Source organism: Aeromonas sp. Marseille-Q7275 (assembly GCF_965119515.1).
The window spans coordinates 1-42,627 of sequence record NZ_CBCPLW010000029.1 but is presented as its reverse complement, the minus strand read 5'-3'; the positions used below and the strand labels follow the sequence as shown (position 1 = coordinate 42,627).

Genomic DNA, 42,627 nt, shown 5'->3' with positions numbered 1-42,627 from the left:
ATGCCGACACAGCACGCATTTCCCCCTCGCATCGGCACCATTTTCACCCGATCATCGCCGCTGACCGTGGTTGCCGCTATAATGGCCGCCCTCAAGCAAGGTGGTGGTATGAAAGCAGAATATCTACAGCGATTCGGGGGCATTGCCCGTCTTTATGGTCAGCGCGCCCTTGGTTCCTTCAGCCAGGCCAAGGTCTGCGTGGTGGGGATAGGCGGGGTTGGCTCTTGGGCGGCGGAGGCGCTGGCCCGTGCCGGCATCAACCAGATCACCCTGATCGACATGGATGACATCTGCATCACCAACACCAACCGTCAGATCCACGCCATGCAGGGCACGGTCGGCCGCCTCAAGACAGAAGTGATGGCCGAGCGCATCCACGCCATCAACCCCGACTGCGAGGTGATTGAGGTGGATGACTTTGTCACCGCCGACAACCTGGCCGAGCATATCAGGCGGGAGTTTGACTATGTGGTGGATGCCATCGATTCGGTCAAGGCCAAGGTGGCGCTTATTGCCTTCTGCAAGCGCAACAAGATCCCGGTGATCGTAGCGGGCGGTGCCGGCGGGCAGATGGATCCGACCCAAATCACAGTGGCGGATCTGGCCAAGACCATTCAGGATCCGCTGGCGGCCAAGGTGCGCTCCGACCTGCGCCGGTTGCACAACTTCAGCAAGAATCCGGCGCGCAAGTTTGGGGTGGAGTGTGTCTTTTCGACCGAGCAGCTGAGCTATCCCGATGGCAATGGCGGCACTTGTCAGGCCAAGGCGGCCAGCGATGGCAACATGAAGATGGATTGCGCCTCCGGCTTTGGCGCCGTGACGCCGGTGACGGCGACCTTCGGTCTGGTGGCCGCTTCCCGGGTATTGAAGAAGATTGCCGAGCGGGGCGCCCGCGCCGAGAAAGAGGCCGGGAATGGAGAGGTAGGGTCGATTAGCGAAGCCTGATCGACCACTGAACAAGGGGGGTTAGGCTGCCAGCTCCCGGATCGCCAGTACTATTGCCCTGAGCCCGTTACCCCGTGACGGGCTCAAATGTTTCTCTAGCCCCAGCTCTGTGAAATAGGCTTCCATATCAAAGGCCTGAATCACCTCTGCGGATTGGTGGTTGAGCGCCGCCAGCACGATGACGATCAGCCCGCGTACGATGCGGGCATCGGAATCACAGGCAAAGTGCCAGCAGCCATCCTCGCTTTGTTCTCCCTTCAACCAGGCCTGGCTTTCACATCCCTTGAGACGGAATGCCTCCTGCTGCCATTCGCCGGGTAGCGTGGGTAACAGCTTGCCGAGCTGGATGATGAGGCGGTACTGGTTCTCCCAGCCAGGTGCGGCGGCAAACTGCTGGCGGATGCTGTCAGCGTCGGGCTCAAGGCCGATCCGGGTATAGGTTGCGAGGTCACTCATTCGATTGTCTGCCTTAGAAGAAATCACTTAACTTGTGCAGGGCCGCCAGCAGGGCTTCCACATCGTCCCGGTTGTTGTAACAGGCCAGGGAGACCCGCAGGGTGCCGCCTATACCGAGGCTGTCCATCAGCGGCATGGCGCAGTGATGGCCGACTCGCAGTGCTATGCCCTGCATGTCGAGCAGGGTGGCGGCATCCTGGGGGTGGATGTCGTCCAGCAGGAAGGAGACGGCGCCTGCCCGTTGTGCTGGTTCCCCGATGAGGCGCAGGCCCGGCACCTGGCGCAGGCCAGCGACCAGATGGTCGGTGAGTGCCTGTTCGTGGCGCACCAGCGCAGCCCTGTCTTGGGTCCTGATAAAGTCGATGGCGGCAGCCAGGCCAATGGCCCCGGCGATATGGGGGGTCCCCGCCTCGAACTTGAAGGGCAGGGCGTTGAAGGTGGTGCCGCTGAAACTGACTCTGTCGATCATCTCGCCCCCCGCCTGCCAGGGCGGCATCCGCTCCAGCAATCCGGTTCTGCCCCAGAGCACGCCGATACCGGTCGGGCCGTAGAGCTTGTGACCGGAGAAGGCGTAGAAGTCGCAGCCTATGGCTTGCACATCTACCTCGAGGTGGGCCACCGCCTGGGCGCCGTCGATCAGCGTCAGGGCGCCAACCGCCTTGGCGGCAGCCACCATCCGGGTGATCGGATTGACGGTGCCGAGGGCATTGGAGACGTGGGCCACGCTCACCAGCCGGGTGCGCGGCCCCAGCATGGCCAGGTAAGCCTCCATATCCAGATCCCCGCGCTTATCCAGCGGAATGACCCGAATGATGGCGCCGGTGCGTTCGGCAATCAACTGCCAGGGGACTATGTTGGCGTGGTGCTCCAGGGTGCTGAGGACGATCTCGTCCCCTGCCTTGAGTTCGCTCATGCCCCAGCTCTGGGCCACCAGATTGATCGCCTCGGTGGTGCCGCGGGTCCAGATCACCTCGTGGCTGCGGGGCGCATTGATAAAGCGGGCGACCGTCTCGCGGGCCGCCTCGAAGGCGCGGGTGGCGCGGCCGCTCAGGGCATGGGCGGCGCGGTGCACGTTGGCGTTGTCGGCCCGATAGTAGTGAGCGATGGCGTCCAGCACCGCCTGCGGCTTCTGGGTGGTGGCGGCGTTGTCCAGATAGATCAGAGGGTGGCCGTTCACCTCCTGTGCCAGGGCCGGAAACTGGCTACGCAATTGGGCGTGCTGTTGCTGATTCATGCTCCCCTCACCTCCTCTGGAAAAGTCGGCCATGATCCGGAAAATGACGGGCAAACACAAGGCGAAGTGGCGGGATCCTGTGTCCGGTTTCGGCTGCCCGCGGGATCTCTGTTACAATGCCGCCCCTCATCATAAGCCAAGAGATCCGGCCCATGAAGCTCAACCCCAATCAGAACGAAGCGGTCAAGTTTGTCTCCGGCCCTTGCCTGGTGCTGGCGGGTGCCGGATCGGGCAAGACCCGCGTCATCACCAACAAGATCGCCTATCTGGTGCAGCAGTGCGGCTACAACGCCCGCAACATCGCCGCTGTGACCTTTACCAACAAGGCGGCGAGGGAGATGAAGGAGCGGGTCGGCCAGACCCTGGGCCGCAAGGAGGCGCGGGGGCTCATGGTCTCCACCTTCCATACCCTGGGGCTCGAGATCATACGTCGCGAGCACAAGAGCCTGAATCTCAAGGCAAACTTCTCCCTGTTCGACGATACCGACCAGCTGGCGCTGCTGAAAGAATTGACCGAGGCGGAGCTGGACAACGACAAGGACAAGCTCTCGGCCCTCATCACCCAGATCTCCAACTGGAAGAACGACCTCATCCTGCCGGCGCGGGCCATGCGCATCGCCCGGGGGCCGGAAGAGGTGCTGATGGCCCAGCTCTACGAGCGCTATCACCGCCAGATGGTGGCCTACAACGCGCTGGATTTTGATGACCTCATCGTGATGCCGACCCTGCTGCTGAAGAACAATGAGGAGGTGCGGACCCGCTGGCAGAACAAGATCCGCTACCTGCTGGTCGATGAGTATCAGGATACCAACACCAGCCAGTACGAGCTGGTGAAACAGATCGTCGGCGAGCGGGCCCGCTTCACCGTGGTGGGGGATGACGATCAGTCCATCTACTCCTGGCGCGGTGCCAAGCCGCAGAACCTGGTGTTGCTGAACGAGGATTTCCCCAGCCTCAAGCTCATCAAGCTGGAGCAGAACTACCGCTCCAAGGGGCGCATCCTCAAGTGCGCCAACATATTGATCGCCAACAACCCCCATGTGTTCGACAAGGCGCTCTTCTCCGAGCTCGACTACGGGGTGCCGGTCAAGGTGCTGTTCGCCAAGAATGAGGAGCACGAGGCGGAGCGGATCGCCGCCGAGATGATGGGCCACAAGTTCATGAACCGCACCCGGTTCAAGGATTACGCCATCCTCTATCGGGGCAATCATCAGTCGCGCATCTTCGAGAAGGCGCTGATGACCAACCGCATTCCCTATCGCATCTCCGGCGGTACCTCGTTTTTCTCCCGCACCGAGATCAAGGACATCATGGCTTACCTCAAGCTGCTGGTGAATCCGGACGAAGACACCGCCTTCCTGCGGGTGGTCAACCTGCCGCGCCGGGAAATCGGTCCCACCACCCTTGAGAAGCTGGGGCAGTACGCCAACCAGCGCGGCAAGAGCCTGTTTGCCGCCAGCTTCGAGCTGGGGCTGGAGCAGCACCTCTCCGGCCGTGGCCTCGTGGCCCTGCAGGCCTTCACCAACTGGCTGGTGCGGCTCGGCGATCAGGCGCTGCGAGGCAACCCGGTGGAGGCTGTACGGGACATGATCAAGGAGATCCACTACGAGGAGTGGCTCTACGAGACCTCCCCCAGCCCGAAGGCGGCCGAGATGCGGATGCAGAACGTCTCTACCCTCTATCGCTGGATCACCGAGATGCTGGAGGGGGACGAGCTGGAGGAGGCCATGACGCTCGCCCAGGTGGTCACTCGCCTCACCCTGCGGGACATGATGGAGCGCAACGAGGGGGAGGACGATGCGGATCAGGTGCAGCTGATGACACTGCACGCCTCCAAGGGGCTGGAGTTCCCCTATGTCTACATGGTGGGAATGGAAGAGGGCTTGCTGCCCCACCAGACCAGCATCGACGAGGACAACGTGGAGGAGGAGCGCCGTCTCGCCTACGTGGGTATCACCCGGGCCCAGACCGAACTGACCTTCACCCTCTGCAAGGAGCGGCGTCAGTATGGCGAGTCGGTGCGCCCCGAGCCGAGCCGCTTCCTGCTGGAGCTGCCCCAGGACGATCTGGAGTGGGAGAACCAGAAGAAGGTGACGGCCGAGGAGCGCCAGCAGAAGGGGCAGGTCGGCGTTGCCAACCTGAGGGCCCTGTTCAAGAAGGATTGAGAGAAGGCTAGGCCGGGGGCTCTGCGAGCAGCGGTATGATGTCGGATCCTGGCAGAGGCGGGGAGATGTGGCGCCCCTGCCCCAGGGCGCAGCCCAGCTCGATCAGCTTCTGCAGTTGCTGCTGGTTCTCTATGCCCTCGACCACCAGAGTGAAGTCAAGATCCTGACAGATGTCCCGCATGGCGCGGATCAGCGCCAGATCCTTGGGGGAGTTCAGCATGCGATGGGTGAAGCTGTCATCCACCTTGATGTAGTCCACCGGGAAGTGGAACAGGGCATTGAGGGAGGAGAAGCCGGTCCCGAAGTCGTCGAGGCTGATCTGGATTCCCTTGGCCCTGAGCTCATGGAGCGAGGTGAGGGAGTCGGCACTCTGCCTGGAGAGCTCCCGCTCGTTGAATTCGAAGATGAAGTAGCCGGGTATCACCCCCTCCTCCTCCATGATGTGGACCAGTGCCATGATCTGCTCGCGGCTGGCCAGGTGCTTGCCGGACAGGTTGAGCGATATCTTGAAGCGGCCGCCCCCCGAGAGCTGCAACCAGCTCTTCAACTGCTGGCAGGTGCGTCTGAGGATCTGGCGATCCAGATCCTGAATGAGGCCGCACTGCTCGGCCAGTGGAATGAAGTCGAATGCATCCTTGAGCTCCCCCTCCTCCGTTATCCAGCGCGCCATCACCTCCAGACCGACCAGGCGGCTGTCACACAGCCTGATCACGGGCTGGAAGTAGGGGACAATCCGCCCTTCCCGCAAGGCCCTGAACAGCAGCTCCTCCGGCGAGCCCGAGTGCTCCATGCAGGCATCTGAGTACATGACGATGCGACTGCGGCCATTGCGCTTGGCCTGATACATGGCGAGATCGGCCTGGTGCAGCAGCTCGCTGATGTCCGTGGTCTGCTCCGACACGCTGGCCACCCCCAGGCTGACGGTCACGGTCAGCTCATTGCCCTGAAGCCGGAACGGGTGGGCGATGCGGCCTACAATGCGGTTGAGTACGGGGCTGACGTCCTCCTCCTGCTGGCTGTTGTCCAGATAGATGACGAACTCGTCGCCCCCCAGCCTGGCCACCATGTCATTTTGCCGGATACAGCTCTGCAGGCGCTTGGCCAGCTCCTGCAGCAGCTGGTCGCCGGCACTGTGGCCCAGGGCGTCATTGACCTGCTTGAAATGATCCACGTCGGCGAAGATCAGGGTGAAGCCGGCCGTCTGGTAACGGCGGTAACGGGTCATGGCGTGATGGAGGTGGTTCATCAGCAGGGCCCGGTTCGGCAGCTGGGTCAACGGGTCGTGCAGCGCATTGAACTGGAGTCGCCGCTCCAGCTCCTGATGATGCCTGAGTCGTTTCTGCAACCGCAGGTTGGTCTGGCGCAACTGCTGGAGTCGCTGGTTGATGGACTCTTCCGAGTTGAGTTCATCCAGCTGCTGCCTGACTCTCGTGAGCTCAAGCAGCAGGGTCAACTGGTGGCGCAGGAAGTCGAGGAACAGCCTGTCATCGGCTTCCAGGGGCTGGGCAGTATTGATGATGAGGTGGGCGAAATACTGCTGCTGCTGGCGCAGTGGCAGGCTGTACCAGAACAATCCGGCCTCGCTGCGCTCTATGCTGTTGGTGCTGTGGCACAGGGCCCTGATGACGTCGTCAGCATAGGCAAGCCGCATCGGATAGAGTTTCTCCAGCCGCTGGTTATCGAGGCGGACCAGCAGCATGTCATTGACGGCCAGCATCTGGCGCAGCACGGCCTCCAACTGGGAAAACAGGGCATGCTGCGGCAGGTTGTGGGCCAACCGCATGATACGGCTGATTTTTTCAATCTTCTGCTGCCATTGGGGATCCCGCTGCATGAGGGGGGACGCCTGCCCAGCCAGCTGGGTGCCGGTCTGGGTTTCGTGCAGGCGCTTGGCGAGACACTCCAGCAGCAGTCTCAGGGTCGGGGTCTGTTCGGGAGCGCCGCGGGCCAGCAGCCATTGCACCTCATAGTGCTCCACCGCCTGCACGCACCATCCCTGATGTTCATCGAGCTGGGTGAGCTGTTCGGTGAGACGGGGCCCTTCACGCCCCAGTTGCTGCTTGAACGCCTCGGGCAGCCGATGTTCATACAACCAGTGCAGGCCGCCATCGGCCAGCCCCAGCATGGCAAAGTGCTGCAGGGGACAGAGTCTGCCCAGCTGCTCTACCAGTCTGGCGTAGTCCTCAGGAGAGGCGATGCCGGGCGCGGGGAAATCCATGATGGAAGAAACGACCGCCAGCAAGGGGGGGGGATCTGGCGGTGTGAGGGGCTGGACTGACATGCAACACTCCCGAATTAACTCATCTACAAGCGTAGTCGGAAGTGATTGGATTGAAAGGGCTGCTATAGAAGCCCTTTCAACCACTTAGAGCTTGTCGATCATGTAGTGAATGGCGTTTTCGATCTCTTCGTCACTACAGGCCGCGCAAGTACCCCGTGCCGGCATCATGCCGGCCTTGCCGGTGAAGCCTTCGATGGCATGCTTGCGCAGGGTGTCGAACCCCTGGGCGATGCGTGGTTCCCAGGCGGCCTTGTCCCCGCGCTTGGGCGCACCGGCCGCGCCGGTATCATGGCAGGCAAAGCAGGCGCCCTTGAACACTGTCTCGCCATCCCGAGGACCGGACGAGGCTGCAGCAGGGGCGGCCGCTGCGGTCGCGATGCCTTCCAGATCCTTGGCGGTGTAGACCTGACCGACCGGGGCTATGCGCTCGGCGATGGCTTCCGTCGACATCTCATCGGCGGCAAGGACGGCGCCGGACAGGGTGGCGGCTGCCATCCCGGCAGCCAGCAAATAGCTCAGTTTTTTCAACACGCTCATGTACTCCCAGCAGGCTCTTATTATCCCTAGAAAACGACGGGATTATAACCGAATAGTTACAGGCATTTAAACGCTTGTGTGTGAAGTGTTAAGCAATCTGCGAACAAAGTTTCTGCGGCGGCAGGGGCAGCAGGCAAGGCAAGAGCAAAAAGAAACCCGGCTTTCGCCGGGTTTTTGCATTCAGCCGTGAAAAAGGCTGACTTGTCTCTACTCAGGATCCCGGTGGACCTGGCCTTCGCACCTGACATCCACAAGCCGTTGTCCAGGCTACTCAATCCCAGTTCAGGATCACCTTGCCGGACTTGCCTGACCCCATGGCTTCGAAGCCCTGCTGGAAGTCATCGATGTGGAAGTGATGGGTGATGATGGGGCTGAGATCCAGGCCTGACTGGATGAGGCTGGCCATCTTGTACCAGGTTTCGAACATCTCGCGACCATAGATCCCTTTGATAAACAGTCCCTTGAAGATCACCTTGTTCCAGTCGATGGCCATGGTGGAGGGGGGAATGCCGAGCATGGCGATTTTGCCGCCGTGGTTCATCTTGTCGATCATGTCCTGGAAGGCGCTGGGTACGCCGGACATCTCCAGCCCCACGTCGAAGCCTTCGGTCATGCCGAGCTCGGCCATCACGTCGGAGAGCTTCTCCTTGGCCACGTTGACGGCGCGGGTGGCGCCCATCTTGCGGGCCAGCTCCAGCCGGTATTCGTTGACGTCGGTGATCACCACGTGACGGGCACCCACATGGCGGCAGACGGCGGCAGCCATGATGCCGATGGGACCGGCGCCGGTGATGAGCACGTCTTCACCCACCAGATCGAAGGAGAGGGCGGTGTGCACGGCGTTGCCGAACGGGTCGAAGATGGCGGCCAGCTCGTCGGGAATGTTGTCCGGTAGCTTGAAGGCGTTGAAGGCCGGGATCACCAGGTATTCGGCGAAGGAGCCCGGGCGGTTGACGCCGACCCCTATGGTGTTGCGGCACAGGTGGGTGCGACCGGCGCGGCAGTTGCGGCAGTGGCCGCAGGTGATGTGGCCTTCGCCGGAGACGCGATCGCCGATGGCGAAGCCGCGCACTTCCTGGCCGACGGCGACCACCTCTCCCACGTACTCATGACCGACCACCATGGGCACGGGTATGGTCTTCTGGGCCCACTCATCCCAGTTGTAGATGTGCATGTCGGTGCCGCAGATGGCGGTCTTGCGGATCTTGATCAGCAGATCGTTGTGGCCGAGCTCGGGAGCCGGGACGTCCGTCATCCAGATGCCGGCTTCGGATTTGAGTTTGGAGAGTGCTTTCATGACAGATTCCTCACGGCGCAGTGCCGGGTACAGAGGGTAATAAAATGGGGCCCAACCTTGGCCCCCGTTTTAATCAGCTAGCCATGTGATCAAATCACACCGAGCTCGCGGCCGATGCGGATGAAGGCATCGATGGCCTTGTCCAGCTGCTCGCGGGTATGGGCGGCAGACATCTGGGTACGGATGCGGGCCTGGCCCTTGGGCACCACGGGGAAGGAGAAGCCCACCACGTAGATGCCGGCGGCCAGCATGCGGCTCGCCATCTCGGCGGCCAGCTTGGCATCCCCCAGCATGACCGGAATGATGGCGTGATCGGCACCGGCCAGGGTGAAGCCGGCGGCGCTCATCCGGGTGCGGAAATACTCGCTGTTCTCTTTCAGGCGAGCGCGCAGCGCGTGGCCCTCGGCCAGCATGTCGATCACCTTGATGGTGGCCGAGACGATGGAGGGGGCCAGGGAGTTGGAGAAGAGGTAGGGACGGGAGCGCTGACGCAGCCAGTCGATGACCTCTTTCTTGCCGGAGGTGTAGCCGCCGGAGGCGCCGCCGAGCGCCTTGCCCAGGGTGCCTGTGATGATGTCGACCCTGTCCAGCACGTTGCAGTATTCGTGGGTGCCACGGCCGTTCTCGCCGATGAAGCCCACCGCGTGGGAGTCATCCACCATCACCAGGGCGTCGTATTTGTCGGCCAGATCGCAGATGGATTTGAGGTCGGCGATGACACCGTCCATGGAGAAGACGCCGTCGGTGGCGATCAGCTTGAAGCGGGCGCCGTCGGCATTGGCCTGCTTGAGCTGGGCTTCCAGCTCGGCCATGTCGTTGTTGGCGTAGCGATAGCGCTTGGCCTTGCACAGCCGCACGCCGTCGATGATGGAGGCGTGGTTGAGCGCATCTGAGATGATGGCGTCTTCGGCGCCGAACAGTGTCTCGAACAGACCGCCGTTGGCATCGAAGCAGGAGGAGTAGAGGATGCTGTCCTCGGTGCCGAGGAAGGCGGACAGTTTCTGCTCCAGCGCCTTGTGCTGATCCTGGGTGCCGCAGATGAAGCGCACCGAGGCCATGCCGAAGCCGTGGCTGTCGAGCCCCTGATGGGCGGCGGCGATAAGATCCGGGTGGTTGGCCAGCCCCAGGTAGTTGTTGGCACAGAAGTTCAGAACCTGCTCGCCGCCCACCGCAATCTGGGCCTGCTGAGCCGAGGTGATGATGCGTTCCTGCTTGTATAGCCCTTCCGCCTTGACCTGTTCGAGCTGTTCGGCCAGGTGACGATAGAATCCGTTAGACATCCTCGGTCCTCATTGACTGTGTCGACTGTGTTATCAGGATCTTGGGCCGTGCGAGGTGCACGGACTGACGTCGTCGCGGTCGTGACGAAACGTCGACAGACCCTGGAATGGGCAACATTTTACTGCAATCGTTGCGCACCAATTCAAATTATTATGCTGATATTCAACAATTGTGAAACAGATCTCACCCTGCTGGTTGGGCCAGTTGGTGGTAGTGCTGCTCCAGTTGGCGGATCTGGGCGATCACCTTGGGCTGGACATAGGGGCGCAGCAGGAAGAGCACCCGCAAGACCCCCTGATAAAGCAAGGGCTTGGTGATGCGGGTATGGGGCGCCTGGGCAATCTGGAAGGGGATCCAGCAGGTGACCACCATCTTGATGGTCTGGCCGAGATCCGGCAGGTCTTCGTCGCTGACGTCTATGATGCCACCCTCGCGCAGGCTTCTGAGCAGCGCCTCCACTGCGGCGCGCAGCTGCTCCTGGGCCTTGAGGTACTTGTGCTGCAAGGGTTCGTCGCGACTCAGGATGTCCGGAAGATTCGCGTAGAAGAAGCGGAACTGCCACATCAGATAGAAGATGGCATCCAGATAACCCATCAGATCTTCCAGCTTGATCTCGTGGCTGCGGGCCGGAGTGAAGCTCTCGCTCAGGTGGCGGGCGTACTGATCGAAGATGGAGTGGATGATGTCTTCTTTATTGCGGAAGTGGTAGTAAAGGTTGCCCGGGCTGATGCCGAGATGGGCGGCAATGTGGTTGGTGGTGATGTTGCGTTCACCCTGATCGTTGAACAGCTCGGTGGCGCTATGGATGATCCTGTCTCTGGTCTTCATCACTGATCCCTCTGCCGGGCCCTGTGCGCCGAGGTCGAATCCCCTGGCGGCCCGTGATAAACTTTTCGGCAATTTCAAATTGGCCCACTATACACAGCTTTAACAGGCAGTCACACGGGGCCATCAACGTACGCGAGGCAAACTCCATGATCGTAGTAACTGGCGGTGCTGGCTTTATCGGCAGCAATCTGGTCAAGCAGCTGAACGCTCAAGGACGGACCGATATCGTGGTCATCGACGACCTGACCGACGGCACCAAGTTCGTCAACCTGGTCGATCTCACCATCGCCGACTACATGGACAAGGACGAGTTCCAGGCGCGGATCGTCTCCGGTGACGAGTTTGAAGAGTGGGATGGCGGCATCGAGGTGATCTTCCACGAAGGTGCCTGCTCTGCGACTACCGAGTGGAACGGCAAGTTCATCATGGAGGTCAACTACGAGTACTCCAAGGATCTGTTCCACTACTGCATCGAGCGGGAAATCCCCTTCATCTATGCCTCCTCCGCCGCGACCTATGGCGGCCGCAACGACAACTTCATCGAAGATCCCAAGTTCGAGCAGCCGCTGAACGTCTATGGCTACTCCAAGCAGCTGTTCGACCAATACGTGCGCCGCTGGCTGCCGGAGATCGACTCCCAGGTGGTGGGCCTGAAGTACTTCAACGTCTACGGTCCGCGCGAACAGCACAAGGGCTCCATGGCCTCCGTCGCCTTCCACCTCAACAACCAGGTGAAGCAGGGGGACAATCCCAAGCTGTTCGAGGGCTGCGACGGCTTCCCGGATGGCGGCCAGATGCGCGACTTCATCTATGTGGACGACGTCTGCAAGGTGAACCTCTGGTTCTGGCAGAACCCGCAGCACTCCGGCATCTTCAACTGCGGCACCGGCCGTGCCGAGCCGTTCCAGAACGTGGCCGAGGCCGTGATCAAGCATCACCAGCAAGGCGCCATCGAGTACATCCCCTTCCCGGATCACCTCAAGGGTCGCTATCAGAGCTTCACCCAGGCCGATCTCACCCGCTTGCGCGGCGTCGGTTATGACGGCGAGTTCAAGACTGTCGCCGAAGGCGTGGCCGATTACATGGCCTGGTTGAACCGGGCTTGATCCCCCTCTGACGGGCGGCCCTGGCCGCCCGTCGATCGGATGCGCTTGCATGAACATATTGATGGCACTCTCCCAGCTCGAAGTCACGGGAGCTGAGGTCTATGCCACCACGGTCGGCAACGAGCTGACCCGGCGTGGTCACAACGTCTTTTACGTGTCAGATACCCTGACCAAGCCCACGCAAGGGCCCGTATTCAAGCTGAGGTTCAACAAACGCAGCATACTGCGCCGCTTCTGGCATGTGTTTTACCTCATCTATCTCATCAGGAAGCACCACATCCAGCTGGTCCATGCCCACTCCCGCGCCTCCGGCTGGAGCAGCTACGTGGCCTGCAAGCTGACCGGCACCCCCATGATCACCACAGTTCATGGTCGTCAGCCGGTACATGCCTCCCGCAAGGCCTTCCATGCCCTCGGCTATCGGGCGGTTGCCGTTTGTGAAGATATCGCCCGCCAGATCATCGACAACCTGGGGGTGGATCCCGCCATGGTGCAGGTGCTGCGCAACGGCATAGAAACCGACAAATTCCAGCCTGTGCCTGCGCCGGATAATCCCAAGCCGGTGATCGCCATCATAGGTCGACTGAGCGGCCCCAAGGGGGAGCTCTGCTATCGCCTGCTGGACGAGGTGCTGGATCTGGACGCCTGCCAAGTCCGTGTCGTCAGCGGCACCCGAGTGCCGGAGCGCTTTGCCCGCTTCCAGGACAAGGTCGATTTCGTCGGCTATGTGGATGATGTACCCGCCCTGCTGGCACAGTGCGATCTGGTGATCGGCGCCGGCCGGGTGGCGATGGAAGCCCTGCTGTGCGGCCGTCCGGCGTTTGCCATCGGCGAGGCCAAGGCCATCGGGCTGGTGACCGAACAGAATCTGGACGAGGCGCTGGCCAGCAACTTCGGCGACATAGGGCCCAGAGATCTGTCCATCGATTTTGCCGCGCTGAAGGGGCAGATAGCCACTGCGCTGGCGAGCAAGAGCGTGCCGGACAGCCTGCGCCAGCGCATCCGGCAGGAGTATGACTTGCAGGAGGTGGTGAGCGGGCTCGAGTCCATCTATCAGGATGCCGTGGTCGAGACCCTGCGCCGGGAGATGCCGGTCATCATGTATCACCGCTTCATCGAGCAGGAGAGCGAGAAGGGGGTGCACGGCACCTGGCTGCCCATCGCCATGTTCGAGAAACACCTCAAGCTGATGAAGTGGCTGGGTTACGAGACCCTGACATTCGCGGATCTGGCGGACAAGGGCTTCATCCACCGGCTGCAATACGGCAAGAAGTACCTGATGATCACCGTCGACGACGGTTATCGGGACAATCTCACCCGCATGCTGCCCCTGCTGGAAAAATATGGTTACAAGGCGGTGGTGTACATAGTGACCGGCGAGGATCACAATCGCTGGGATGTGGAGCATCCGACCCACCCCGATACGCCTGTGGCCCTGATGAATGGCGACGAGATCAAGGCGCTGGTGGCCTCCGGTCACGTGGAGATCGGTGGTCATACCCTGACGCACCCGCGCCTGAGCACGCTGGCTCCCGAACAGCAGGCACAGGAGATCCGGGCCAACAAGGAGAGGCTGGAACGGCTGCTTGGCCAGCCGCTGCTGTCGTTTGCCTACCCTTACGGGGATCTGAACGAGAGCGCGAAAGCCGAGGCCTGTGCCGCCGGCTACCGCTATGCTGTGGCCACCAACAGCGGCCCCAGGGCCATGCATCGGGATCCGCTCCAGATCCGCCGGATCGCCATCTTCCCCCGCACCGACATGTTCGGGCTGTGGCGCAAGATCCGTGGCAACTATGTCTTCAGAAAATCTTGATGGGAAAATACACATTGCTCGGGATGAAAGATCAGGCCTTGTCGACGAATCACGATTTTCTCGGCTTTTTTCACGGCAAGGCGTTCGGCAACTTAATCTTCCTGAATATTCTGGGTTACACCCTGTTCAAGGATTCGATACAGCTGATCGCCGATGTCTGCCAGACCATCATCGTCTTCGCGACCCTGCTGGCATTCTATGTGGACAGGGCTTTTTTCATAAAAAACAGAGTATTTCAACTGCTCTGTCTGGCCGTGGTGGTGCAGTGTCTGAGCTGGATGTCATCGCGATATTATGTCCATGACTATGCCCTCAAGTACCCTTCGGTGAAGTCGATGGCCTACCTCTTCTTCTTCATCGGCCTCGCCTACTGGCTGAAGGGGGACACTCGCCGCATCGTCATCACCTTGCTGACCTTCTGCGTCGGGGTGGTCTTCACTTTTGCCTACCACTCGGCCTTTTTCTCCATCTTCGAGACGGGGCTCGACGGTGCCAGGGTGGATTTCAATTACCGCAATGCCCAGCATGGCTCCCTGATCGCGGGGGCCTGTTTCCTGTTTTTTGTCCTGTTGCTGCTCACCTCAAAATTCAAGAAGCTGTCATTGGCCAATGCCGGGATCCTGCTCGGCATAGTGCTGTTCGGCGTCTTCTCCATCATTCTACAATCCCGCCAGTCCTGGCTGGCCATCTCGGTCTCCCTGGCCATTCTGCCCTTGCTGGGGGGTGGGGACCATTGGCCAACACGCAAGGTGGTCATGACCTACGCCATCTTGCTGGCGACCATGCTGGCCCTCTATCAGGTCTCATTCATCAGGGAGAGGCTGCTGTCTGGCTTTGTGCATCAAGGGGATCTGCATGCCATATTGACAGGCAACTGGGCAGAGGTGCAGGACGTCAGCATAGGGGTGAGATTGAAGACCTGGCTGGAGGCCATCCAGTGGTTCCTGGCACACCCGCTCTTCGGCACCGGCTATGGCAGTCAATCACTGGTCATTACCCTATCCAAGACTCTGCCGGACTACATCACCCAGGAGTTCCGTCATCTGCACAACTCCAACATGGAGACCCTGGTGTGCTGGGGTATCGCCGGATTCCTGGTGCTCTATGGCACACTCTTCACCGTGGCCCGTCAGGTGTTGTCCTGTTCGAGTTCTTCACGTTTCATCAAGATGCTGACCATCTCTTTCATCATCTATTGGCTCATCATCAACAACTTCGAATCCTTTTTCTACATGCGCTCCGGGCAGTGGGTATTCAGCGTCTTCATGGGCGCCATCTACTCGGTTGCACTGCATGGAGAACTGAAGCAGTTTGCAAGGGAAGGTCATGAAAATTTACGTCATTAGTCTGGAACGGGCCGTCGAGCGGCGCAGTCGCGTCGAGTCCGTCCTGGAGGCCAGAGGCATCGATTTCGAGTTTTTCAATGCGGTGAATGGCTTTGAAGGTCTCCCTGAGCGGTTGCAGGCCTTGCCGGATGACCAGCACAGGATCCGTTTCAGGAGCCGACCGTTGACCCCGGGGGAGAAGGGCTGTTATGCCAGCCACTTCCTGTTGTGGGAAAGGTGCGTCGAACTCAATGAGCCCATCCTCATTCTGGAAGATGACTTCCTGCCTACCCAGTATTTTGAAGAGGTACTGGGGACCCTGCCCAAGGTCCACGAGCAGTATGAGTATGTGAAGGTGGAACCCCAGGTCGGGTCGGCCACCGCACTGACCACCATAGACAACATGCAGCTGATGTTCTGGCACAACAACTCCTGCTGGACCACGGGTTACAGCATCTCGCCCCAGGGGGCCCGCCGTCTGCTGGCACACAGCAAGCGATGGCTCTGCTCGGTCGACAACTTCATTGGCGAGTCCTATCGTACCGGCCTCATCTGCACCGGCCTTATCCCCTATGCCATCTATAGCCCGCGGGACATGGGCAGCGACATCCAGAATCAGGTTGAACTGAAGAAGGTGCCGCTAGGGTTCAAATTGACCCGTGAGCTGTACCGCTTCTACCGGTTCATCAAAATGACCCTGTGGAACATGAAGCAGTGCGGGGGCAAGTCATGAGCGCGACCAATAAAACCATTCACGCCATCTGGCTCGGCAGCCGGCTGCCTCCTCTGGCGCATGTGTGCATCGACGACTGGCGAAAGCAGGGTTATGACTACAAGCTGTGGCTGGATACGGACCCGCAGATAAAGCGCTGGATCCAGGAGTGCACCTTTGCACGGGAGTGCTACCGACGGGGCTTGCTGGCCTTCGTGACCGATTACCTGCGCCTCAAGATCCTCGCCCAGGAAGGGGGTCTCTATCTGGATACCGATGTCACCATCAACCAGGATCCTTTCCCGCTCTTCGAGTCAGTGGCGTTTGGCGCAGGTTACGAGTCCGATCGGCTGGTCGGCACCGCTGTCATCTATGCCAGGAAAGAGTCGGTGATGTTGTCCGAGCTGGTCCGCTTCTATGAAGAGGAGATCATGTCTTCCCCCATGTACATGGGGCCCGAGATCATGACCAGACTGGTGGCAGACAAGCTGGCACAGTCCGGCGATGCCACCCTGATCGCCCCGGTTCATTACTTTTACAACTATCAGGGGGAAGCGATTCACTTTGAGCCCGCCGCGGAGCGTTACATGACGCACTGGTTCCAGCACAGCTGGAAACGCTCATCCGGCCTCATCTTCCTGCGGGCCAAGTCCAAGGGGTGGTCCGGATACCTCTATGAGTGGCAGAAGGAGTTCTTCCGTCTGAGAAAGTGACGCTCCGACGCTGTCGACTACCCGACTGGCATAAGGTCGGGGGTCGGCTCTTCCGGTTTGCCATGGGGCTGCGTCACTTCGTCCCAGAGCATGCTCAGCTGGTGTTGAACGGCCTGGACTTCCTGCTGCGGATCCTGATGGTTGGTATCGATGAATCGATAGCGGGGATGAGAGACGGGATTGGCAATGGCGGAGTGCCCCAGGGGAGAGACGATGGTCAGCAGCGGTATGTCCAGCGCCTGCGCGATATGCCGCGGACCTGTGTCGTTGCCGACGAACAGCTGGCAGTGGGCGATAAGCCCTGCCAATTCCCGCACCGAGCGGGTCTGTATGCGGTCAAACACGCTGGTCTGCAGCGTCTCTGGCAGCAAGGGCTTCAGGCTGCGGTTGTACTCTTCCTCCCCAGGGCCGCAGTAGATCAGGATCTGGGCGTGGTGCTGCTCGATGAGCCAGCGCGCGACCTCGGCGAAACAGTCGATGGGCCAGCGCTTGTAGTGCCCAAGGGAGTTGACCCCCATGGCGATCAGCGGCCTGCCCGTATCTATGCCGGCGGCCTGCAGTGTCTCCCGTCCCCGTTGCTTCTCCTCTTCACTCAGCCAGAGATAGTAGTTGCGATCCTCCTTGGCGAGCCCCAGGGGCTTTAGCAGCGAGAACCTGTCATCCACCAGGGTGCTGTTGCCCTGATGTTCGGTGTCGTGGCGAAAGCGCACTACGCGGTTGTGGCCGAGTCGCCAGGGGAAGGAGTCGAAGCCGATCCGCAGTGTTGCCCCCGAGATGAGGCAGGTGAGCAGGCCTATCATCTGGCCCTGGCTGTTGATCACCACGTCGTAGCGCTCGCGGCGAATGTCCAGCAGCAGCTCTTTCATGTAGCGCCACTCGTTGCGGCGCGCCTTCTCGATGACGATCAAGCGATCTATGTTGGGATTCCCCTCCGCCATCCCCGCGCAGTAATCCATGACCAGATAGTGAACCTCCCCGGCGGGGTCGTGCTGCTTGAGGTTGTTGCACAGTGCGGTGGAGATCAGCACATCTCCTATCTGTTTGGTTTGTACTACCAGGTATTTCATGGAAGAGGCCTCGGGTGAGGTCGGGTGGAACGTCAGCGCATCAGCATATCGCACTCCCCTGTCAGATGCTGCCGCTGTGGGCTGAAAATCCGATCCAACGCACTGTGTTTGCACATATTTTCGGCGTCGATGGGGTGAGGCTGCCGCAAACAACAGGCGCGGCCCATAGACCGCGCCTGCTGACTGCCTGGATGAAGCGGCATCAGCGCACTATCAGGCCCAGCAGTATGCCCACCACGCCGAAGTCGGCATCGCTGAAGGTGGTGTTGGCAAAGCCGAGATCCCCCAGCACCGGCAGCAGGAACACCGGCAGGAAGGTGATCAGCAGGCCGTTGGCGAAGGCGCCAAGCAGGGCGCCGCGACGGCCGCCAGTGGCGTTGCCGAACACACCGGCCGCCGCGCCGACGAAGAAGTGCGGCACCACCCCAGGAATGATGACGGTGAGCCCCAGCAGATAGAGCAGCACCATGCCCACCAGGCCGGCGGCGAAGCTCGACAGGAAGCCGATCAGCACCGCATTGGGGGCGTAGGGGAAGACGATGGGGCAGTCGAGCGCCGGCTTGGCGTTCGGCACCAGCTTGTCGGAGATCCCCTTGAAGGCGGGCACGATTTCGGCGATGACCATGCGCACCCCCTGCAGGATGACGTAGACCCCGGCGGCGAAGGTGATGGACTGCATCAGGGAGAACATGAACCAGTGCTTGCCCTTGGCGACGCTGGAAACGAACTCGGGCCCGGCGAAGGCGGAGGTGATGAGGAAGATGATGCCCATGGTGAAGGAGATGGCCACCGGGGTATCGCGCAGGAACAGCAGGCTCTTGGGCACCTGTACCTCTTCGCTGCTGTGGGCCTTGTTGCCGAACTTGGCGCCGATCCAGCCGGCCAGCACGTAGGAGCAGGTGGAGAAGTGGCCGAGTGCCACGTCGTCCGAGCCGGTGATCTGCTTCATGTAGGGGTGGGCAAGAGCCGGGAACAGCACCATGGTCACGCCGACCACCAGGCTGCCCACCGCGATGAGCAGAATGCCGCTCATGCCGCCGGCGGAGAGGATGGCCGCCACCATCATCGACATGAAGAGGGTGTGGTGACCGGTCAGGAAGATGAATTTCCAGGGGGTGAGGCGGGCGATCAGGATGTTCACCAGCATGGCGAAGAACATGATCATCGCCATCTCCTTGCCGAACGACTGCTGGGCGATGGAGACGATGGCCTCGTTGTTGGGGACCACCCCCTTGATGCCGAAGGCGTGCTGGAAGATGGCGGCGAAGTCGCCCAGCGAGTTCACCACCAGGGTGGCACCGGCCCCCAGGATGACGAAGCCCATGATGGTCTTGACCGTGCCCTTGATGCACTCGGTCACGGGTTTCTTCTGGGCAATCAGGCCGATAAGGGCGATCAGGCCGACCAGCACGGCCGGCTCCGACAGCACGTCAAACATCAGAAAATTGAAAAATTCCATGGTCAGCTCCAATCAGAGGAAAGGGGCGGCCCGCAGGCCGCCCAGAGAGTTGCAAAAGGATTAGAGTGCGCCCAGCTCGCGCAGGGCGGTGGCGAGCCTTTCTTTCATGGCGGCCTTGTCGACCATGTTGTCCAGGGAGACCAACCGGCCGTTGACCCCCATGGATTGCAACTGCTCGGCGATGTCCCGAGTGGCGATAAAGATGTCGGCGGTCTCGCTGCCGGCGGAGGCGAGATCCCGGTGATCCACCTCGGCGGTGACGCTCAGCTCTTTGAGGATGCTCTTGATGCTCATCTCCATCATCAGGCTGGTGCCCAGGCCGTGTCCGCATACAACCAGAATGTTCATTGTCATTTTCCTCAGTCGGGCGCAGGGCGCCGCTCAGTAACGCGCCAGTATGCGCAGGATGTCGTCTTTGCTGGTGGCCGCCATGATGGCCGCCACGTCTTCTTCATTCATGAACAGCTCGGCCAGCCGGGCTATGGTCTCCACGTGGGAGTCGCTGTCGCTGGCGGCAAGGGTGACCAGCAGCCGGACCGGGTCGTTGCCCTCGGAGCCGAAGTTGACCCCCTCCTTCAGCACGGTCAGCGCTAGCCCCAGCCGGTTGACGCCGTCTTCCGGGCGGGCGTGGGGCATGGCCAGGCCCGGGCCCAGCACGTAGTAGGGGCCGAGCTCCTCGTGGGAGCGAAACAGCGCCGTCACATAGGAGGGCGCTATGGTGCCGTTGGCCAGCAGGGGGGCGGTGGCGAGCTCGATGGCATGGCGCCAGTCGCGGGCCCCCGCTTCGATGGAAATGACCTCCTCGGTCAGCAATTGAGTCAGCATGGCAGTGTCCGGCTGGATGAGATTGCGCCAATCTAGCGATCTCGCCAGTGGATAACCGTGAGCTGGATCTCGAAAGTTAGCGCTACCAGATAGCGCTAACATCGATCTGTGATAGCGCTATCATTTATGCCATGAAAGGGATTCATCTTGCCCCGTCACTCGACCAAAGGAGGTAAAATCCGGCTTGAGCAAATAGTCAGTGCCGCACTTTTGCCTTAAAGTGAGTACCCGCATGCCGAGGAAGGGAAAGGATGTCAGAAGCGAAGAAACGCCGTAGCACGGGTCGGGTGACCCTCAACGAAGTGGCCCAGCTGGCCGGGGTGGGGGCCATGACGGTGTCGCGCGCCCTGCGCACCCCGGAGCTGGTGTCCGACAAGATGCGCGAGCGCATCGAGGCGGCGGTGGATGAACTCGGCTATATCCCCAACCGGGCGGCGGGGGCGCTGGCTTCCGCCACCTCCCAGACCATAGTGGTCATAGTCCCCAGCCTGGCGGAGCGCGCCTGCGGCGACATGATAGCCGGTCTGCAGCAGACCCTGCTCGCCGAGGGCTACCAGATCATGCTGGGGGACGCCCAGCACCTGAAGCGGCAGGAAGAGAGCCTGCTCAGCAACTTCCTACAGCACAACCCGGCCGCCGTGGTGCTGTTTGGCGGCGATCCCGGCGAAACCATACGCACCCGGTTGAAGGCCGCCCGCCTGCCGGTGGTGGAGGTGGGCGCCATGGCGCGCCAACCCATCGACATGAACGTGGGGGTCTCCAACTTCGACGCCGGCTATCAGCTGACCCGTCACCTCATCGAGCGCGGCTACCGCAACATCGGCTTTCTCTGCGCCCGCCAGGAGCAGTGGATGCTGCAACAGCGCATGCAGGGCTGGCAGAAGGCGCTGCTGGACAACTACCTCTCCCCCGACGCCATCATCAACACCTCGGAACTGCCGAGCTTCAGCACGGGGGCGGCCATGCTGGGGGAGTTTCTGCTGCGCTGGCCCGAGCTGGATGCGCTGGTGTGCGTCAACGACGAGCTGGCGGCGGGCGTGCTGTTCGAGTGCCAGCGCCGCCACCTGAGCGTGCCCGGCAAGCTCGCCATCGCCGGTTTCGACGACCTGGACGTGGCACGGGCCTGCTATCCGGCGCTCACCTCGGTCAGGATCCCCTATCACCAGATGGGCCGGGAAGCGGCCGATCTCATCCTGCGTCAGCTGGCAGGCGAAACGGTGGCCGGCCTGGCCCTGACCCTGGATTTTCAACTGCAAAGGCGTCAAAGCACCTGATGGGTGACGCCACAACATCGAGAGGCAAGCATGTTCAAGGCTCTGTTACTGGACAACCAAGATGGCAAGACCAAGGCAACTCTGACCCAACTGGCCGAGAGCCAGCTGCCGGCGGGGGAGGTGCGGGTGGCGGTGAGCTACAGCTCCCTCAACTACAAGGACGGGCTGGCCATCACCGGCAAGGGCAAGATAGTGCGCCAGTGGCCGCTGGTGCCGGGCATCGACTTCGTCGGCACTGTGCTGGAGTCGGCCGACAGCCGCTACCAGAGCGGCGACAAGGTGGTACTGACCGGTTGGGGCGTGGGGGAAGGACACTGGGGCGGCATGGCCGAACAGGCGCGGGTCAAGGCCGACTGGCTGGTGCCGCTGCCGGCCGGGCTGGATGAGCGCCAAGCCATGTGCATCGGCACCGCCGGCCTCACCGCCATGCTCTGCGTGCTGGCGCTGGAAGAGGCGGGCATAACCCCCGACAGTGGTGAGGTGCTGGTGACAGGTGCCGCCGGTGGAGTGGGCACCACAGCCGTCGCCCTGCTGTCTGCGCTGGGCTATCGCGTTGCGGCCCTGACCGGCCGTCCCGAGGAGCAGGGCGCCATGCTGACGGCGTTGGGTGCCAGCCGCATAGTGCCGCGCAGCGAACTGCTGGAGCCTGCCAAGCCGCTGGAGAAACAGCTGTGGGCCGGTGCCGTCGACACCGTCGGCAGTCAGGTGCTGGCCAAGCTGCTGGCCCAGATGAACTATGGCGGCGCCGTGGCCGCCTGCGGCCTGGCGGGCGGCTTCGATCTGCCCACCTGCGTCATGCCCTTCATCCTGCGTAACGTGCGCTTGCAGGGGGTGGATTCGGTGATGTGCCCGCTGGCGCGCCGTCAACTGGCCTGGCAGCGACTGGCGCGGGATCTGCCCGCCAGCTTCTTCGCCCAGGCGGTCACCGAGATCGGGCTGGCGCAGGTGGTGGAGGCCGCCGAGGCCATCACCCAGGGTCGGGTAGCGGGGCGCACCCTGATCAGGCTCTGACCGGCACCACTGGCGAGCCCCATTTTTCTGGATAGACTTTGAAGGCCGGTGCACTATCCAAGGAGAATGAGCATGGGTACGCAGACGCCGGATTTCGAGCTCGACGATGAGTGGGAGCCGGAATCCTGGGAAGACGAGCTGGAGGAGCTGGACGACGAGGGCTGGCAGGACTATGACCCCCTCGACGATCAATGACTCCCTGTAACGCGTGCGGGCGGGCCTGGTGGCCCGCCCGATTTTTTGTGCGTTAGGCAGCATGCCCCTTGGTGGCCGGGCGAGGCTCTGGTTAGAATGAACTGCTCAAATGGCGCTGTGGGAAGAGGGATGCCCGTCAGGCCAGAGACGCCATAAACCACTCAAACAACGCCCAAGGATGATTATGCGCTCACTCGTCATCATGCTCTGTGCCACCCTGCTCGGGGGCTGTGTCTCCAACTCGGACGATCCCTGCGAAAAGGTGTGGAGCGACGTCGGGGAAGCCGATGGCAAGCTGGGGTTTGCCGATGACAGGGTGGCATTCCACCAGACCCAGTGCGGCGACAAGGTGGACGTTGCCATGTGGCAGCAGGGCCGCCAGAAGGGATTGGCCTGGTATTGCCGCCCGGAGCACCTCTATCTGGCCGGGCGCTCGGGGGAGGAGTACCGCGGTGTCTGCCCCAATGATGTCCAGGCCCGCAGACTGTTTGCGCAGGGTCGTCAGGGCTGGACCGATCAATAGGGCGCCCCCCTTCTTCAGACGCTTGAGCGGCGAGCTGCGGGGGACTTACTCCCCTTTCTCCTTCAGCCGTAGCGGCTGGCACAGGTACTCTTTGTCATTGGCGCTGCGGGCGCACTTGCCGCACACGAACTTGGGTTTGCGCAATATCTTGCGCAGTGTCTTGAGATCGGCGGGGATCTCGTGACGGCGCCATTCACACAGCGTCTTGTGGCCCATGACGATGACTTCCTCGACAGTGAATGGGAGCGGTAGGGAGAGCAGACTGCCGGTCGGCACCCTGCTCGCTGTTCATTACTGATAAAGATACTTGGTGAAGATGAGCTCGCGTACCGCCTTCTTGCCGGTCTCTCTGACCAGCAGTTCGTTGACCTTGGCCTCGCACTCCTTGCGCAGCTCTTCCCGGCTCACCAGGGACTTGATCTGGGCACCCGTCTTGCTGCCAATCAGGCGGATGATGGCGTCGCGGATCAGGGGGTCGTGCTGCTCCAGCAACTTGAGATCGGCGGCGTTTTCGGCCATCAGCTCCACCGTCACCCGCACATAGCCCAGGGTTTTGCCATCGCCGAGGTAGTTGGTGATGATGTCCGGATCCAGCGCGTGATAGGCGAATCCCGGCTGGACGGCGGCGGAGGCAGGATCGGCGGCCGCCTCCTCGTTGGCGAAGGCGTGGGTATTCAACAGGGTACAACCCAGGGATAACACCAGCAGAATTCTGAAGATCTTCATCTAGATGGCTCGGCAGCGACGGATGCCCCATTTTTGATGCTGCCATCGGGGCCGTCAAGCACGGATGTTCTTACAATTCGCCATTGATTTACGGATAATAAACGGGATTTTAACCTGACAACGGAAATCTCCGGATGGTGAAGCTGTGAAGTCCGAGTTGACTGTTCCCCTCATCCAGCTCGTCCCCTGGCGGGCACCCGCAGAGTGTGACCCCCCCGAGGCACTGCGCCCCTGGTTGCTGGAGGCCGACTCCATGACCCGGCGCCTGCGGCGTTACAATAGTCACCTCTCGGTGCAACTGCTCGGCAATCGCAGCGTGTCGCTGGGGGCGGACGAGCAGACGCTGGTGGCCGTTGCGGATCCCATGGGGATCTGCCGCGAGGTGATCCTGCACGGTGACGCCGGGCCGGCCATTCTGGGCTGGACCCTGTTTGCCGAGGCGGCGCTGCAAGGGAGCGGCCTGCAGGATCTGGGGGAGCAGCCATTGGGGGAGCGTATCTTCGGTGATGCACCGGCACGGCGCGATCACCTGCAACTGGCCTGCTTCGAGATCGCGAGCAATCCCTGGTGCCAGGCCGCCACCGTCTGGGGGCGCCGCTCCCGTCTCTATCTGGGGCAGTGGCCCTTGCTGGTCCACGAACTCTTCCTGCCCTCGCTATCGTCTCATTCGCTGCCATCGCATAAGGAGCTGGAGTGAAGCTGTTAACCAAGGAACGGGGACTGGCCTATGTGCAGTTGGCCCGCATCGACAAGCCCATCGGCACCCTCTTGCTGCTGTGGCCGACCCTGTGGGCGCTCTGTCTCGCGGCGGGCGGCCTGCCGGATCCCTGGATCCTGACCGTGTTCGTGGTGGGGGTCTTCCTGATGCGCTCGGCCGGCTGCGTCATCAATGACTATGCGGATCGCAACTTCGACGGCCACGTGAAACGCACCGCCGGGCGACCGCTGCCCATGGGCCGGGTCGACGAACGGGAGGTGCTGATCCTGTTCGCCGTGCTGGCGCTCATCTCGTTCGCCCTGGTGCTGACCCTGAACCCGCTCACCATAGGCCTGTCGTTCGCCGGCCTGCTGCTGGCGGTCTGCTACCCCTTCATGAAGCGCTTCATTCCCATCCCGCAGCTGGTGCTCGGGATGGCGTTCTCCTGGTCCATTCCCATGGCCTATGCGGCCCAGGCCAATGCCCTGCCGCCCGTCGCCTGGCTGCTGTTTCTCGCCAACCTGCTGTGGACCATCGCCTACGACACCCAGTACGCCATGGTGGACAGGGACGATGACCTCAAGCTCGGGCTCAAGTCGAGCGCCATCCTGTTTGGCCGTCACGACAAGCGGATCATCGGCGTGCTGCAGCTGGCAACCCTGCTCATCCTGCTGCTGGTGGGTCAGCTGATGGCGCTGGGGTCCGGCTATTACTGGGGTCTGCTGGGGGCGGCGGCGCTGTTCGTCTATCAGCAGCGGCTGATCCGGGAGCGTCAGCGGGAGGCCTGCTTCCAGGCCTTCCTCAACAACAACTATGTGGGAGCCCTGGTGCTGCTCGGGGTGATCGCCCACTACCTGTGAGCAGCCCCTGTCGATAAAAAAGGCCGCATGATGCGGCCTTTTTGTTGCTCGTGGCTGGCTCTTCTTGAGGTCAGAGCCGGTTGCCCGCCTGTATGGTGCGGCGGATCTTGTTGCTCAGCAGCGGCACTATGTTGTCGGCCAGGGCCTGGAAGCGGCCGAGATCCGGCTTGCAGCCCGGATCCAGATAGCCTTCGCTGCGCAGGGTGTGGATCAGGGTGCTGAACAGCTTCTGGTCGAAGAACTCGGGGGCGTTGATGCCGTGCAGGGTGCCGAGGCGCTCCGCCATCATCAGGCCGTCCGCCTCCAGCTGCTCCGCCTCTATGTGGGGCTGGGCCAGCACCCGGGTCAGCACTATGGCGTAGCGTTGCAGCGTCTCCTGAATGCTTTCGGCCAGCAGCAGCAGGCGCATCTGGTTGCCCGGATTGACCCAGTAGCCGCCGTCGCGCGCCTCGATCAGCTGCTGGCGTTGCAGCTCGGCCAGCAGGGCATCGACCAGCTCCGGCAGCTCGTCCTCTTCGTAGCGCAGGAACAGCTCTGTCTTGAGCAGCGGGTAGATGTCGATGCAGCGGGCGACGATCTCGCCGCGGGAGATCCCCTCGCAGCGCTCGATCAGGGCCGCCACCAGGGAGGGCAGGGCGAACAGGTGGAGTATGTTGTTGCGGTAGTAGGTCAGCAGGATCGCCTGATAGCGATCGAGGCTGATGATCTGCCCCAGCTTGTCCTCGCTCACCTCGAACTTGTTGAGCTCCATGGCCTGATCCAGCAGTGTCCTGGCATCCTCGTCCGGCATGGTGCTCTGGGGGCTGTAGGGCACCTGCTTGAGCAGGTCCAGATAGGTGTTGATCTGGGCCTGCAGCTCGTCCCGGGTCAGGGCATGGCGTTCGGCGGCCAGCAGCGCCAGGGCACTCAGGGTCAGGCCGTTGACGGCGGCGGCATCGTTGATCCGGGTCATCAGCAGCTCGGCCAGCTGGTTGACGGTGGGGGCCATCCATTCGGGGCGCTCCTCCCGGCCTATGCTCTCCTTCCAGTGCGGCACGTGCTCGCCGAGGTAGCTGTTGAGGGTCAGCGGTTCGCCGAAGTTCACGAAGCCCCGTCCATAGTTGCGCAGCTTGCGGAGTATGCCGAGCACCTGCAGGAAGCTCTCCTTCTCCTTGCGGCTCCCCTTGAGCTCGTTGTGGTAGGTGTTCACCTCCATCACGTGCTCGTAGCCCAGATAGACGGGCACCAGGGTGACCGGCCTGTCCAGCCCGCGCATCATGGCCTGCAGGGTCATGGCCAGCATGCCGGTCTTGGGGGGCAGCAGGCGGCCGGTGCGCGAGCGACCCCCTTCGGTGAAGAACTCCACCGAGTAGCCCTTGGCAAACAGCAGGTTCAGGTATTCACGAAAGACCGTGCTGTAGAGCGGGTTGCCCTTGAAGGTGCGGCGGATGAAGAAGGCGCCGCCGTGGCGGAAGATGGGGCCCGCCGGCCAGAAGTTGAGGTTGATGCCCGCCGCGATATGGGGCGGCACCATGCCCTGGTGATAGATGACGTAGGAGAGCAGCAGGTAGTCCATGTGGCTGCGATGGCAGGGGACGTAGACTATCTCGTGCCCTTCCTGCGCCAGCTGGCGCACCTGCTCGGCACCGTTGACCGAGAGGCCGCGGTAGAGCTTGTTCCACAGCCAGCCGAGGAAGCTCTCCCCGAGCCGGATCAGCCGGTAGGAGAAGTTGGAGGCGATCTCGTCCATGTAGCCATGGGCGCGCTTCTGGGCTTTTTCGAGGCTGATCCCCTCCCGTCTGGCCTCTTCCTCGATGGCCTGCTGGATCACGCTCGACTCCAGCAACTGCTTGAACAGCAGGTTGCGGTTCGGCAGCTTGGGGCCGGTGGCCGCCAGCTGCTGGCGACTGAAGTGGGTGCGGGCCACCCGCGCCAGCTTGTGGGCTATGGCCTCGTCGGTGCCGTGCTTGTCCGCCATGTAGCGCAATGAGAGCGGCGGTGAGAAGCGCACCAGGTTTTCGCGCCCTTTCAGGATCACGATCAGCGCCTTCTTGAGCCGGTTCGGGGCCAGGCTGCTGATGATGTTCCAGCCGGAGGCCTCCTCGCCTTCCCGGCCGGGGGCGCGCCCCCAGAACAGGGTGACGGGCACCACCTGGATATCCAGCTCGGGATCCTGCTTGTGCAAGTCCAGCAGCTGGTGGAACTCCTGCAGGAAGGGCAGCGGCTTGTTGCGCGTGCCAAACAGGGGAGGCGGACGATCCAGACAGACGTAGCGCGGCAGCAGCTGGCCACCCAGTTCCAGCGGCGTGAAGGGGCCGGGCAGGCCGAGATCCTCGCAGCACTGTTGCAGGGTCATCAGGTCGGTGATCGAGCTGGTTTTCAGGGCGTAGACGATGGGTCTTGCCGGATCCAGCTTGAGCTCCGTGATGGGATTTTCCGGCAGGCTCTTGTGATTGACCAAGCCACTGACCGGCCATTGCAGGATGGCTCTGGAAATGTTCTGTCCAAGGGACATGTGCGTCTGCTCTCCAAAAAAATGCGGCGTGAGCATAGCAAATCACCGACGGCTTGTCGCCGAGAGGTAGGATGAGTGCCTTTTCAGGATAGAAGGTGCGGGAATTTTGCGACAAGGTGGGGACAAATATCAGCAACGCCTTGCCTTGGCCACAGCACTGTATATACTGCCAGTGTGCTGTATAAAAAGACAGGTGCCAATGCTATGAAACCCCTTACCCCCCGCCAGGCTGAAGTGCTGGAGCTTATCAAGGCGAACATGAGCGAGACCGGCATGCCGCCGACTCGCGCCGAGATCGCCCAGAAGCTTGGCTTCAAGTCGGCCAATGCGGCCGAGGAACATCTGAAGGCCCTGGCCAAGAAAGGGGTCATCGAGATCATGCCCGGCACCTCCCGCGGCATCCGTCTGCTGCTCGAGGAAGAGGAGGCTGCGCCAGAAGAGAACGGCCTGCCGCTCATCGGCAAGGTCGCGGCCGGCGAGCCCATCCTGGCCCAGGAGCACATCGAGAGCCACTATCAGGTGGATCCCGCCCTGTTCCACCCGCGGGCAGACTTCCTGTTGCGGGTGCAGGGCATGAGCATGAAGAACATCGGCATCATGGATGGGGATCTGCTGGCGGTGCACAAGACCCAGGAGGTGCGCAACGGCCAGGTGGTGGTGGCGCGTCTCGATGAAGACGTCACCGTCAAGCGCTTCCAGCGCAAGGGCAGCCAGGTGTGGCTGCTGCCGGAGAACGAGGATCTCTCCCCCATCGAGGTGGATCTCTCCAGCCAGCACCTGACCATCGAAGGGCTGGCGGTCGGGGTCATTCGCAACGCCGACTGGATGTAGCCATCGAACATGCCAAGGGGCCTCCTGCGGGAGGCCCCTTCGTTTGTGCGTTTTCCCCGATCTCCTTTCCTCCCCGATCCCCGCCATTGCCGCCACCCAGATCCACCGCAAACAGTACCGCCACGCATCGTGCATTTCGGATATATCCTTTGAGAAGGCCCGCAGTGTCATGGCCGGATAACCGCCATGACCTTGAGTGTGCCGCCAGGTCAGCATGGGTAGCAGGGATGCATCACAGCTGGGGCGGTGCGGGACAGGAGAGTCGTCAGGCAGCAGGACGACTCAATACAGTCAGTACGCGACGGTGCCTGGTCTGCCTCCCGATGGCAGTCACACTGGTCGGCGTGGCCTGTTGAGCAAGGAGGACAGGTATGGCTTCAAGCTCGCCGTGGGATCCGGGTCCGGCCGCAACCGCAACCCCCGCATCCTCCATCACCCGATTCATCAAGGGCAGTCGGATGACGTGGTTTTATGCGCTCTGGGTCTATCACAAGGGCGATGGCTGGACCATCTGGCTGGGGTGCCCCAAGGACAAGATTGTCCGCCTGGTTCGTCTGTTCCGCCGCCACCACGACATAGGTTTGCCAGATGCCCCCTGGACGGCCCCGGTCATTCCGCTGCGCGCCACTATACGGCGCCCCCAGGGGCAGCGAAGACTGCGACCCTGAGCCAGTCCCCCGAACAGTGTGTGAGCCCCACCCGGTGTGGGGCTCTTCTTTATCCCCGCCATGGCCGGGAGATAGTGGTTGTCTCCTCCCTATGGGGACCTTTCCTGACCGGGATCCGGACTCGGGACTAGGCAGAAACGGGGCCTGGCGGGTTACAATAGCCCTTCATTGGCCCCGCCATCTGGCTGGTTGAACTAGCAAGGTTCTGTTTTATATGGTTAAACCACGTTTCTCCCTGCTGTTGTTGCTCTTCGTCGGCAGCATAATGGCGGCTTATTACTGGAGCCAACCCTCCCTGCCTGCGCAGGCGGATTATTATCCGGTAGGGCGCGACATCAATCCCTTCACCCTCACGGATGGGGATGGGAAGCCCTTCACCGCCGCCAATCTGGCGGGGCACTGGACCTTCCTGTTCATCGGCTACACCTATTGTCCCGACGTCTGCCCGACCGCCCTGGCGGATCTGCGCTCCATCTACCCGGATCTGAAGAAGATCTCGCCCAGCAGCCAGGTGGTCTTCGTCTCGGCGGATCCCCAGCGGGACGACAGCGCCCGTCTCAAGAGCTACACCGCCTTCTTCCATCCGGAGTTCAAGGCGGCGACCGGCCCCCACCGCGCCCTCTTCCCCCTGGTGCGCAACCTTGGCCTCGTCTATTCCATCGTGGAGAGCGAACGCAAGGATTACCTCATAGACCACTCGGCCTCGATCGTGCTGATCAGCCCCGAGGGCAAGCTGGTGGCCATGTTCCGTCCCAAGGTGGCCCCGGGTGAGGTGCCTCATGTGGACATGCAGACCATGGTCTCCGACTTCGCACGCATAGTGCGGCTGGCCGACGAGTGAGCCGCCGGCGCCGATCGTGCCTAGCTTGATGCCGTCCTGGCTGAGGGATCCTCGCCGCCACAGGGCCGTGTTTGCCCTGGCCCTGCCCATGGTGTTCTCCAACGTCACCACCCCCTTGCTCGGCCTGGTGGACACCTGGGTGATCGGTCATCTCGGTCAGGCCTGGTTCCTCGGGGGCGTCTCGGTCGGGGCAACCCTCATCAACCTCCTGTTCTGGCTGCTCGGTTTCCTGCGCATGTCCACCACTGGCCTGACCGCCCAGGCCCAGGGCGCCGCCAGCGCCGAGGGGCAGCTGGACACCCTGGCGCGGGCGCTCGGCCTCGCCGTCGGGCTGGGGCTGGCCCTGCTGTTGCTGGTGCTGCCTTTCTTGCCGGCCATCATAGGGCTCAGCGGGGGATCCCCCGAGGTGCAGGTCTATGCCGGAGACTATGTCTCGGTGCGGATCTGGAGCGCCCCGGCGGCCCTGTGCAACCTGGTCATCATGGGCTGGCTGCTGGGCATGCAGGATGCGCGCAGCCCCATGCTGCTGCTGATCCTGAGCAACCTGGTCAACATGGTGCTGGATGCCTGGTTCGTGCTGGGGCTGGGCTGGCAGGTCAGGGGGGTGGCTGCCGCCTCCCTGCTGGCGGACTACTGCTCGCTCGGGGTGGGGCTCTGGCTGGTGAGCCGCCGCCTGCGCCATCTCCCGGCCGAGGTGTGGCAGGGCGCCTGGTCGCGTTGGTGGCAATGGCCCGCGGTGCGGCGGCTGCTCGGCCTGAATCGGGACATCTTCATCCGCTCCCTCTGCCTGCAGCTCTGTTTCGCCTTCATGACCCTGCAGGGGGCCAGGCTGGGGGACGTGGCGGTGGCCGCCAATGCGGTGCTGCTCAACTTCCTGATGCTGATCTCCTACGGGCTGGACGGTTTTGCCTACGCGGTGGAAGCCATGGTGGGGCGCGCCATAGGACGGCGGGACAGGCAGGGGCTGCGGGAGGCCATAGTCCTCAACCTGGGTTGGGCCTTGCTGATCGCGTTCGCCTTCACCCTGGGGTTTGCCCTGGGGGGGCGGCAGCTCATCGCCCATATCACCGACATCCCTGCGGTGATCGCCGAGGCGAACCGCCAACTGCCCTGGCTCATCGCCATGCCCTTGCTGGCGGTCTGGTGCTTCCTGCTGGATGGGGTCTTCATCGGGGCCACCCGGGCTCGCGAGATGCGCAACAGCATGCTGGTGGCGGTGTTTGCCGGCTTCTTCCCGATCTGGTGGCTGTGCCAGGGATGGGGCGTGGCGGCCTTGTGGGCCGCCATGGCTGCGCTGATGACAGGGCGTGGCCTGACGCTGGGCTGGCTATGCTGGCAACTGGAACGTGACGGCCGCCTGCTGGGTCAAGGCCGGGAACCCGCCTGACGGGGTCTCATGGTCGGCACCGCCTCTGAGGCTCTGAGGGCGCCGCGCCGACGGAGGCTAGAGAGATCCCTCATAGCCGAACTGGCGCCAGCTCTCGTAGACGAAGACAGCGACCGCGTTGGCCAGATTCATGCTGCGGCTCTGGGGCAGCATGGGAATGCGCAGCCGCTGCTCGAACGGCAGGCTCTCGATGATCTCCGCCGGCAATCCGCGGCTCTCAGGCCCGAACAGCAGGGCATCCCCCGGGGCGAACTGCGCCGCCGAATGAGCGGTGCGCCCCTTGGTGGTGCAGGCGAATACCCGCTTGGGGGCCACGGCCGCGAGAAAGGCCTCATAGCTCGGCCAGCGCTTCACCTCGGCAAACTCGTGATAGTCGAGCCCGGCCCGCTTCACCCGCTTGTCATCCCAGGCAAAACCCAGGGGCTCTATCAGGTGCAGCCGGTAGCCGGTGTTGGCACAGAGGCGGATGATGTTGCCGGTGTTGGGCGGGATTTCCGGTTGATAGAGCACTATGTCGAGCATGACGGGATCCTGATGCGGGGCTGGGCTGGTGCGAAACGGGCGCCAGCATACCCAGCGCCCGTGCCGATGAAAAGGGGTGGCTCACACCATGGGCAGGCGGATGGTGATGACGAGCCCGGTCGGATGATTGTTGCTGGCCTTGATGGTGCCGCCATGACGCTGGATCGCCTCGGCGGCGATGGCGAGACCGAGACCGGTACCCCCTGTCTTGGCGTTGCGGGCATCGTCCACCCGGAAGAAGGGCAGGAACAGCATGGGCTGCTGCTCCACCGGCACGCCGGGGCCGTCATCCCTGATGGTCATCACCCACTCCCGTCCCTCCTGATACCAATCCACCTTGATGAACTCGCGGGCATATTTGAGCGCATTGCGCAGCGGGTTCTCCAGGGCCCTCGCCAGCAGCTCGGGCCACATCCGCAGCGATTCGGTCGGCAGCGGCGGCAGCCTGAGCTGTTTGCCGTTCTGGTTGGCCTCGAACATGGCGTCGTCCAGTATGGGCTCCAGCAGATCCGCCAGCGGCAGGGTCACCGGGGCCTCCACGTGCTGCTGGACCCGGGACAGGTCCAGCAGATCCCCTATCAGCTTGTCGAGCCTGGCGATTTCGCTCTCGATCCGCGCCAGCTCCGAGCTGTCCCCCTGCTTGCGGCGGATCAAGGCCTGCGCCAGCTGAATGCGGGTGAGGGGGCTGCGCAGCTCGTGGGAGATGTCGGACAGCAACTGTTTCTGCTTCTGGATCATGCGCTTGAGGGTGTCCACCATGTGGCTGACATGATCCGCCAGCTGACCTATCTCGTCCCGCCGCCCCAGGTTGGGGATCCGCGTCTCCAGCTTGCCCTGCGCCAGCTGGGAGACCGACTGCTGCAACTGCAGTATGGGGCGGGTCAGCCGCCAGGCCAGCAGCAGGCAGAGGGGGGTGCTGACCAGCATGGCGATGCCCAGGATCTGGATGGGGTGATCCAGGATCTGGATGAACAGGAACAGATAGGAGTTCTCGACGTTGAGCCCGAAGTAGACGTGATAGCTCTGGCCGTGATGCTGCATCAGGAAGGGGCCGGCGATGGCCCGCTGGTGTTCGCTGCCCAGCATGGGCCTGGCCGGGTCGTCGGCATCCAGCATGAAGCGGATGACGAACTTGCTCAGCCGGGTGGTGGATTGCATCTGGCCCTTGGCGTCGCGCAGGTAGACGTTGTCCACCGGCAACAGCCCGGCCGTCGTGATGGCCTGCTGCAGATCGAAATCCTGGTGCGGGTCGGCACCAGCCTGCAGCGCCCGCAGGTTGTTGTTCATCCTGGCCATCTCGTGCTCGGGCAGGGGTATGGTGTTGCGGGGATCCAGGGTGGGCAGTGTCACCACGGCGGCCAGCACGAGCAGCAGCATGAACCAGAACCAGAGAAATATCTGGGTGGAGAGGCCATTGAAGGTGCGGGCCGTTTTCATGCCTGCTCCAGCCAGAGGTAGCCTCGGCCACGCACCGTCTTGAAGCGGGGTTGCCCATCGCTGCGCTCAGGCAGCTTCTTGCGCAGGTTGCTCAGGTGCATGTCGATGGCCCGATCGAAGGGCTCGAGCTTCTTGCCAAGCACCTGCTCTGACAACAGGTTCTTGCTGACGATCTGGCCCGGGCTGCGCAGCAGGCACTCCAGCAGGCCGAACTCTGTGGCGGTGAGCTCCAGCAGCTGATCGTCGCAGCGGGCCTGCTGCAGGCCGGGTTGCAGCACCAGATCCATGAAGCGCAGCTCGTCGGATGCGCCGCGTTGGGGGGAGGGATGCTGGGTGCGGCGCAAGATGGCGCGCACCCGCGCCAGCAGTTCTCTGTCGTCGAAGGGCTTGGCCAGATAGTCATCGGCCCCCGCTTCGAGCCCGTTGACCCGATCCTGGCTGTCGCCCCGGGCGGTCAGCATCAGCACTGGAGTGTCGTGGGTCTTGCGCAGCCTGGTCAGCATGGCGAACCCGTTGAGTCTGGGCATCATGACGTCCAGCAGCACCAGATCGAATGCCTGCTCTGCCAGCCGCAGCAGCCCCTCCTCCCCATCCTCGGCGACGGTGACGTCAAACCCTTCCAGGGTCAGGATTTCGGTGAGCAGCTGGGTCAGTTCGAGATCGTCGTCGACCAGGAGTATTTTGTTCATTCGGGGTCACTCCGTTGATGTTGCGCGCCAAACTGACGTTCGGGTCAGGGTATAATAAGTTTTTACGCGTCAGAGGAAAGCCGGTTTTGAGCCACCAACACTATTCCCGCTGGGTCACCCTCGCCAGCACGGCGGCGGTCGTCACCGCCACCCTGCTGATCCTGGGCAAGCTGATCGCCTGGTTGATGACGGACTCTTCCAGCCTGCTGGCATCCCTCACCGACTCCTTCATGGATGTGAGCGCCTCCATCATCAACCTGCTGGCCATTCGCTACGCGCTGGCGCCGGCCGATGAGGAGCACCGCTTCGGCCACGGCAAGGCGGAGTCCCTGGCGGGTCTGATCCAGTCGGCCTTCATTTCGGGTTCTGCCCTGCTGCTGATGATGCACGGCATCTCGTCGATGCTGAACCAGGTCCCCGTGGTGCGGCTCGAGGCCGGGATCTGGGTCAGTGTCGGCTCCATCCTGCTGACCCTGCTGCTGGTCAGCTTCCAGAGCCTGGTCATTCGCAAGACCAACAGCGTGGCCATCAAGGCCGACATGCTGCACTACCGCTCGGACTTGCTGCTCAATGCCGGTGTCTTGCTGGCGCTGGTGCTGGCGGGGCAGGGGTGGTACTGGGCCGATGGCCTGTTCGCCATCCTGATCGGTCTGTTCCTGGTGTGGGGAGCCGTCCAGATCGGCTACGAATCGGTACAGGCCCTGCTCGATCGTCAGTTGCCAGAGGAAGAACAAGCGAGAATAATGGCGCTCTGCTGTGCCGTAGAGGGGGTGCACGGCGTACATGATCTGCGCACCCGTCAATCCGGGCCGACCCGCTTCGTGCAGTTGCATCTGGAGCTTGACGATCAGCTCCCCCTGGTCAAGGCCCATCAGATAGCCGACGAGGCTGAACTGGCGGTCCGCCAGTCCTTTGAGCGGATGGATGTGATCATCCACATGGACCCCATCTCGGTGCTGACAAAAGAACAACAAGGCACTCACCCTGAACAACAGTAGGCTGCAACATGGATGATCTGGTTGCCCAAACGTGGCAAAAAATTCAGCAGGAAGCGCAGAGCATGGCGGCCCAGGAGCCCATGCTGGCCAGCTTCTTTCACTCCACCATTCTCAACCACAGCGATCTGCGCTCGGCGCTGAGCTTCCAGCTCGCCAACAAGCTCGACAGCACCACCATGCCGGCCATTGCCCTGCGCGAGGTGATCGAGCTGGCCCTGCGCAGCGAACCCGAGTTGCTGGCCGCAGTGGCCGCCGACATCTGCGCGGTACAGGACAGGGATCCCGCCGTCGACCTCTTCTCGACGCCGCTGCTCTACCTCAAGGGGTTCCATGCTCTCCAGGGCTACCGGGTTGCCAACTGGCTGTGGCGTCAGGGGCGTCGCTCGCTGGCGCTCTACCTGCAAAACCAGATCTCCGTGGTGTTCGGGGTCGACGTGCACCCGGCCGCGCGGATCGGCAAGGGCATCATGTTTGACCACGCCACCGGCATAGTGGTCGGTGAGACCGCGGTGATTGAGAACGACGTCTCCATCCTGCAGAGCGTGACCCTGGGGGGCACCGGCAAGGAGAGTGGCGACCGTCATCCCAAGATCCGGGAAGGGGTGATGATAGGGGCGGGCGCCAAGGTACTCGGCAACATCGAAGTGGGGGTCGGCGCCAAGATAGGGGCCGGTAGCGTGGTGATCAATCCGGTGCCACCCCACACCACTGTCGCCGGCGTGCCCGCCAAGATAGTGGGCCGACCCGAGTGCGACAAACCCTCCCTGGACATGGATCAGTGTCTCTGATCCCCTGACCGAGGCCGCTGTATGGTCAAGCGCTGGTCAGGCTATCTGATCCTGGGGATGTGGCTGCTCAACCTGCTGCACCTCTATCTGGGATTCTCCCCCTGGCCCGCCGCCGTCGCGGCCTGGGCCGCCTCCCTGCTCACCTGGCCCTGGCTGGTGGGTGCCGCCCGTCGTCAGGCGCTGGCGCTCTACGGGGCGGCGTTGCTGCTGCTGATCTTCTCCTGGTGGCGCGGCGCCAGCCTCAGCCCCGGAGACTGGCTGCTGCCCAACATCAACATGCTCACCATGTTTGCCGCCGTCAGCACCCTCAACCTCGCCACCTCGGGGCTGCTGACAGGCACCGCCTCCTGGTCCGGGCGCAAGGGGTTGTGGAGCACCATGGCCAGCCTCAATCTGCTCGGCGCCGTCATCAACCTCTCGGTGCTCTTCATCATCGGCGATCGGCTGGAGCGCAACGGTACCCTTGAGCGGCGCCAGGTCATGGTGCTGAGCCGGATCTTCTGCGCCGCAGCCTTCTGGTCCCCCTTCTTCGTCGCCATGGCGGTGGCGCTCACTTACGCCCCCGGCCTGCAGCTCTCCCAGATTTTGCCGTTTGGCATCCTTGCCGCCCTGCTGGCCATGGGTCTGACGGCCTGGCAGGTGGAGCGGCTCGGGGTGGCGGATTTTGCAGGTTATCCCCTGAGGCTGCAGACCCTGGGGTTGCCGGTGACCCTGGCGCTGCTGGTGCTGCTGATCCACCGGATCTGGCCCGGGCTCAGCATCCTGGCGGTGATCGCGCTGGTGGCCCCCTTGCTGGCGCTGCTCTTCATGCCAAATCAGGGGCGCGGGGCGGCCCTCAAGCGGCAGGTGGTGGAGCGTTTCCCCGCCATCGGCGGCCAGCTGGTGCTGTTTCTCGGGGCTGGCCTGCTGGCTGCCGGCATCAACAGCGCCCTCTCTGTCATCGACTTCGGTGCGGGTCACGGCCTGCCGCTGTTCAACCACTTCGGCTGGCTTGAGGCATCCCTCACCCTGCTGCTCATCTTCCTGGTCGCCATCATAGGTGTGCATCCCCTCATCAGCATCTCGGGGGTGGCCCCCTTGCTGTGGCCGCTGTCACCGGATCCCAGCCTGCTCGGCATGTGCTTCCTGCTGGGGTGGGGGCTCGCCACCGGTACCAGCCCGCTCTCCGGCTCCAACCTGGCGCTGGCCTCCCGCTACAACCTGAGCGCCGGGCTGCTGCTGCGCTGGAACCTGCTCTACGGGCTGCTGATGTACGGGGTGGCCTGTCTGTTGATGGGGGGCTTCATCGCCCTGCACGGCTGATGCCGGCGGCGGGAGAGGAGCCGGTTCGCAGGGGGCCGTGACGCCGCGGCGAGCGTCCCGGATCGCGGTTCCTGCCGCCTGCGAGAAAAACCGACGCATATTTAAGCAATACCGGCACGGAGGGCGCATTTTGCAACGCGCTGGCTTGTTTGTGCCGAGCGCATCAGGGTATGCTGGCTTCACGCGCTTGAATCGCCCCCTGTGGGGCATCGCAATTGAACATACAGGTATGCATATGTCACTAGAAGTCCTTGAGCAACTCGAATCCAAAGTACAATCCGCCGTCGACAACATCTCCCTGCTGAAAATGGAGCTGGACGAGCTGAAAGAGCAGAACAACAAGCTGCAAGACGAGAACCATCAGCTGCGCAACGAGCACGTTGCCTGGCAGGAACGTCTGCGCGCCCTGCTGGGCAAGATGGACCAGATGGGCGATGCCATCTGATCCCGTCTTGACTGACTGGAATGAAAGCGGGCCGCTCCTTGAGCGGCCCGCTTGTTTTGGCAGGGGAGGGGATCACAGGGCCAGCAACTGCCTGACCGTCTTCTCTATGCCGTCGGCGGCCTCGACGATGTTCTGCGCCAGCATGTAGGCCGGGGTCGAGATCACCTTGCGTTCCTGATCCACCACGAACTCGCTGACCGGGCAGTTGAGATGGCTGCCCCCCATGGCCTCTATGGCATTGGCGGCGCCCTCGTCATGGCCTATGGTGGCCAGGGTGCCGGCGCCATAGATGAGGGGTATCATGGCCGGTGCTATGCAGATATAGGCCGCCGGTTTACGGGCTTCGGCAAAGCTCTGGCAGGCTTTCAGCACATCGGGCTGGATCTGGCAGTTGGCGCCCTGAACGGCGAAGTCGCACAGATTCTTGGCGGCGCCAAAGCCGCCGGGCACCAGCAAGGCATCGAAATCGGCCGCATCCAGCTCGGCCACATTCCTGATATGGCCGCGGCAGATGCGGGCAGCCTCGACCAGGACGTTGCGGCTCTCCCCCTCGCTCACCTCGCCGGTCAGGTGGTTGATGACGTGCAATTGAGGCACGTCGGGCGCGAAGCACTGGACGGTGGCGCCCTGACGGGCCAATGCCAGCAGGCTGATGACGGCTTCATGGATCTCGGCGCCATCAAACACGCCACAGCCACTCAAGATCACGGCCACTTTTTTCATGGCAGACTCCTCGTTGTTGAAAATGTGAGCCAGGGTAGATTGTTGTACTTTTGTATGGTTATCGTTCGGCCTCCGCTGGTCAAGTCATCTTGCTGTGCTAGGATTGTTTCGTTTTGGATCCTGTCTCGTTGACCCCCTTGAATTTTTTTCCACATTGATCGAGATCATGATGAAGGCATCATGGTTTGTTTTTACGATCTCAATACACTGTTTTATATGTGTTTTTTGTTTTTAATCCACAACTTTGCCACCATGGTAGAGCCATGCGTCCATTTTTGAGCACAGAGTTATCCACAGGCCATGGGGCGGTTCGTGGCACGAATGGGAGGGGGTCAGCCCCTTGGTGTGCCGCGGGCCCTGTGGCATCCTAGCGACTGTTTATTCCTGGCAGGACGATTTCATGGCCCCTAGCAATCCCCTTATCTTGGTCGACGGCTCTTCATATCTTTACCGCGCCTTCTTCGCCTCCCAGCAGGCCGATCTGCGCACATCGACCGGTTTGCCAAGCGGCGCCGTCCGGGTGATGGCCAACATGATGCGCAGCCTGCGCAAGCAATACCCCGACTGCCATGTGGCCGTGGTGTTCGACGCCAAGGGCAAGACCTTCCGTGACGACATCTACCCCGAGTACAAGGCGACCCGCGCCAGCATGCCGGACGATCTGCGCAGCCAGGTTGCCCCCATTCACCAGATGATCAAGGCGATGGGCTTCCCCTTCCTGATGGTCGAAGGGGTCGAGGCCGACGACGTGATCGGCACGCTCGCCCGCCAGGCGACCGAGAAGCAACTGCCCGTGCTCATCAGCACAGGTGACAAGGACATGGCGCAGCTGGTCTCCGACCATGTCACCCTGATCGATACCATGAAGGATGTGAAGACCGATCGGGAAGGGGTGATCGAGAAGTTCGGCGTGCCCCCCGAACTCATCATCGACTACCTGGCCCTGATGGGGGACAAGGTGGACAACATTCCTGGCATGGCAGGGGTGGGCGAGAAGACGGCCCAGGCGCTGTTACAGGGGATAGGCAGCATCGATCAGATCGCCGCCAACCTCGACAAGGTCGCCGCCCTCGGCTTCCGTGGCTCCAAGACGTTTGCCGACAAATTCCGCGAGCAGGAGGATCAGGTTCGCCTCTCCTACCAGCTGGCGACCATCAAGACCGACGTCGAGCTGGAGCAGAGCCTCGAAGAGCTGCTGCTGGGCCCGATCGACAAGGAGTCCCTGCTGGCGGTCTACCGGGAGTACGAGCTGCGCAACCTGATCAAGGAGCTGGAGTCCGGTGGCGAAGAGAGCGCCGGGCAGGAAGAGGCCGCTGATGACGCTGCTGCTCCCGCTACCGCCATCGAGACCGACTACAGCTGCATTCTGGAGGAGGCCGAGTTCGACGGCTGGCTGGCACAGTTGCAGGCGGCACCACTGTTTGCCTTCGACACCGAGACCACCAGTCTCGACTACATGGAGGCGAGAGTGGTCGGCGTGTCGTTCGCCATCGAGCCGGGCAAGGCGGCCTATGTTCCCTTCGGCCACGACTATCTGGGGGCACCAACCCAGCTGACCGAACAGCAGGTGCTGGGCAAGCTCAAGCCGCTGCTGGAAGATCCGGCCCGCCTCAAGGTGGGGCAGAACCTCAAGTACGATCGCAACGTGCTGCAGAACCACGGCATCGATCTGCAGGGCATCGCCTTCGACACCATGCTCGAATCCTATGTGCTCAACTCCACCGCCAGCCGCCACGACATGGACTCCCTGGCCAGCAAGTACCTCGGGGTCGAGACCATCTCCTTCGAGGATATCGCCGGCAAGGGGGCCAAGCAGCTCACCTTCAACCAGATCGAACTGGAGCAGGCCGCGCCCTATGCGGCGGAAGATGCCGACATCACCCTGCGTCTGCACCAGACCCTGTGGGGGGAACTGAGCAAACAGCCTACGCTTGCCAAGGTGTTCACCGAGATCGAACTACCCCTGCTGCCGGTGCTGGCACGGATGGAACTGCTCGGGACCACCATAGACCCCAAATTGCTGCACCAGCAGAGCCAAGAGATCGAAGTACGTCTGGCGGAGCTGGAGCGGGAAGCGCACGAGCTGGCCGGGCAGGAGTTCAACCTCTCCTCGCCCAAGCAGCTCGGCGAGATACTGTTCGTCAAGCTGGGGCTGCCCATCCTCAAGAAGACCCCCAAGGGGGCCCCGTCCACCGCCGAAGAGGTGCTGGCGGAATTGGCGGAGACCTATGATCTGCCGCGCCTGCTGATGGAGCACCGTGGCCTGGCCAAGCTCAAGTCCACCTATACCGACAAGCTGCCGCTGATGATCAAGCCCCAGACCGGGCGGGTGCACACCTCCTACCATCAGGCGGTGGCGGCGACCGGCCGGCTCTCGTCCACCGATCCCAACCTACAGAACATCCCGGTGCGCAACGAACAGGGACGCCGTATTCGGCAGGCCTTCATCCCGAGCGCCGGCTACAAGCTGGTGGCGGCGGATTACTCCCAGATCGAGCTGCGCATCATGGCGCACCTCTCCGGTGACCAGGGCTTGCTGACCGCCTTTGCCGAGGGCAAGGACATCCACAAGGCGACCGCCGCCGAGGTGTTCGGTGTGGCACTCGAGGCGGTGACCACCGACATGCGCCGCAGCGCCAAGGCGATCAACTTCGGCCTCATCTATGGCATGAGTGCCTTCGGTCTGGCCAAGCAGCTGGGGATCGGCCGTGCCGAGGCGCAGAAGTACATGGATCTCTACTTCGAGCGCTATCCGGGCGTGCTGGAGTACATGGAGCGCACCCGCCAGCAGGCGGAAGCCCAGGGCTATGTCGAGACCCTGTTCGGTCGTCGCCTCTACCTGCCGGACATCAAGTCCCGCAACGCCGGTCTGCGCAAGGCGGCGGAGCGGGCGGCGATCAACGCCCCCATGCAGGGCACGGCAGCCGACATCATCAAGCGCGCCATGATCGCCGTCGATGGCTGGATCCGGGGCATTACCGATGGCTCCATCCACATGCTGATGCAGGTTCACGATGAACTGGTGTTCGAGATCCGCGAGGAGAAGCTGGAGGAGTACATCGCCCTCATCAAGGAGAAGATGTCCGCGGCGGCCGAGCTGCACGTGCCGCTGGTGGTGGAAGCCGGAACCGGCGACAACTGGGATCAGGCCCACTGATCCCGACCACAGTGATTGGCTAGCTATATAAGCAGAGAAGCCCGGCGCATGCCGGGCTTCTTGTTTTCGTTCTCTGTCTGCCTCAAGCCTCTTGCAGATACTCATCCTTGAGCAGGACATAGTTGTCGGCCGAGGTCTTCAGAAAGGCAATCTCTGCCGGCTTGAGCGGCCGTGCCTGCTTGACCGGGTTCCCCATATAGAGGAAGCCGGATGCGAGCCGCTTGCCCGGTGGCACCAGAGAGCCGGCGCCTATCATCACATCATCCTCGACGATCACCCCATCCAGCAGTATGGCCCCCATGCCGACCAGTACCCGGCTGCCTATGGTGCAACCGTGCAGCATGGCCTTGTGGCCCACGGTGACGTCTTCCCCGATCAGCAGGGGATAACCATCGGGATTCGCGGCGCTCCTGCGGCTGAGGTGCAGAACGGTGCCGTCCTGTACATTGCTGCGGGCGCCGATACGGATATGGTTCACATCCCCCCGTGCCGCCACTAGGGGCCAGATGCTGGCATCGTCGCCGAGCACTATGTCTCCCACCAGGGTGGCGCAGGGGTCCACATATACCCGCTTGCCCAGTTGCGGGCGTTTTCCTTTATAGGATCTCAGTCGCAAGTCCATCTTGGCCTCCTCAATTTTCTGGCCATTCTAGCAATCCCGAGCCCGTTTCTGTGGATAAGTTTGTACAAAAGCTGTGGTTGGCTATGAATAACTAGAGAAAGGCCTGTTTTTGAAGATTTATTGCCACTTTTTGCAAAAATGGGCTTGCCAGAAAGTTTCAGCTCCCTATAATGCGCCTCCATCGACAGGGCAAGCGGCAACGCAGAAAGCCTGAGTCGATAACCTCGAAAAGCCTTTGAAAATAAGGCTTGACTCGAGAAGGCGGTTGAGTAGAATTCAACTCCCGCAGCAACACACTGTTGCGTCGCTCTTTAACAATTTGAATCAAGCAATCTGTGTGGGCACTCACAGCATCGAACATCAAAGACAATTTTTGATTTTCAATGTCTGGTG

The 42,627-nt window shown here is 62.2% G+C and carries 42 protein-coding genes; 22 read left to right on the top strand and 20 right to left on the bottom strand.

The features are described from left to right. Positions 1–108: 108 nt before the first annotated feature. Complete coding sequence (gene tcdA, locus ACWPWQ_RS20185) at positions 109–945, top strand: tRNA cyclic N6-threonylcarbamoyladenosine(37) synthase TcdA (protein ID WP_454010611.1); 837 nt, start codon at positions 109–111, stop codon at positions 943–945. 21 nt (positions 946–966) lie between these two features. Here the strand turns inward: tcdA and ACWPWQ_RS20180 are convergent, their stop codons facing one another. Further along, the gene (locus tag ACWPWQ_RS20180; protein WP_454010610.1) at positions 967–1,401 is read right to left on the bottom strand and encodes a SufE family protein; all 435 of its coding nucleotides are present in this window, start codon (positions 1,399–1,401) and stop codon (positions 967–969) included. A 13-nt stretch (positions 1,402–1,414) separates the two neighbouring features. Further along, on the bottom strand, positions 1,415–2,635 hold the full coding sequence (locus ACWPWQ_RS20175; protein ID WP_454010609.1) for an aminotransferase class V-fold PLP-dependent enzyme: 1,221 nt from the start codon (positions 2,633–2,635) through the stop codon (positions 1,415–1,417). A gap of 152 nt (positions 2,636–2,787) precedes the next feature. On the opposite strand from ACWPWQ_RS20175, the gene rep reads away from it, so the two are divergent. Then, entirely contained in the window at positions 2,788–4,800 is a 2,013-nt protein-coding gene (rep, locus tag ACWPWQ_RS20170) for a DNA helicase Rep (protein WP_429110746.1), read from the top strand. Positions 4,801–4,807: 7 nt separating this feature from the next. Here the strand turns inward: rep and ACWPWQ_RS20165 are convergent, their stop codons facing one another. The 5 genes from ACWPWQ_RS20165 to ACWPWQ_RS20145 form a co-directional block, all read right to left on the bottom strand. Continuing rightward, positions 4,808–7,081 carry a putative bifunctional diguanylate cyclase/phosphodiesterase gene (locus tag ACWPWQ_RS20165; RefSeq protein ID WP_454010608.1) on the bottom strand — a complete coding sequence of 758 codons (2,274 nt, stop codon included), beginning with the start codon at positions 7,079–7,081 and terminating at the stop codon, positions 4,808–4,810. 84 nt (positions 7,082–7,165) lie between these two features. After that, complete coding sequence (locus ACWPWQ_RS20160) at positions 7,166–7,618, bottom strand: c-type cytochrome (RefSeq protein WP_162519260.1); 453 nt, start codon at positions 7,616–7,618, stop codon at positions 7,166–7,168. Positions 7,619–7,889: 271 nt separating this feature from the next. Further along, positions 7,890–8,915 carry an L-threonine 3-dehydrogenase gene (tdh, locus tag ACWPWQ_RS20155; protein ID WP_043132655.1) on the bottom strand — a complete coding sequence of 342 codons (1,026 nt, stop codon included), beginning with the start codon at positions 8,913–8,915 and terminating at the stop codon, positions 7,890–7,892. Between the two features lie 89 nt (positions 8,916–9,004). Continuing rightward, positions 9,005–10,195, bottom strand: coding sequence for a glycine C-acetyltransferase (locus ACWPWQ_RS20150; protein ID WP_307766590.1), 1,191 nt, complete (start codon positions 10,193–10,195; stop codon positions 9,005–9,007). A 184-nt stretch (positions 10,196–10,379) separates the two neighbouring features. Beyond that, a complete protein-coding gene (locus ACWPWQ_RS20145; RefSeq protein WP_265436758.1) occupies positions 10,380–11,024 on the bottom strand; it encodes a TetR/AcrR family transcriptional regulator in 645 nt (214 codons plus the stop codon). 146 nt (positions 11,025–11,170) lie between these two features. Between ACWPWQ_RS20145 and rfaD the strand changes: the two genes are divergently transcribed. From rfaD to ACWPWQ_RS20120, 5 genes are read left to right on the top strand one after another with little or no spacing between them, the layout of a single operon-like run. Further along, positions 11,171–12,130, top strand: coding sequence for an ADP-glyceromanno-heptose 6-epimerase (gene rfaD / locus ACWPWQ_RS20140; RefSeq protein WP_025325251.1), 960 nt, complete (start codon positions 11,171–11,173; stop codon positions 12,128–12,130). Between the two features lie 49 nt (positions 12,131–12,179). Continuing rightward, positions 12,180–13,943 (top strand): polysaccharide deacetylase family protein, encoded by a 1,764-nt coding sequence (locus ACWPWQ_RS20135; protein WP_454010607.1) that lies wholly within the window; start codon positions 12,180–12,182, stop codon positions 13,941–13,943. Between the two features lie 38 nt (positions 13,944–13,981). After that, complete coding sequence (locus ACWPWQ_RS20130; protein ID WP_454010606.1) at positions 13,982–15,289, top strand: O-antigen ligase family protein; 1,308 nt, start codon at positions 13,982–13,984, stop codon at positions 15,287–15,289. Beyond that, positions 15,270–16,001 (top strand): glycosyltransferase family 25 protein, encoded by a 732-nt coding sequence (locus ACWPWQ_RS20125; RefSeq protein ID WP_454010605.1) that lies wholly within the window; start codon positions 15,270–15,272, stop codon positions 15,999–16,001. Before ACWPWQ_RS20130 ends, ACWPWQ_RS20125 begins: the two co-directional genes overlap by 20 nt. Next, positions 15,998–16,693: a glycosyltransferase family 32 protein gene (locus ACWPWQ_RS20120; protein ID WP_454010604.1), complete on the top strand. Its 696-nt coding sequence runs from the start codon at positions 15,998–16,000 to the stop codon at positions 16,691–16,693. Before ACWPWQ_RS20125 ends, ACWPWQ_RS20120 begins: the two co-directional genes overlap by 4 nt. Before the next feature lie 17 nt (positions 16,694–16,710). Here the strand turns inward: ACWPWQ_RS20120 and ACWPWQ_RS20115 are convergent, their stop codons facing one another. The 4 genes from ACWPWQ_RS20115 to ACWPWQ_RS20100 form a co-directional block, all read right to left on the bottom strand. After that, a complete protein-coding gene (locus tag ACWPWQ_RS20115; RefSeq protein ID WP_454010603.1) occupies positions 16,711–17,760 on the bottom strand; it encodes a glycosyltransferase family 9 protein in 1,050 nt (349 codons plus the stop codon). A 202-nt stretch (positions 17,761–17,962) separates the two neighbouring features. Next, the gene (locus ACWPWQ_RS20110) at positions 17,963–19,219 is read right to left on the bottom strand and encodes a PTS ascorbate transporter subunit IIC (protein ID WP_454010602.1); all 1,257 of its coding nucleotides are present in this window, start codon (positions 19,217–19,219) and stop codon (positions 17,963–17,965) included. Positions 19,220–19,279: 60 nt separating this feature from the next. Next, positions 19,280–19,567 carry a PTS sugar transporter subunit IIB gene (locus ACWPWQ_RS20105; protein WP_265436764.1) on the bottom strand — a complete coding sequence of 96 codons (288 nt, stop codon included), beginning with the start codon at positions 19,565–19,567 and terminating at the stop codon, positions 19,280–19,282. Between the two features lie 33 nt (positions 19,568–19,600). Further along, positions 19,601–20,044: a PTS sugar transporter subunit IIA gene (locus ACWPWQ_RS20100; protein WP_454010601.1), complete on the bottom strand. Its 444-nt coding sequence runs from the start codon at positions 20,042–20,044 to the stop codon at positions 19,601–19,603. 251 nt (positions 20,045–20,295) lie between these two features. Here ACWPWQ_RS20100 and ACWPWQ_RS20095 point away from each other — a divergent pair, with 251 nt between their 5' ends. The 4 genes from ACWPWQ_RS20095 to ACWPWQ_RS20080 all read left to right on the top strand — a co-directional run bounded on the left by ACWPWQ_RS20095 (position 20,296) and on the right by ACWPWQ_RS20080 (position 23,047). Then, positions 20,296–21,318 (top strand): LacI family DNA-binding transcriptional regulator, encoded by a 1,023-nt coding sequence (locus ACWPWQ_RS20095; RefSeq protein ID WP_454010600.1) that lies wholly within the window; start codon positions 20,296–20,298, stop codon positions 21,316–21,318. Between the two features lie 30 nt (positions 21,319–21,348). Next, the gene (gene acuI / locus ACWPWQ_RS20090; RefSeq protein ID WP_454010599.1) at positions 21,349–22,329 is read left to right on the top strand and encodes an acrylyl-CoA reductase (NADPH); all 981 of its coding nucleotides are present in this window, start codon (positions 21,349–21,351) and stop codon (positions 22,327–22,329) included. Positions 22,330–22,401: 72 nt separating this feature from the next. Then, complete coding sequence (locus ACWPWQ_RS20085; RefSeq protein ID WP_080675028.1) at positions 22,402–22,524, top strand: hypothetical protein; 123 nt, start codon at positions 22,402–22,404, stop codon at positions 22,522–22,524. Positions 22,525–22,702: 178 nt separating this feature from the next. Beyond that, a complete protein-coding gene (locus tag ACWPWQ_RS20080; protein WP_139437792.1) occupies positions 22,703–23,047 on the top strand; it encodes a DUF2799 domain-containing protein in 345 nt (114 codons plus the stop codon). A 45-nt stretch (positions 23,048–23,092) separates the two neighbouring features. Here the strand turns inward: ACWPWQ_RS20080 and ACWPWQ_RS20075 are convergent, their stop codons facing one another. Both ACWPWQ_RS20075 and ACWPWQ_RS20070 read right to left on the bottom strand, forming a co-directional pair. Then, a complete protein-coding gene (locus ACWPWQ_RS20075) occupies positions 23,093–23,263 on the bottom strand; it encodes a hypothetical protein (RefSeq protein ID WP_005331100.1) in 171 nt (56 codons plus the stop codon). 75 nt (positions 23,264–23,338) lie between these two features. Then, entirely contained in the window at positions 23,339–23,773 is a 435-nt protein-coding gene (locus ACWPWQ_RS20070; protein ID WP_139437790.1) for a flagellar basal body-associated protein FliL, read from the bottom strand. 145 nt (positions 23,774–23,918) lie between these two features. Here ACWPWQ_RS20070 and ACWPWQ_RS20065 point away from each other — a divergent pair, with 145 nt between their 5' ends. Further along, positions 23,919–24,470 (top strand): chorismate--pyruvate lyase family protein, encoded by a 552-nt coding sequence (locus ACWPWQ_RS20065; RefSeq protein WP_454010598.1) that lies wholly within the window; start codon positions 23,919–23,921, stop codon positions 24,468–24,470. Then, on the top strand, positions 24,467–25,330 hold the full coding sequence (gene ubiA / locus ACWPWQ_RS20060) for a 4-hydroxybenzoate octaprenyltransferase (RefSeq protein ID WP_043132628.1): 864 nt from the start codon (positions 24,467–24,469) through the stop codon (positions 25,328–25,330). The genes ACWPWQ_RS20065 and ubiA overlap by 4 nt, the downstream gene beginning before the upstream one ends. 70 nt (positions 25,331–25,400) lie before the next feature. Here ubiA and plsB read toward each other — a convergent pair whose 3' ends face one another. Further along, entirely contained in the window at positions 25,401–27,824 is a 2,424-nt protein-coding gene (plsB, locus tag ACWPWQ_RS20055; protein ID WP_202048084.1) for a glycerol-3-phosphate 1-O-acyltransferase PlsB, read from the bottom strand. Between the two features lie 204 nt (positions 27,825–28,028). On the opposite strand from plsB, the gene lexA reads away from it, so the two are divergent. From lexA to ACWPWQ_RS20035, 4 genes are all read left to right on the top strand, one after another. Next, positions 28,029–28,655: a transcriptional repressor LexA gene (lexA, locus tag ACWPWQ_RS20050; RefSeq protein ID WP_025325267.1), complete on the top strand. Its 627-nt coding sequence runs from the start codon at positions 28,029–28,031 to the stop codon at positions 28,653–28,655. A 458-nt stretch (positions 28,656–29,113) separates the two neighbouring features. Beyond that, positions 29,114–29,323, top strand: a complete 210-nt coding sequence (locus ACWPWQ_RS20045; RefSeq protein WP_234567867.1) for a hypothetical protein — start codon at positions 29,114–29,116, stop codon at positions 29,321–29,323. A gap of 214 nt (positions 29,324–29,537) precedes the next feature. Next, positions 29,538–30,164 carry an SCO family protein gene (locus ACWPWQ_RS20040; RefSeq protein ID WP_139437782.1) on the top strand — a complete coding sequence of 209 codons (627 nt, stop codon included), beginning with the start codon at positions 29,538–29,540 and terminating at the stop codon, positions 30,162–30,164. 28 nt (positions 30,165–30,192) lie between these two features. Beyond that, positions 30,193–31,551, top strand: coding sequence for an MATE family efflux transporter (locus ACWPWQ_RS20035; RefSeq protein WP_454010612.1), 1,359 nt, complete (start codon positions 30,193–30,195; stop codon positions 31,549–31,551). 57 nt (positions 31,552–31,608) lie between these two features. Here the strand turns inward: ACWPWQ_RS20035 and trmL are convergent, their stop codons facing one another. The 3 genes from trmL to ACWPWQ_RS20020 all read right to left on the bottom strand — a co-directional run bounded on the left by trmL (position 31,609) and on the right by ACWPWQ_RS20020 (position 34,199). Beyond that, positions 31,609–32,073, bottom strand: coding sequence for a tRNA (uridine(34)/cytosine(34)/5-carboxymethylaminomethyluridine(34)-2'-O)-methyltransferase TrmL (trmL, locus tag ACWPWQ_RS20030; RefSeq protein ID WP_139437779.1), 465 nt, complete (start codon positions 32,071–32,073; stop codon positions 31,609–31,611). Positions 32,074–32,154: 81 nt separating this feature from the next. Then, positions 32,155–33,510, bottom strand: coding sequence for an ATP-binding protein (locus ACWPWQ_RS20025; protein WP_247627787.1), 1,356 nt, complete (start codon positions 33,508–33,510; stop codon positions 32,155–32,157). After that, a complete protein-coding gene (locus tag ACWPWQ_RS20020) occupies positions 33,507–34,199 on the bottom strand; it encodes a response regulator (RefSeq protein WP_139437775.1) in 693 nt (230 codons plus the stop codon). The genes ACWPWQ_RS20025 and ACWPWQ_RS20020 overlap by 4 nt, the downstream gene beginning before the upstream one ends. An 86-nt stretch (positions 34,200–34,285) precedes the next feature. Between ACWPWQ_RS20020 and fieF the strand changes: the two genes are divergently transcribed. The 4 genes from fieF to ACWPWQ_RS20000 all read left to right on the top strand — a co-directional run bounded on the left by fieF (position 34,286) and on the right by ACWPWQ_RS20000 (position 37,732). After that, the gene (gene fieF / locus ACWPWQ_RS20015; protein ID WP_404837514.1) at positions 34,286–35,197 is read left to right on the top strand and encodes a cation efflux pump FieF; all 912 of its coding nucleotides are present in this window, start codon (positions 34,286–34,288) and stop codon (positions 35,195–35,197) included. 8 nt (positions 35,198–35,205) lie between these two features. Then, a complete protein-coding gene (cysE, locus tag ACWPWQ_RS20010; RefSeq protein ID WP_025325275.1) occupies positions 35,206–35,985 on the top strand; it encodes a serine O-acetyltransferase in 780 nt (259 codons plus the stop codon). A gap of 21 nt (positions 35,986–36,006) precedes the next feature. After that, positions 36,007–37,287 (top strand): hypothetical protein, encoded by a 1,281-nt coding sequence (locus tag ACWPWQ_RS20005; RefSeq protein ID WP_404837515.1) that lies wholly within the window; start codon positions 36,007–36,009, stop codon positions 37,285–37,287. Between the two features lie 235 nt (positions 37,288–37,522). After that, positions 37,523–37,732, top strand: coding sequence for a cell division protein ZapB (locus tag ACWPWQ_RS20000; protein WP_025325277.1), 210 nt, complete (start codon positions 37,523–37,525; stop codon positions 37,730–37,732). A 72-nt stretch (positions 37,733–37,804) separates the two neighbouring features. Here ACWPWQ_RS20000 and elbB read toward each other — a convergent pair whose 3' ends face one another. Next, positions 37,805–38,455 (bottom strand): isoprenoid biosynthesis glyoxalase ElbB, encoded by a 651-nt coding sequence (gene elbB, locus ACWPWQ_RS19995; protein WP_454010597.1) that lies wholly within the window; start codon positions 38,453–38,455, stop codon positions 37,805–37,807. Positions 38,456–38,855: 400 nt separating this feature from the next. On the opposite strand from elbB, the gene polA reads away from it, so the two are divergent. Beyond that, complete coding sequence (polA, locus tag ACWPWQ_RS19990) at positions 38,856–41,612, top strand: DNA polymerase I (protein ID WP_454010596.1); 2,757 nt, start codon at positions 38,856–38,858, stop codon at positions 41,610–41,612. Positions 41,613–41,694: 82 nt separating this feature from the next. On the opposite strand, the gene ACWPWQ_RS19985 is transcribed toward polA, so the two are convergent. Both ACWPWQ_RS19985 and ACWPWQ_RS19980 read right to left on the bottom strand, forming a co-directional pair. Next, a complete protein-coding gene (locus ACWPWQ_RS19985) occupies positions 41,695–42,234 on the bottom strand; it encodes a gamma carbonic anhydrase family protein (protein ID WP_454010595.1) in 540 nt (179 codons plus the stop codon). 157 nt (positions 42,235–42,391) lie between these two features. Further along, the coding region (locus ACWPWQ_RS19980) for a hypothetical protein (protein ID WP_454010594.1) at positions 42,392–42,627 on the bottom strand (236 nt) is incomplete at its 5' end.

Excerpts from the sequence above, each read along its gene's own strand:
- tcdA (WP_454010611.1), top strand. The coding sequence starts at position 109 with ATGAAAGCAGAATATCTACAGCGATTCGGGGGCATTGCCCGTCTTTAT.
- ACWPWQ_RS20180 (WP_454010610.1), bottom strand. The coding sequence starts at position 1,401 with ATGAGTGACCTCGCAACCTATACCCGGATCGGCCTTGAGCCCGACGCT.
- ACWPWQ_RS20175 (WP_454010609.1), bottom strand. The coding sequence starts at position 2,635 with ATGAATCAGCAACAGCACGCCCAATTGCGTAGCCAGTTTCCGGCCCTG.
- rep (WP_429110746.1), top strand. The coding sequence starts at position 2,788 with ATGAAGCTCAACCCCAATCAGAACGAAGCGGTCAAGTTTGTCTCCGGC.
- ACWPWQ_RS20165 (WP_454010608.1), bottom strand. The coding sequence starts at position 7,081 with ATGTCAGTCCAGCCCCTCACACCGCCAGATCCCCCCCCCTTGCTGGCG.
- ACWPWQ_RS20160 (WP_162519260.1), bottom strand. The coding sequence starts at position 7,618 with ATGAGCGTGTTGAAAAAACTGAGCTATTTGCTGGCTGCCGGGATGGCA.
- tdh (WP_043132655.1), bottom strand. The coding sequence starts at position 8,915 with ATGAAAGCACTCTCCAAACTCAAATCCGAAGCCGGCATCTGGATGACG.
- ACWPWQ_RS20150 (WP_307766590.1), bottom strand. The coding sequence starts at position 10,195 with ATGTCTAACGGATTCTATCGTCACCTGGCCGAACAGCTCGAACAGGTC.
- ACWPWQ_RS20145 (WP_265436758.1), bottom strand. The coding sequence starts at position 11,024 with ATGAAGACCAGAGACAGGATCATCCATAGCGCCACCGAGCTGTTCAAC.
- rfaD (WP_025325251.1), top strand. The coding sequence starts at position 11,171 with ATGATCGTAGTAACTGGCGGTGCTGGCTTTATCGGCAGCAATCTGGTC.
- ACWPWQ_RS20135 (WP_454010607.1), top strand. The coding sequence starts at position 12,180 with ATGAACATATTGATGGCACTCTCCCAGCTCGAAGTCACGGGAGCTGAG.
- ACWPWQ_RS20125 (WP_454010605.1), top strand. The coding sequence starts at position 15,270 with ATGAAAATTTACGTCATTAGTCTGGAACGGGCCGTCGAGCGGCGCAGT.
- ACWPWQ_RS20120 (WP_454010604.1), top strand. The coding sequence starts at position 15,998 with ATGAGCGCGACCAATAAAACCATTCACGCCATCTGGCTCGGCAGCCGG.
- ACWPWQ_RS20115 (WP_454010603.1), bottom strand. The coding sequence starts at position 17,760 with ATGAAATACCTGGTAGTACAAACCAAACAGATAGGAGATGTGCTGATC.
- ACWPWQ_RS20110 (WP_454010602.1), bottom strand. The coding sequence starts at position 19,219 with ATGGAATTTTTCAATTTTCTGATGTTTGACGTGCTGTCGGAGCCGGCC.
- ACWPWQ_RS20105 (WP_265436764.1), bottom strand. The coding sequence starts at position 19,567 with ATGAACATTCTGGTTGTATGCGGACACGGCCTGGGCACCAGCCTGATG.
- ACWPWQ_RS20100 (WP_454010601.1), bottom strand. The coding sequence starts at position 20,044 with ATGCTGACTCAATTGCTGACCGAGGAGGTCATTTCCATCGAAGCGGGG.
- ACWPWQ_RS20095 (WP_454010600.1), top strand. The coding sequence starts at position 20,296 with ATGTCAGAAGCGAAGAAACGCCGTAGCACGGGTCGGGTGACCCTCAAC.
- acuI (WP_454010599.1), top strand. The coding sequence starts at position 21,349 with ATGTTCAAGGCTCTGTTACTGGACAACCAAGATGGCAAGACCAAGGCA.
- ACWPWQ_RS20085 (WP_080675028.1), top strand. The coding sequence starts at position 22,402 with ATGGGTACGCAGACGCCGGATTTCGAGCTCGACGATGAGTGGGAGCCG.
- ACWPWQ_RS20080 (WP_139437792.1), top strand. The coding sequence starts at position 22,703 with ATGATTATGCGCTCACTCGTCATCATGCTCTGTGCCACCCTGCTCGGG.
- ACWPWQ_RS20075 (WP_005331100.1), bottom strand. The coding sequence starts at position 23,263 with ATGGGCCACAAGACGCTGTGTGAATGGCGCCGTCACGAGATCCCCGCC.
- ACWPWQ_RS20070 (WP_139437790.1), bottom strand. The coding sequence starts at position 23,773 with ATGAAGATCTTCAGAATTCTGCTGGTGTTATCCCTGGGTTGTACCCTG.
- plsB (WP_202048084.1), bottom strand. The coding sequence starts at position 27,824 with ATGTCCCTTGGACAGAACATTTCCAGAGCCATCCTGCAATGGCCGGTC.
- lexA (WP_025325267.1), top strand. The coding sequence starts at position 28,029 with ATGAAACCCCTTACCCCCCGCCAGGCTGAAGTGCTGGAGCTTATCAAG.
- ACWPWQ_RS20045 (WP_234567867.1), top strand. The coding sequence starts at position 29,114 with ATGACGTGGTTTTATGCGCTCTGGGTCTATCACAAGGGCGATGGCTGG.
- ACWPWQ_RS20040 (WP_139437782.1), top strand. The coding sequence starts at position 29,538 with ATGGTTAAACCACGTTTCTCCCTGCTGTTGTTGCTCTTCGTCGGCAGC.
- ACWPWQ_RS20035 (WP_454010612.1), top strand. The coding sequence starts at position 30,193 with ATGCCGTCCTGGCTGAGGGATCCTCGCCGCCACAGGGCCGTGTTTGCC.
- trmL (WP_139437779.1), bottom strand. The coding sequence starts at position 32,073 with ATGCTCGACATAGTGCTCTATCAACCGGAAATCCCGCCCAACACCGGC.
- ACWPWQ_RS20025 (WP_247627787.1), bottom strand. The coding sequence starts at position 33,510 with ATGAAAACGGCCCGCACCTTCAATGGCCTCTCCACCCAGATATTTCTC.
- ACWPWQ_RS20020 (WP_139437775.1), bottom strand. The coding sequence starts at position 34,199 with ATGAACAAAATACTCCTGGTCGACGACGATCTCGAACTGACCCAGCTG.
- cysE (WP_025325275.1), top strand. The coding sequence starts at position 35,206 with ATGGATGATCTGGTTGCCCAAACGTGGCAAAAAATTCAGCAGGAAGCG.
- ACWPWQ_RS20005 (WP_404837515.1), top strand. The coding sequence starts at position 36,007 with ATGGTCAAGCGCTGGTCAGGCTATCTGATCCTGGGGATGTGGCTGCTC.
- ACWPWQ_RS20000 (WP_025325277.1), top strand. The coding sequence starts at position 37,523 with ATGTCACTAGAAGTCCTTGAGCAACTCGAATCCAAAGTACAATCCGCC.
- elbB (WP_454010597.1), bottom strand. The coding sequence starts at position 38,455 with ATGAAAAAAGTGGCCGTGATCTTGAGTGGCTGTGGCGTGTTTGATGGC.
- polA (WP_454010596.1), top strand. The coding sequence starts at position 38,856 with ATGGCCCCTAGCAATCCCCTTATCTTGGTCGACGGCTCTTCATATCTT.
- ACWPWQ_RS19985 (WP_454010595.1), bottom strand. The coding sequence starts at position 42,234 with ATGGACTTGCGACTGAGATCCTATAAAGGAAAACGCCCGCAACTGGGC.